The 56,405-nt window shown below is 63.2% G+C and carries 52 protein-coding genes (1 of these 52 only partly in view); 27 read left to right on the plus strand and 25 right to left on the minus strand.

What is annotated here, in order from left to right:
• The first annotated feature begins 18 nt into the window (after positions 1-18).
• Positions 19-1,203, plus strand: coding sequence for an N-methyl-L-tryptophan oxidase (solA, locus tag R3F72_RS05735; protein WP_332779141.1), 1,185 nt, complete (start codon positions 19-21; stop codon positions 1,201-1,203).
• Positions 1,204-1,285: 82 nt separating this feature from the next.
• Positions 1,286-2,338, plus strand: coding sequence for a putative RNA methyltransferase (locus R3F72_RS05740; RefSeq protein ID WP_332779142.1), 1,053 nt, complete (start codon positions 1,286-1,288; stop codon positions 2,336-2,338).
• 65 nt (positions 2,339-2,403) lie between these two features.
• Here R3F72_RS05740 and R3F72_RS05745 read toward each other — a convergent pair whose 3' ends face one another.
• Positions 2,404-4,155 (minus strand): putative bifunctional diguanylate cyclase/phosphodiesterase, encoded by a 1,752-nt coding sequence (locus R3F72_RS05745; RefSeq protein WP_332779143.1) that lies wholly within the window; start codon positions 4,153-4,155, stop codon positions 2,404-2,406.
• Positions 4,156-4,397: 242 nt separating this feature from the next.
• Here R3F72_RS05745 and R3F72_RS05750 point away from each other — a divergent pair, with 242 nt between their 5' ends.
• Positions 4,398-4,802 carry a transcriptional regulator gene (locus tag R3F72_RS05750; RefSeq protein WP_332779144.1) on the plus strand — a complete coding sequence of 135 codons (405 nt, stop codon included), beginning with the start codon at positions 4,398-4,400 and terminating at the stop codon, positions 4,800-4,802.
• 102 nt (positions 4,803-4,904) lie between these two features.
• On the opposite strand, the gene cyoD is transcribed toward R3F72_RS05750, so the two are convergent.
• From cyoD to R3F72_RS05770, 4 genes are read right to left on the minus strand one after another with little or no spacing between them, the layout of a single operon-like run.
• Positions 4,905-5,252 carry a cytochrome o ubiquinol oxidase subunit IV gene (gene cyoD / locus R3F72_RS05755; RefSeq protein WP_332779145.1) on the minus strand — a complete coding sequence of 116 codons (348 nt, stop codon included), beginning with the start codon at positions 5,250-5,252 and terminating at the stop codon, positions 4,905-4,907.
• Positions 5,249-5,911 (minus strand): cytochrome c oxidase subunit 3, encoded by a 663-nt coding sequence (locus R3F72_RS05760; protein WP_332779146.1) that lies wholly within the window; start codon positions 5,909-5,911, stop codon positions 5,249-5,251. The genes cyoD and R3F72_RS05760 overlap by 4 nt, the downstream gene beginning before the upstream one ends.
• Positions 5,908-8,013 carry a cbb3-type cytochrome c oxidase subunit I gene (locus R3F72_RS05765; protein WP_071229851.1) on the minus strand — a complete coding sequence of 702 codons (2,106 nt, stop codon included), beginning with the start codon at positions 8,011-8,013 and terminating at the stop codon, positions 5,908-5,910. Before R3F72_RS05765 ends, R3F72_RS05760 begins: the two co-directional genes overlap by 4 nt.
• Positions 8,010-8,996, minus strand: coding sequence for a ubiquinol oxidase subunit II (locus tag R3F72_RS05770; protein WP_332779147.1), 987 nt, complete (start codon positions 8,994-8,996; stop codon positions 8,010-8,012). The genes R3F72_RS05765 and R3F72_RS05770 overlap by 4 nt, the downstream gene beginning before the upstream one ends.
• Positions 8,997-9,626: 630 nt before the next feature.
• Between R3F72_RS05770 and R3F72_RS05775 the strand changes: the two genes are divergently transcribed.
• Entirely contained in the window at positions 9,627-11,090 is a 1,464-nt protein-coding gene (locus R3F72_RS05775; RefSeq protein WP_332779148.1) for a catalase, read from the plus strand.
• Between the two features lie 104 nt (positions 11,091-11,194).
• On the opposite strand, the gene R3F72_RS05780 is transcribed toward R3F72_RS05775, so the two are convergent.
• The 5 genes from R3F72_RS05780 to R3F72_RS05800 form a co-directional block, all read right to left on the minus strand.
• A complete protein-coding gene (locus tag R3F72_RS05780) occupies positions 11,195-12,229 on the minus strand; it encodes a nucleoid-associated protein (RefSeq protein ID WP_332779149.1) in 1,035 nt (344 codons plus the stop codon).
• A gap of 88 nt (positions 12,230-12,317) precedes the next feature.
• Positions 12,318-13,079, minus strand: a complete 762-nt coding sequence (locus R3F72_RS05785; RefSeq protein WP_087718378.1) for an ABC transporter permease — start codon at positions 13,077-13,079, stop codon at positions 12,318-12,320.
• A complete protein-coding gene (locus R3F72_RS05790) occupies positions 13,076-14,077 on the minus strand; it encodes an ABC transporter ATP-binding protein (protein ID WP_087718379.1) in 1,002 nt (333 codons plus the stop codon). The genes R3F72_RS05785 and R3F72_RS05790 overlap by 4 nt, the downstream gene beginning before the upstream one ends.
• Before the next feature lie 307 nt (positions 14,078-14,384).
• On the minus strand, positions 14,385-15,056 hold the full coding sequence (locus R3F72_RS05795) for a phosphoribosyltransferase (protein WP_332779150.1): 672 nt from the start codon (positions 15,054-15,056) through the stop codon (positions 14,385-14,387).
• Between the two features lie 120 nt (positions 15,057-15,176).
• Positions 15,177-15,359, minus strand: coding sequence for a DUF3008 family protein (locus R3F72_RS05800; RefSeq protein WP_087718381.1), 183 nt, complete (start codon positions 15,357-15,359; stop codon positions 15,177-15,179).
• A 281-nt stretch (positions 15,360-15,640) separates the two neighbouring features.
• On the opposite strand from R3F72_RS05800, the gene R3F72_RS05805 reads away from it, so the two are divergent.
• Complete coding sequence (locus tag R3F72_RS05805; RefSeq protein ID WP_332779151.1) at positions 15,641-16,228, plus strand: BPSL1445 family SYLF domain-containing lipoprotein; 588 nt, start codon at positions 15,641-15,643, stop codon at positions 16,226-16,228.
• Positions 16,229-16,338: 110 nt separating this feature from the next.
• Here the strand turns inward: R3F72_RS05805 and R3F72_RS05810 are convergent, their stop codons facing one another.
• Positions 16,339-17,067, minus strand: coding sequence for a YebC/PmpR family DNA-binding transcriptional regulator (locus R3F72_RS05810; RefSeq protein ID WP_276232131.1), 729 nt, complete (start codon positions 17,065-17,067; stop codon positions 16,339-16,341).
• A gap of 229 nt (positions 17,068-17,296) precedes the next feature.
• Between R3F72_RS05810 and dbpA the strand changes: the two genes are divergently transcribed.
• The 3 genes from dbpA (at position 17,297) to R3F72_RS05825 (ending at position 20,813) form a co-directional block, all read left to right on the plus strand.
• Entirely contained in the window at positions 17,297-18,751 is a 1,455-nt protein-coding gene (gene dbpA, locus R3F72_RS05815) for an ATP-dependent RNA helicase DbpA (protein ID WP_442978332.1), read from the plus strand.
• Between the two features lie 32 nt (positions 18,752-18,783).
• Positions 18,784-19,644 (plus strand): PA4780 family RIO1-like protein kinase, encoded by an 861-nt coding sequence (locus R3F72_RS05820; RefSeq protein WP_087718384.1) that lies wholly within the window; start codon positions 18,784-18,786, stop codon positions 19,642-19,644.
• Positions 19,645-19,805: 161 nt separating this feature from the next.
• A complete protein-coding gene (locus R3F72_RS05825; protein ID WP_332779152.1) occupies positions 19,806-20,813 on the plus strand; it encodes a zinc-dependent alcohol dehydrogenase family protein in 1,008 nt (335 codons plus the stop codon).
• An 85-nt stretch (positions 20,814-20,898) separates the two neighbouring features.
• Here the strand turns inward: R3F72_RS05825 and R3F72_RS05830 are convergent, their stop codons facing one another.
• The gene (locus R3F72_RS05830) at positions 20,899-21,720 is read right to left on the minus strand and encodes a transporter substrate-binding domain-containing protein (protein WP_332779153.1); all 822 of its coding nucleotides are present in this window, start codon (positions 21,718-21,720) and stop codon (positions 20,899-20,901) included.
• A 285-nt stretch (positions 21,721-22,005) separates the two neighbouring features.
• On the opposite strand from R3F72_RS05830, the gene R3F72_RS05835 reads away from it, so the two are divergent.
• The 3 genes from R3F72_RS05835 to R3F72_RS05845 all read left to right on the plus strand — a co-directional run bounded on the left by R3F72_RS05835 (position 22,006) and on the right by R3F72_RS05845 (position 24,237).
• Positions 22,006-22,629, plus strand: coding sequence for a LemA family protein (locus tag R3F72_RS05835; RefSeq protein WP_332779154.1), 624 nt, complete (start codon positions 22,006-22,008; stop codon positions 22,627-22,629).
• Positions 22,629-23,435, plus strand: coding sequence for a TPM domain-containing protein (locus tag R3F72_RS05840; protein WP_332779155.1), 807 nt, complete (start codon positions 22,629-22,631; stop codon positions 23,433-23,435). The genes R3F72_RS05835 and R3F72_RS05840 overlap by 1 nt, the downstream gene beginning before the upstream one ends.
• Positions 23,436-23,601: 166 nt before the next feature.
• Entirely contained in the window at positions 23,602-24,237 is a 636-nt protein-coding gene (locus R3F72_RS05845; RefSeq protein WP_087718388.1) for a TPM domain-containing protein, read from the plus strand.
• An 89-nt stretch (positions 24,238-24,326) separates the two neighbouring features.
• Here R3F72_RS05845 and R3F72_RS05850 read toward each other — a convergent pair whose 3' ends face one another.
• Positions 24,327-25,748 (minus strand): DEAD/DEAH box helicase, encoded by a 1,422-nt coding sequence (locus R3F72_RS05850; protein WP_087718389.1) that lies wholly within the window; start codon positions 25,746-25,748, stop codon positions 24,327-24,329.
• Positions 25,749-26,244: 496 nt separating this feature from the next.
• Here R3F72_RS05850 and R3F72_RS05855 point away from each other — a divergent pair, with 496 nt between their 5' ends.
• From R3F72_RS05855 to R3F72_RS05865, 3 genes are all read left to right on the plus strand, one after another.
• The gene (locus tag R3F72_RS05855; RefSeq protein ID WP_087718390.1) at positions 26,245-27,405 is read left to right on the plus strand and encodes a glycerophosphodiester phosphodiesterase; all 1,161 of its coding nucleotides are present in this window, start codon (positions 26,245-26,247) and stop codon (positions 27,403-27,405) included.
• A gap of 68 nt (positions 27,406-27,473) precedes the next feature.
• Positions 27,474-27,782: a cupin domain-containing protein gene (locus R3F72_RS05860; RefSeq protein WP_087718391.1), complete on the plus strand. Its 309-nt coding sequence runs from the start codon at positions 27,474-27,476 to the stop codon at positions 27,780-27,782.
• Positions 27,783-27,871: 89 nt separating this feature from the next.
• Positions 27,872-28,078, plus strand: a complete 207-nt coding sequence (locus R3F72_RS05865) for an SEC-C metal-binding domain-containing protein (protein ID WP_087718503.1) — start codon at positions 27,872-27,874, stop codon at positions 28,076-28,078.
• Between the two features lie 6 nt (positions 28,079-28,084).
• Here R3F72_RS05865 and R3F72_RS05870 read toward each other — a convergent pair whose 3' ends face one another.
• Positions 28,085-28,999: a LysR family transcriptional regulator gene (locus R3F72_RS05870; RefSeq protein ID WP_087718392.1), complete on the minus strand. Its 915-nt coding sequence runs from the start codon at positions 28,997-28,999 to the stop codon at positions 28,085-28,087.
• Positions 29,000-29,247: 248 nt separating this feature from the next.
• On the opposite strand from R3F72_RS05870, the gene R3F72_RS05875 reads away from it, so the two are divergent.
• The 7 genes from R3F72_RS05875 (at position 29,248) to R3F72_RS05905 (ending at position 37,390) form a co-directional block, all read left to right on the plus strand.
• Complete coding sequence (locus tag R3F72_RS05875) at positions 29,248-30,768, plus strand: ABC transporter substrate-binding protein (protein ID WP_087718393.1); 1,521 nt, start codon at positions 29,248-29,250, stop codon at positions 30,766-30,768.
• A gap of 76 nt (positions 30,769-30,844) precedes the next feature.
• Complete coding sequence (locus tag R3F72_RS05880; protein ID WP_303854613.1) at positions 30,845-31,762, plus strand: ABC transporter permease; 918 nt, start codon at positions 30,845-30,847, stop codon at positions 31,760-31,762.
• 10 nt (positions 31,763-31,772) lie between these two features.
• On the plus strand, positions 31,773-32,708 hold the full coding sequence (locus R3F72_RS05885; RefSeq protein ID WP_332779156.1) for an ABC transporter permease: 936 nt from the start codon (positions 31,773-31,775) through the stop codon (positions 32,706-32,708).
• Positions 32,708-33,709, plus strand: coding sequence for an ABC transporter ATP-binding protein (locus R3F72_RS05890; RefSeq protein WP_332779157.1), 1,002 nt, complete (start codon positions 32,708-32,710; stop codon positions 33,707-33,709). Before R3F72_RS05885 ends, R3F72_RS05890 begins: the two co-directional genes overlap by 1 nt.
• The gene (locus tag R3F72_RS05895) at positions 33,706-34,734 is read left to right on the plus strand and encodes an ABC transporter ATP-binding protein (RefSeq protein ID WP_332779158.1); all 1,029 of its coding nucleotides are present in this window, start codon (positions 33,706-33,708) and stop codon (positions 34,732-34,734) included. Before R3F72_RS05890 ends, R3F72_RS05895 begins: the two co-directional genes overlap by 4 nt.
• Before the next feature lie 59 nt (positions 34,735-34,793).
• Positions 34,794-36,212 (plus strand): M20 family metallopeptidase, encoded by a 1,419-nt coding sequence (locus R3F72_RS05900; protein ID WP_332779159.1) that lies wholly within the window; start codon positions 34,794-34,796, stop codon positions 36,210-36,212.
• Positions 36,200-37,390 carry a M20 family metallopeptidase gene (locus R3F72_RS05905; protein WP_332779160.1) on the plus strand — a complete coding sequence of 397 codons (1,191 nt, stop codon included), beginning with the start codon at positions 36,200-36,202 and terminating at the stop codon, positions 37,388-37,390. The genes R3F72_RS05900 and R3F72_RS05905 overlap by 13 nt, the downstream gene beginning before the upstream one ends.
• A gap of 39 nt (positions 37,391-37,429) precedes the next feature.
• Here R3F72_RS05905 and pip read toward each other — a convergent pair whose 3' ends face one another.
• Positions 37,430-38,386: a prolyl aminopeptidase gene (gene pip, locus R3F72_RS05910; protein ID WP_332779161.1), complete on the minus strand. Its 957-nt coding sequence runs from the start codon at positions 38,384-38,386 to the stop codon at positions 37,430-37,432.
• A gap of 115 nt (positions 38,387-38,501) precedes the next feature.
• Between pip and R3F72_RS05915 the strand changes: the two genes are divergently transcribed.
• Positions 38,502-38,657 (plus strand): hypothetical protein, encoded by a 156-nt coding sequence (locus R3F72_RS05915; protein WP_332779162.1) that lies wholly within the window; start codon positions 38,502-38,504, stop codon positions 38,655-38,657.
• The gene (locus R3F72_RS05920) at positions 38,654-39,031 is read left to right on the plus strand and encodes a diacylglycerol kinase (protein ID WP_087718399.1); all 378 of its coding nucleotides are present in this window, start codon (positions 38,654-38,656) and stop codon (positions 39,029-39,031) included. Before R3F72_RS05915 ends, R3F72_RS05920 begins: the two co-directional genes overlap by 4 nt.
• Before the next feature lie 60 nt (positions 39,032-39,091).
• On the opposite strand, the gene R3F72_RS05925 is transcribed toward R3F72_RS05920, so the two are convergent.
• From R3F72_RS05925 to nadC, 4 genes are all read right to left on the minus strand, one after another.
• Positions 39,092-39,706: a nucleotidyltransferase family protein gene (locus R3F72_RS05925; RefSeq protein ID WP_332779163.1), complete on the minus strand. Its 615-nt coding sequence runs from the start codon at positions 39,704-39,706 to the stop codon at positions 39,092-39,094.
• Positions 39,696-40,667, minus strand: coding sequence for an XdhC family protein (locus R3F72_RS05930; protein ID WP_332779164.1), 972 nt, complete (start codon positions 40,665-40,667; stop codon positions 39,696-39,698). The genes R3F72_RS05925 and R3F72_RS05930 overlap by 11 nt, the downstream gene beginning before the upstream one ends.
• 372 nt (positions 40,668-41,039) lie before the next feature.
• A complete protein-coding gene (locus R3F72_RS05935; RefSeq protein WP_332779165.1) occupies positions 41,040-42,194 on the minus strand; it encodes an SIR2 family protein in 1,155 nt (384 codons plus the stop codon).
• A gap of 4 nt (positions 42,195-42,198) precedes the next feature.
• Positions 42,199-43,044 carry a carboxylating nicotinate-nucleotide diphosphorylase gene (gene nadC, locus R3F72_RS05940; RefSeq protein WP_332779166.1) on the minus strand — a complete coding sequence of 282 codons (846 nt, stop codon included), beginning with the start codon at positions 43,042-43,044 and terminating at the stop codon, positions 42,199-42,201.
• Between the two features lie 280 nt (positions 43,045-43,324).
• Here nadC and R3F72_RS05945 point away from each other — a divergent pair, with 280 nt between their 5' ends.
• Together R3F72_RS05945 and R3F72_RS05950 are read left to right on the plus strand one after the other, a co-directional pair.
• Positions 43,325-43,564: a hypothetical protein gene (locus tag R3F72_RS05945; RefSeq protein ID WP_110630459.1), complete on the plus strand. Its 240-nt coding sequence runs from the start codon at positions 43,325-43,327 to the stop codon at positions 43,562-43,564.
• A complete protein-coding gene (locus R3F72_RS05950) occupies positions 43,561-45,075 on the plus strand; it encodes a sodium:solute symporter family protein (protein ID WP_332779167.1) in 1,515 nt (504 codons plus the stop codon). Before R3F72_RS05945 ends, R3F72_RS05950 begins: the two co-directional genes overlap by 4 nt.
• A 13-nt stretch (positions 45,076-45,088) precedes the next feature.
• Here the strand turns inward: R3F72_RS05950 and R3F72_RS05955 are convergent, their stop codons facing one another.
• Both R3F72_RS05955 and R3F72_RS05960 read right to left on the minus strand, forming a co-directional pair.
• Positions 45,089-46,303, minus strand: a complete 1,215-nt coding sequence (locus R3F72_RS05955) for an MFS transporter (RefSeq protein WP_332779168.1) — start codon at positions 46,301-46,303, stop codon at positions 45,089-45,091.
• Positions 46,300-47,265: a GlxA family transcriptional regulator gene (locus tag R3F72_RS05960; RefSeq protein ID WP_087718404.1), complete on the minus strand. Its 966-nt coding sequence runs from the start codon at positions 47,263-47,265 to the stop codon at positions 46,300-46,302. The genes R3F72_RS05955 and R3F72_RS05960 overlap by 4 nt, the downstream gene beginning before the upstream one ends.
• Positions 47,266-47,458: 193 nt before the next feature.
• On the opposite strand from R3F72_RS05960, the gene R3F72_RS05965 reads away from it, so the two are divergent.
• Complete coding sequence (locus R3F72_RS05965; protein WP_332779169.1) at positions 47,459-48,757, plus strand: carbohydrate porin; 1,299 nt, start codon at positions 47,459-47,461, stop codon at positions 48,755-48,757.
• Between the two features lie 71 nt (positions 48,758-48,828).
• On the opposite strand, the gene katG is transcribed toward R3F72_RS05965, so the two are convergent.
• The 4 genes from katG to R3F72_RS05985 form a co-directional block, all read right to left on the minus strand.
• Entirely contained in the window at positions 48,829-50,988 is a 2,160-nt protein-coding gene (gene katG / locus R3F72_RS05970; protein WP_303856347.1) for a catalase/peroxidase HPI, read from the minus strand.
• 185 nt (positions 50,989-51,173) lie between these two features.
• Positions 51,174-52,703 carry a tripartite tricarboxylate transporter permease gene (locus R3F72_RS05975; RefSeq protein ID WP_332779170.1) on the minus strand — a complete coding sequence of 510 codons (1,530 nt, stop codon included), beginning with the start codon at positions 52,701-52,703 and terminating at the stop codon, positions 51,174-51,176.
• A gap of 2 nt (positions 52,704-52,705) precedes the next feature.
• A complete protein-coding gene (locus R3F72_RS05980) occupies positions 52,706-53,191 on the minus strand; it encodes a tripartite tricarboxylate transporter TctB family protein (protein ID WP_332779171.1) in 486 nt (161 codons plus the stop codon).
• 138 nt (positions 53,192-53,329) lie between these two features.
• Entirely contained in the window at positions 53,330-54,310 is a 981-nt protein-coding gene (locus R3F72_RS05985) for a Bug family tripartite tricarboxylate transporter substrate binding protein (RefSeq protein WP_332779172.1), read from the minus strand.
• A 415-nt stretch (positions 54,311-54,725) separates the two neighbouring features.
• Here R3F72_RS05985 and glnE point away from each other — a divergent pair, with 415 nt between their 5' ends.
• On the plus strand, positions 54,726-56,405 hold the 5' portion of the coding sequence (glnE, locus tag R3F72_RS05990) for a bifunctional [glutamate--ammonia ligase]-adenylyl-L-tyrosine phosphorylase/[glutamate--ammonia-ligase] adenylyltransferase (RefSeq protein ID WP_332779173.1). It continues 1,278 nt past the right edge of the window; the window shows 1,680 of its 2,958 coding nt (coding positions 1-1,680); it begins with the start codon at positions 54,726-54,728; the stop codon falls past the right edge of the window.

Genomic DNA, 56,405 nt, shown 5'->3' on the forward strand with positions numbered 1-56,405 from the left:
GATCCCAGGAATTTTCGAATGCATTCTGAGACACACACGGATCTTCTGATCATCGGCGGCGGCAGCATGGGACTGGTGGCGGCGGATTATCTGGTGGCCTCTTCCGGTGCCAACGGCCAGCCCGCGGTGCGGGTGCTCGACGCCCACCGCCCGCCCCACGATCAGGGCGCGCATCACGGCGAAACCCGGTTGATTCGGCTGGCCTATGGCGAGGGCAGCGGCTATGTCTCGCTGGCCCTGCGCGCGCTGGAACGCTGGCGCGAGCTCGAGCGAGAGACGGGCGAATCGTTGTTTCTGCCCACCGGAGTGCTCAATCTCGGCCCGGCTTCGGCGCCGTTCATCCAGCAGGTCGAGGCGAGTGCGCGGCAGTATGATCTGCCGCTGGAGGGCTTGGACGGCTCGGCGGCATCCGAGCGCTGGCCGGGATGGCGGCTCGATGCCTCGATGCGCGGCGGCTTCGAATCCCGCGCCGGAGTGCTGCGGGTCGAGCGGATCATCGAGTGCTGGCGGCAGCGAGTCGAACGGAGTGCCAACGTGACGCTGACGTCAGGCGCTCGTGTCGTGCGCCTGGAGCCTCTGGAGCAGGGCGGTTATGCGGCGACCTGCGATGACGGTCGGCGATTCAGCGCCGACCGGTTGTTGGTTTCCGCGGGGCAGCACGTGGCGCCGCTATTGGCCGAACTCGGCATCGAGCTGCCGCTGACTCGCGTGCGCAAGACGTTCGCCTGGTTCGAGGCCGACGACCGCTATGTGTCGGAGCGCTTCCCCGGCTTCAGCCTCACCGACGACGAGCTAGGCATCTATTACGGCTTCCCGGACATCGATGGCGCCGGGTTCAAGATCGGCCGACACGATAGCGGCCAGATCCTCGCGCCGGGCGAAACGATGGCGCCGTTTGGCGAACATCCGGAGGATATCGCCGAGCTCCAGCAGGTGATCGACCGCTATCTGCCGGGCGTTGGTGCGCTGCGCCATGGCGCTGTCTGCCAGTATATCCGCACCCCGGACGAGCACTTTCTGATCGATGAACCGCTCCCCGGCCTGATCGTTGCCGGCGGTTTCTCCGGCCACGGTTTCAAGTTTGCCAGCGCCATGGGGGAGTCGCTGGGCCGATGGCTGACGAGCGGTCGCGCTGCGCCGGAACTGGCAGGGTTCGGGATCAGCAGACTATCGGGGCGCGACAACCAGGGTTCGCTGTCGTAGTCGTTCGTTCCGGAGCGCCGAGGCCTCGAGCGACGATGGATTTCGCGTACACTGGCGGGCTTCACGAGCAAGTGGTGGCATCATGTCCTTCATTCCTTTTTCCGCGCTGGCCTGTCCGCTGGACGGGGATCCAATGCATCGCCAAGGCCAGACGTGGCGCTGCGCGGCCGGTCACAGTTTCGATATCGCGCGGCAGGGCTATACCCACCTGCTGCCCGTCCAGCACAAGCGTTCCCGCGATCCGGGAGACAGCAAGGCGATGGTGGCGGCACGCCAGCGCTTCCTGAATGCGGGCCATTACCAGCCCATCGCCGAGGCGGTATCGCGTCTTGCCCTGGCGGAACAACCCACCGGCGACGCGTTCCGCTGCCTGGATGCCGGCTGCGGCGAAGGTTATTACCTGCGTCAGCTGGCGGCGGCGAGCGCCCCCGATGCCGCCTTGTCGCTGTTGGGCCTGGATATCTCCAAGTGGGCGGTGCTATCTGCTGCCAAGCAGGACAAGGGCGCCGCCAAGCAAGAGCGGGCGGTGTTATCTGCTGCCAAGCAGGACAAGGGCGCCGCCAAGCAAGAGCGGGCGGTGCTATCTGCTACGAGGCAGGACCAGGGCACCGCGACGCGGGAAAGCGCAGCCGGTCGACAAGTTTCGACCCATGGACGGGAAGAGCGTGTCAGTTGGGTGGTGGGCAGCAACGCCAATCTGCCGGTACAGGAGGGTTCGCTGGACTGCGTGCTGTGTCTGTTCGGCTTCCCCGTCTATCCGGAATTCGTTCGCGTGCTCGAGCCGGGCGGGGTGTTGATCCAGGCCGATGCCGGGCCGGACCATCTTCGCGAGTTGCGCGAGATCATCTACCCCAGCCTGAAACCGGAGCGCGAGCGATCGGCAGTGGTGCCCGAGGGGCTGGTGCAGCAGGACGTGGAGACGATCCGTTATTCATTGGCGCTGGAGGAGCCACAGGCCATTGCCGACCTGCTGGCGATGACGCCGCACCTCTACCGCGCCAGTGCCGAAGGCCGGGCCAGGGCGGAGGCGCTGGAAGCGCTCACCGTGACCGTCGATGTGCGCTTGACGCGATTCGTGCGAGGGGCTGGGAGCCGGGAGACCACACCGTCGGGGATCGATTCGGCGCAGACCTGATCCGGCCATTCAGGAGTGGTTCCGTGTCGAGTGATTCAGTGTCGAGTGGTTCCGTGTCGAGTGATTCAGCGTTGCCGCTGGTAATTATCCGCCCATTGAAGGGCTTCTTCGAAAGGCAGGGCGGGGCTGTAGTAGAAGCCCTGCCCGATGTCGCAGCCGAGGTCCTTGAGATGCGCCTCGATCGAGACATTCTCTACCCCCTCCGCAATGGACTGCCGATTGAAGCTCTTCGACAGACCGATGACCGCCGCGACAATGGCTTCGTCCTCGGGGTTGTCGAGCATCCCCATCACGAAGGAGCGGTCGATCTTGATCTTCTGGGTGGGGAAAGTGCGCAGGTAACTCAGCGACGATTGACCGGTGCCGAAATCATCCAGCGATAGCTGCAGGCCGAGCTGGAGGCAAGCCTGGATATTGGCGGCAATGGTATCCATGTCCTCCTGCGGCGAGGCGCTTTCCAGTATCTCCAGCGTGAGCCGTTCCACCAGGCTTTGATCGTGGTGTGCAAGGGTGCGGTGCAAGTGATCGACAAAGCCGCTATCCAGAAAACTGGATGGATTGACGTTGACACTGACCGAATAGGGCAGGCCACGCCGCATGATCTCTTCGATAGCCGTCACTGCCTTGTCGATGACGTATTTGCCTATCTCGATGTCGAGCCAGGTGTGCTCTATCTGCGGGAGAAAGCGGCCCGGCGGCAGAATCTTGCCCGAGGGCAGGCGCCAGCGTAGCAATCCTTCGAATCCCGTTACCGTGTCGAGGTGGTAGTCGATCGCCGGTTGATAGAAGAGTTCCAGCTGTTGCTGTGACAGCGCCAGGCGGACATCACGGGCGATCGCCAGGCGCTCGCGACGAGAGTGATGGAGTTTGGGATCGAAATAGCAGTACCCGTTCTTGCCCGCTTCCTTGGCCGAGTACATGGCTTGATAGGCGTGATGCAGGAGCGCGTCCGCATCCGCTTCGTCGTCGGGATAGCAGGTGATGCCCATGCTGGCGGTAAGGCTGTGGACGTGTTCTTCTGTCTGGATGGGAGTGCGGATCTGATCGAGGATGCGTCGGCAGATCGCCGGCTGCAGCACGTCGCGCAGAATGATGGCGAATTCGTCTCCTCCCAGATACGTCACCACATCCTTGCGACGTACGGCATCGCGCAGACGATCGGCAATGACCTTGAGCACGGCGTCCCCGGCAGCGGTATCATGCGACTCGTTGATGCTGTTGAATCCATCCAGGTTGATCAGACAGACCGAAAGATTGCCCTGGGATTGTCTGGCAAGCGCCAGCTCTTCTCTCATCAGCCTCTGGAGCAGACCCCGATCAGGCAGACCGGTCAGGGCGTCGAGCTGGTCGAGCTTTAGCCCGGGCGGACGTTGGATCAGCAGATGACGGCCAATCTCATCCTCGATCTGGTGGGCAAGCACATGGAGCATCTCGAAATTCAGCGTCCCGCTCGGAATCGGCGAGGTGTGCACGAGACACAGCGTACCGATGCTGCCGCCTTCGATGTCGCGTATGGGCACGCCGGCAAAGAAACGCCAATGGGGCGATCCGACGACCTGGGGGTGGTTGGCGAACTCGGGATGACGCAATGCATCCTCGATGACGAAGAGTTCGTTGTGACGCAGGGTGTGATGGGTGAAAGACAGGGCATCCGGAATGTCGGTCGATACCGACCCTTCGCTGTTCCTGCACCATTGCCGATCGCTACCCACCAGGGTGAACCAGGCATCCGTCACCTTGTAGTGCTGCTTGGCGATCCAGCGTACCCGGTCGAGACGCTGCTCGGTTAATGTATCGATTTGTCTTGTTTGGTCCATGACGTCTTGGCGCCATGTTTCGTAGCAATCCAGGTTCACGGCGTGGCACCTCATCAAAGCCTTTTACCTCGCCCCATCCCTGTGGCATTCAACGAGCGTTTTCTAGTGAGACTGCGGCCCAACGGCTACTATCGACTCCAAAATTCGATAGGGGGTTGAATTAATAATTCAATACAAATTTGAACTATGGTTCAACGTAAATTGAACAAATAGTTCAAATTCAATACATGGATGAAAAAAGCATGTTCGCGTTGCGCCTCAAGACGGCGCTTACCGCCGCTGGGTATGAACCTCGCCCTTCGGTACTGGAGCGTGAGTTCAACTTGCGCTACTGGGGGTCTCCAATCACCTTCCAGGCGGTACGTCGGTGGTTGCGGGGCGATTCGATACCCTCGCAGGACAAACTGCAAGTGTTGGCGAGATGGTTGGGCATCGAGCCCCAGGTCTTGCGTTACGGTGAACAGGTTTCGCAGGTTCGCGCGCCCATGCAGGCGACCCGGGTCGTACCCGTCGATGGGGAGGAAGACGAGGTGCTGCGTATCTACCGTGATCTGCCCGAGGAGCAGCGACAGGTCTTGCGGCAGGTGATTCTGGCGTTCGCCAGGGCAAACGATCTGCAGTCCGGCGATTCACAGGAATCGAGCTGATACCCATCGATGGCTGGCGCCTTTCGTGCCGGAGGCGCTACGGGAAGCCGGGCCGGGATCGATCGTCGCCGCGGGCGACCTGGCCACGATCGATCCATCGGATCAGGGCAACATGTCGGGCATCATCCGATAGTAGAGATTGAAGAGAATCCACAGCGTACCGCCAACCATGATGGCCAGGATCAGGGCGGTAAACAGGATCAACTGCAGGTCCTCACGCTTGTTCCTGGCCAGCGTGATGTGCAGGAAGAAGCGGAAGTGGACCACGATCTGGATCACGGCGCAGCCGGCAATGACGAGATAGAGCGTTCCCGCTGCCATCTGCGTGTAGGCCGCTAGGCCGAACGGAATCAGCGTGAGGATCAGTGCCAGCCCGAACCCCCAGAGATAGCTGCGTAGCTCGCCGGATTTCTCACGCGCTTCCTGCTCGGAAAGTTGGCGATGGCTCATACGATGCCTCCCAGATACACCAGCGAAAAGATGCCGATCCAGACCACGTCCAGAAAGTGCCAGAGAATGGCCAGCCGCATCAGGCCGGTCTTGGTGGGTGGGTCGAGCCCATGCACGGCAATCTGGCCGAGCAGGGCAATCAACCAGATACAGGCCCCGATGACGTGAAGGCCATGCAAGGGCACCAGCGAAAAGAACGCCGAGAGAAAGCCGCTTCGGCTGGGCACGCCGCCTTCGGTGAACATCTTGTGGAAGTCGTAGAGTTCATGGGCGAGAAACCCGAGGCCCAGCAGCAGCGTCACCAGTAGCCAGATGACGAGAACTTTCCGGTCGCTGCGATATTTCAGCGCCAACGATGCCATGCCGAACGTGAAGCTGCTGATCAATAACAGCATCGTTTCGATGAAGGCGCTCTTGAGTTCGAACAAGTCACTGGGGCCGGGGCCTCCGGCAGTACCGCCGAGCATGGTGACGTAGGTTGCGAAGAGCAGGCCGAAGACGATCAGGTCGCTCATCATGAACACCCAGAATCCGAACACCATCTCTTCGCGGGTATCCTCGCTCTCTTGATGGGCTGGCCCGAGATTGAGGCCGGGATGGTGCGCACGGGGTCTCGCCTGATCGGTGTGGCCGGGGTGTATCTTCGTGGTCGTCGTCATTGAACGGCTCCTTCCACGGGCGGCACGGGGAGCCCCCGGTTTTCCCTCGTCTGCTCTTTCGAACGGTCGACCGGCGTCGTTCGGCGCACGCATTCGATCCAGGCCAGGTGCGTGCGGCGAACTTCGTCGCCGGGTATGGTGCGCGTGGTCTTGCGCACGTAGCCGCGTGCAATGATGGCGACCAGCGTGACCATCGCCGCGAGAATCACCAGCCACCACATGTACCAGGTCAGACCAAACGCCATCGCCGTACCGGTCACCGCGATGATCACGCCCATGGCGCTGTTGGCGGGCATTTCGATATCGGGGAACTCGTCCGGTATCTGATACGCCTTGCCTTGCTCTTTCTCGGCCATGAAGGCGTCGCGGCTGAACACTTCGGGGATGACCGGGAAGTTGTATTCCGGCGGTGGTGAACTGGTCGCCCATTCGAGGCTCCGTCCATCCCACGGATCGCCGACAAAGACGTTGTTATGATGGCGGTCTCGGACGCTCACCCAGAGCTGGATCAGCAGGAACAGCATGGCAAAGAGAATGACGATCGCGCCGCAACCGGCGGCAATGGTCCAGGGCAGGTACGCGGGCTCGAAGAAGGTCAGCGAGCGGCGCGGCATGCCCAGTACGCCGAGCGCATAAAGCGGGAAGAACGCCAGCATGAAACCGATGACCCAACAGTAGGCGGCACGTCGTCCCCAGCGTTTTTCCAGACGGAAGCCGAAGGCCTTGGGGAACCAGAAATTGGTAGCCGCCAGCATGCCGAAGAGCGTTCCGGGAATCAGCATGTTGTGAAAATGAGCGATCAGGAACAGCGAGTTGTGCACTTGATAATCGACGCTCGGGGTGGCGAGAATGATGCCGGTCAAACCGCCGATCACGAACAGCATGATGAATCCGACGGCGTAGATCATGGGAGCCGATAGTCTGACTCGTCCGCGATACATGGTCAGCATCCAGTCGTACACTTTTACACCGGTCGGGATGCCGATCAGCATCGTCGCGATGCCGAAGACGGCATTGATGGCGGCGCTCTGCCCCATGGTGAAGAAATGGTGGAGCCAGACGGTAAACGAGAGGAAGGCGATACATATGGTCGCGATCACGAGCAGGGTATAGCCGTAGAGTCGTTTTCCTGAAAAAGTCGAAAATACCTCGGAATAGATACCGAATGGCGTCAGAATCAGAATGTAGACTTCGGGATGACCGAAGGCCCAGAAAAGGTTGATGTAGTTCATCATGTTGCCACCCAGATCACTGGTGAACATGTGAAAATCGAGATAGCGATCCAGTGCCAGCAGGGCAGTGGCGACCGTCAGCGGCGGCATGCCGAAGATCATCAGGATGGCGGTGCTCAGCGCGGTCCAGGTAAACAGCGGCATACGAAATAGCTTCATGCCGGGCGCGCGCTTTTTATAGATCGTCACCGCGAAATTGATGCCGGTCAGCGTCGAGGAGAGCGTGGATAGCGTCACCGCCCAAATCCAGTAGTCGACCCCGGCATCAGGGCTGTAGGACAGTTCCGTATAGGGGGGATAGCCACTCCAGCCGCCAGTGGAGAATGGCGCCAGCACCAGTGAAATCATCACGATCGCCGCGCCCGCTGCGGTAAGGCCAAGGCTGATCTGATTCATGACCGGAAACGACAGATCGCGGGCACCGATCTGCAGCGGCATGACGTAATTGATGATGCCGGTAAGGAACGGCATCGCCATGAAAAAGATCATGATCGTGCCGTGAGTCGTGAAGAACTCGCCGAAGTGTTCGGGCGACAGAAAGCCCCCGTCCAGCCCGACGGCCTGCTGCGCGCGCATGAATGCCGCTTCGATGATCGCGCGGGAGAGCATGACCATGGCGATGACGATGAACATGATCCCGATTTTCTTGTGGTCCGGACTGGTCAGCCACTCCGACCACAGATATTTCCACTTGCCCAGCCAGGTCACCAGGATCACGGCGCCGAGCACGCCCAGCACGACCATTCCAGCGGCTCCGCCGGCAATGATGCCATTGATGATATTGAAGGTCGTCGGATCGCGAACGGCCTCCCAGAAGGGCAGGGCATCCCAGCCCAGGCGACCGAAGACAAAGTTCCAGATATCGCTCACGTTGCCTTCTCCCCGCCGTTGTCGTCAGCTTCATCGTGAGTGTTTTCCTCGGCATCAAAAGGCGCGGGGGTAGCGTTCGAGGGTGACATCCGTTCGTCCATGGTTTTGCGATTTTGGGGCGGCGATGGCGTCAGCGACGTCCAGTCGATCGGTGCATGGTGGGCAATGGCGTCGAAGAGTCGCGACGGAATGGGCGAAAATGCCATGAGATCGCCATGCTGATAGTTCTTGATTCCCAGCATGGCAGCGAAATCGGTGGCATCGCTTTTTTCGTTCAGCTGGGTGAAGCGTTGTCGATCGAGTCGATAGCCATCGCGTCGAGCATGAGCGACGAAGTCATCGAATTGCGCATCATCGACGACTTGGGTCATGAAGCGCTGACGATGAAAGCCACTGCCGTTGTACTGCATGTTCTTGCCCTGGAAGCGTCCCGTATTGTCGGCTTGAAGATGAAGCTTCGTGACCATGCGGTTCATGACGTCGATCTGGCTGCCCAGCGCCGGGATGAAGAATGACTGCAGCACGGTGGCCGACGTCAGCTGAAATGCGATGGGGCGATCTTCCGGCAATACCAGTTGCCCCATGCTGGCAATGCCTTGTTCGGGGTAGATGAAAAGCCACTTCCAGTCGAAGCCCACCACTTGAACCTGCAGTGGCTGCTTGGCGGAATCGAGCGGGCGGTAGGGATCGAGCTGGTGGGTTTCTCGCCAAAGCACGACGGCCAGCACGATGACGACCACGACAGGCACGCCCCACATGGCGATATCCAGCCAGCGCGACATGTCCCAATGCGGTCGATAGACCGCATTGCCACGGTAACGGTAGCGCCAGAGGATGATCGGGGTCTGGATGATTACCGGTAACACCACGATCAGTGTAACGACCACCACGAACCAGAAATGGTGTTTCTGTGCCTCGGCGATCGGCCCCTGAGGATTCATGAAACCCGGTAAAGAATGGCTACAACCTGAGAGCAATGCCATGACGAAGAGTGTTATCCCGCCTCGACCGAGAGGGACGAACGAGTTGATGAATCCTTTCACGCCATGCTCCGTAAATGTGCCGTAATACTTGGTGAATGGTGTGACGAGCCCTCACTATAGAAACGATTTCTGGTTCCGGCATTGATGTAATTTAGCCATGCGATGGATTAGATCGATTTATAGGCACGATGAAAGCGATCTGATGGCTCCAGGTGCGGTATCGAAACGATGGATACATCCTTGGCGATAGAATTTCTCCATCGTTTTGATTTCCTTTATCTATTAAAAAATAGATTTGGCTAGATGTTGACTATCGCCAACGTCAGCGGAGCCGGGCCTTTACGATGCGAAGGCGATGCTCCCTGGTGAATTCACCCAAGGTCTTGATGCGACAATAACCGATTCGGGCCGATTAGCCTGGTGGACAGGACAGCACTCGCTATTTATACCTAGCATTAATCTGTGTTGTGATACTTCGCATATAGAAGTTCCATGCAGAGGTAGTCAAAGGTAAAGGCGATGCGCCAAACCAAGGGCCAAGCGACCGATAGAATCGATTGCGGTGCGAATCGCCAGACACACAATTAGCGTGGCAATGATGCCACGTCATAGAGATAACGGAGATAGCCTGTGACTAGCGACATTCGCAAACCGACGACGACAGAAGCCGGTATTCCGGTAGCGAGCGAAGAGAATGCGCTTTCCGTCGGCCCTGATGGCCCGATCGTGCTTCACGATCACTATCTGATGGAGCAGATGGCGGCATTCAACCGTGAAATGATTCCGGATCGTCAGCCGCACGCCAAGGGCGGTGGCGCTTTCGGCCATTTCGAAGTGACGCATGACATCAGCCGGTATACCAAGGCGAAGTTTCTGCAGCCGGGCAAGAAGACCGAGATGGTCGCGCGCTTCTCCACCGTTGCGGGTGAATCCGGTAGCCCGGATACCTGGCGCGATCCGCGAGGCTTCGCGCTCAAGTTCTATACCGAAGAAGGCAACTTCGACATGGTGGGTAACAATACCCCCGTCTTCTTCGTTCGCGATCCGATGAAGTTCCAGCACTTCATCCACTCCCAGAAGCGCCGTGCCGACAACGGTCTGCGCGATCACGACATGCAGTGGGACTTCTGGACCATGGCGCCGGAAACGGCCCACCAGGTGACCTGGCTGATGGGTGACCGTGGCGTGCCAGCCAGCTGGCGCCACATGAATGGCTACTCCAGCCATACCTACATGTGGGTCAACGCCGAGGGCGAGCGTTTCTGGGTCAAGTATCACTTCAAGACCGACCAGGGCATCAAATGCATGACCCAGGAGCAGGCGGACCAGATGGCGGGCAGCGATGCCGACTACCATCGTCGTGACCTGTTCAACGCGATCAAGCGGGGCGACTATCCGACCTGGACGCTACAGGTTCAGATCATGCCGTTCGAGGATGCCAAGACCTATCGCCTCAACCCGTTCGACCTGACCAAGGTCTGGCCGCACAGCGACTATCCGCTGATGGAAGTCGGCAAGATGACGCTGGATCGCAACCCGGAAGATTTCCATACCCAGATCGAACAGGCCGCCTTCGAACCCAACAACATGGTTCCCGGTACGGGCCTCTCGCCGGACAAGATGCTGCTGGCGCGCTCCATCTCCTATGCCGATGCACACCGTGCGCGTCTCGGGGTGAACTACAAGCACATCCCGGTCAACACGCCCAAGTCGCCGGTCAACAGCTACGGCAAGGGCGGCGCGATGCGCATGCGAAATGCCAGCGATCCGGTCTATGCTCCCAACAGCAAGGGCGGGCCCAAGGCCGATCCCGCGCGTTATCCGGAAGATGCGGTCTGGTCGGCGGATGGCGAATTCGTCCGCACGGCCTATACGCTGCGCCCGGCGGACGACGACTACAGCCAGGCCAACGACCTGATCAACAAGGTGATGGACGACGCGGCCCGAGACCGGCTGGTCAGCAACGTCGTCGGCCACGTTTCCAACGGTGTCGAAGAACCGGTGCTCTCTCGCGTGTTCGAGTACTGGCGCAACATCGACGAGACCATCGGCCGTCGTATCGAGGGAGGCGTCAAGGCCAATCGCGGGAAGTGACCTAGCGCTGCAGATATTGCAGTAGGTTTCGATAAGAAAGATGGCCCACTCCGGCAAGGGGTGGGCCTTTTTCGTTGGAACGGCGACAGTCGTGCTGACTGGATTTAGCCCTTGCGCTGCTTGATCTGCTCCTTCAACTGCCCGGGAACCTGTTTGATGATCAGGCGGTCGCGCTCGTCATCGTATTCGATGCTGTTGCCGAGCAGGTGCGAGTCGAAGCTGATCGAGACGCCGCTGGCGCGGCCGGCAAAGCGCTTGAACTGCTGCAGGGTACGCTTGTCCGGCGGGATCTCGGCGGCCAGCCCGTAGTCCTGATTGCGGATATAGTCGTAGAACGCCTTGGGTTGCTGCTCGTCGACCAGCTCGGAGAGCTCGTCGAGCGTGATCGGCTCGCCGCGCTTGGCCTGGCTGTTGGCGTATTCGATCAGCGTTTCGGTCTTCTCCCGGCTGGCCTCTTCGGGCAGATCCTCGCTTTCGACATAATCGCTGAACGCCTTGAGCAGGGTGCGGGTCTCCGCGCCGGCATTGACGCCTTCCTGACAACCCAGCCACTCCCGGAACGCTTCGACCAGCTTCTTGTTGCCCCGATCCTGCACGTAGGTGATGTACTGGCGCGACTGCCCGCGCTGCCACTGGGTCAGGTCGATCCTGGCTGCCAGCATCAACTGGCCGAGATTGAGTTGCTGGACGGCAATGAGGTTGAGATCGTCATCGAACCCGTAGCCGTCACGCTGGTGGAGCATGGCCAGCGTCAGATATTCCGCCTCGCCCTGACGGGAGTGCACGAACCACCAGTGGCCGCCGATCGAAAGATGCGCATCGAGCAACGGCATCAGGCTTTCGGTGGTCTGGCGGGTAAAGTCGGTGAAGTTGATTTCCCCGCTGCGATAGCGCTCGAGCTCGAAGGCGAAACGTGACGAGGAGACAGGCGCCGCCTCGCTGTCTTCGGCGTCTCCCTCCACGCCGGCTTCGCCAAAGTGCCCCCACGCCTTGGGTTTGCCGTGAAAGCTCGAATTGAAGTTCGCGAGCAGCGAGTCCGCGATCGCCATGTCGGTCATCGCCTCGCCGCAGGTCAGCGTGGTGGGTTGTTCGTCGCTCTGTTTATCGATGCGATGGGCGCAGGCTTGCAGTATCGGCATGACGTGACTCGTGAAGCGTAAAAGGGCGGGCGTCCGATCGACGGCCCGCGAAAAAAGACGACAGCGTGTTCGGGTTGGGGGCTTCGTCTCAGGGACGTAGGCGGTAGCCGGTGCGGAAGATCCAGCTGATCACGCCCAGGCTGACCGCCAGGAACACGCCGATCATGACCAGGCTGGCAACCACGCTGACATCGCTGATGCCGTAGAAGCTCCAGCGGAAACCGCTGACCAGGTAGACCACCGGGTTGGCCAGCGTCACCGCCTGCCAGAACGGCGGCAGCATGTCGATGGCGTAGAAACTGCCGCCGAGAAACGTCAACGGCGTAATGATCAGCAGCGGCACCAGCTGCAGCTTCTCGAAGCTATCCGCCCAGATGCCGATGATGAAGCCGAGCAGGCTGAAGGTGATTGCGGTCAGCAGGAGAAACAGCAGCATCATGAAGGGGTGCTGTATATGCAGATCGACGAAGAAGTTCGCCGTGCCGAGAATTACCAGCCCGAGAATCGCGGATTTCGATGCGGCGGCGCCGACATAGCCGAGCACGATCTCGAAGTACGAGATCGGCGCCGACAGCACTTCGTAGATGGTGCCGGTGAACTTGGGGAAGAAGATCCCGAACGAGGCGTTCGACACGCTCTGCGTGAGCAGCATCAGCATGATCAGGCCGGGCACGATGAAGGCGCCGTAGCTGACGCCTTCGACCTCCTGAATGCGCGAACCGATGGCAGCGCCGAAAACGACGAAGTAGAGCGATGTCGAAATGACCGGAGAGATCAGGCTCTGCAGCAGCGTGCGCCCGGCGCGGGCCATTTCGAAGAAGTAGATGGAGCGGACGGCTTGCAGGTTCATTGGCGCTCTCTGACCAGGTTGACGAAGATATCTTCCAGCGAACTTTGCTTGGTATGCAGATCCTTGAAGCGGATCCCGGCGGCCTCGATCTCGTTGATCAGCGCGCTGATGCTGACGTGATCGCTGTCACCGGCCTCGCTGGCGTCGTAGGTATAGACCAGCACGTTGCCGTTCTCCGCCAGCGTCAGCGGGTAGTGGGCCAGCGCCGGCGGAACGCTGGCCAGCGGTGTCTGCAGGTGCAGAGTCAACTGCTTGCTGCCGAGTTGCCGCATCAGGGTCGCCTTTTCCCGTACCAGCACGATCTCGCCGCCATTGATGACGCCGATGCGGTCGGCCATCTCTTCGGCTTCCTCGATGTAGTGCGTGGTCAGGATGATGGTCACGCCGCTATTGCGAAGCTCCCTGACCACCTCCCACATGTCACGCCGGAGCTCGACATCGACACCGGCGGTGGGCTCGTCGAGGAACAGGATTTCCGGCTCGTGGGCCAACGCCTTGGCAATCAGCACGCGGCGCTTCATGCCGCCGGAGAGCGTGATCAGCTTGTTCTTGCGCTTGTCCCACAGCGACAGCGCCTTGAGCACGCGCTCGATGTGGGCATCGTCCGGCGCCTTGCCGAACAGCCCACGACTGAAGCGCACCGTGTTCCATACGGTCTCGAAGGCATCGCTGGTCAGCTCCTGCGGTACCAGGCCGATCTTGGCCCGTGCGGCACGATAGTCGGTGACGCTATCGTGGCCGTCGACCGTCACGCTACCGCCGGTAGCGTTGACCAGCCCGCAGATGATGCTGATCAGGGTCGTCTTGCCGGCGCCATTGGGGCCGAGCAGGGCGAAGATCTCGCCGCGCTGGATCTCCAGGTCGATCTGCTTCAGCGCTGAGAAGCCGGAATCGTAACGCTTGGAGAGGCCGCTGATGGCGATCACCGGCGGCGGGCTCGCGGCGGGCGTCTCGGTGCGCGGCGTGGGTTCCGGGGCTGTGGGCGTCTCGTGACTCATGCAAACCCTGCTTCGTGACGGCGTTAGGGGCCGTTATTGTAGGCGAAAAGCGGGCTCGTCTGGAGTCATCATCTGCCACGGAGAGAAAACGCGCAGGATCGGGCGGCGGCATGGGTGCGTCGCATGTGATGAGTGGGCTGAACGAACTGGAAGGACTGGAGGAACTGGAGGAACTGGAGGAACTGGAGGAACTGGAGGAACTGGAGGAAAGAAACGGGTGAACAGGTCACGGCGGGACGAGATCGGGAAACGTCGTGGTTCATGCTGTGTCCGGTCGAGCTTCAGGCGCCTGTAGCCTGTCCGGAGGTCACGACTCGGGAGCCTTGGTCTGTGCCAGCAGCTCGATCACCTCTTCGTCGGTGGTCTGGTCGAATTCCTCGTAATGACTGCCGACGGCGCTGAAATCGATCGGTGCCGAGAGGCAGACGATCTCATCGGCCCAGTCGCGAAGCTGGTCCAGTGCCTCTCTCGAGGCAACCGGCACTGCCAGTGTGACATGCCTGGCGCCCTGCTTCTGCATCGCCTCCAGCGCGGCCCGGGCGGTGCCTCCCGTGGCGATGCCATCGTCGACGACGATCACCGCGCGTCCGGCGACATCGACGGCGGGGCGGTCGCCCAGGTAGCGGGTCCGGCGGCTTTCGATCGTCTTCAACTGACGCGCTTTCTCGTCCGCGAGATAGGCATCCGATGCACCGGCCATCTCGACCAGTTCGGCATTGAGATACAGCTGGGGAGGATCGCCATCCACGACCGCACCGATACCGAATTCCGGACGGCCCGGTGCCCCGATCTTGCGTACCATGATCAGGCTCAATGGCAGATCCAGCGTTCGGGCGATTTCGAAGGCAACGGGGACACCGCCGCACGGTAGCGCCAGGACGAGATCCGCTCTTGGCGCATCGATCAACTGCTCGGCCAATTGACGCCCGGCATCGCGGCGATCGGCGAAGCGTGGGATGACGGTGAAAGAATGACGCATCGGCCGTCTCCTGAATCCATGAGGGCCTTGGCTTGGTGCGACCATAGCTAGGTGCGACCACGGGCCGCGCGGCACCTCGGTAAGCGAACCGCGAAGCTCGCTATCCGCAATGTTCGAGATTCAGGATTTGTGCTTGGGTTTGTCCTTGCGAGAGGCCGATGCCATCTTCTCGAGTTCCTTTTCATCCATCGAATCGTACATCGACTTCGATGCACCCTTGAGTTCGCTGGCCTTCTTCTCGCCACGTTTGGCAGCGAGTGCGGCACCAGCGGCCATTTGCTGGGATTCGGACTTGGCTGGCATGAGCTGTCTCCTTCGTGTCGGCACCTTTGGCTATTCGTTGGCGTTGAACCGCCTATTCGCTAGCGTAGAGCGTCGGATAACCCTTGCCCAAGTCTGTGGGCCACGAATGGTGGCGTTCCTTAATCGCCATTAATCGGCGTCTGGGCCTTCCCGCTCGAGCGCAACGCCAGGAAGCCGCAGAAATCGCCAGGCTGGGCTATACCTAATAGAGCAAACGATATTCACAAGACACACGACGAAACGGCAACGTCAACGAAATGACTCATTCAGGAGAACCACGCATGTCGCATATCCTCTGGCGTCGAATTGCCTTGAGCATCATGGCCGGTGTGTTGCTGGCCGGCGGGCTTAGCGCCTGCACCACGACGACTTCCGCCGACCGCGAAAGCCGAATATCGCAGCGGGAGCAACTGGATCAGGACGTACAGCAGACGCTGGATCGGCTCTATCGATCGGTGCCGGCTTCCCGGGCGTTGGCCGACCGGGCGGAAGGCGTGCTGGTCTTTCCGGGCGTGCTGGGTGCCAGCTTCATCGTTGGTGCCAGTCACGGTGATGGATTGCTGTTGGTAGATGGCGCCAAGACGGGCTACTACACCACGACCAGTGGTTCGATCGGCTTTCAGGCCGGCGCGCAGTCGCAGGCGGTCATCTACATGCTGATGACGGAAAAAGCGCTCAATCGGGTGCGTAGCGACAACGGCTGGTCCATTGGCGCCAGTGCCGGCGTCGCGGTTGCGGACATCGGCGCCAACGGCCAGATCACCAACGACACCGCCAATCAGGAAGTCGTCGCATTCGTGATGAACAATCAGGGTATTCAGGGTGGGGTGTCGTTGAGCGGCGCCAAGATTTCCAAGGCCAGCCCTTGAAGCGGTTCGTCCCTTGACGCCGGATTCCAGGATTCACCGGCCCGGACGCAAGAAACCCACCGCGAGGTGGGTTTCTCGTTGATGACCGAGCCGATCTCGAAGCGATCGCGTCAGGCGTTCTCGGGCAGCTCGGCGTTGTGATAGACGTTCTGTACGTCGTCGAGATCGTTCAGCATGTCGATGAACTTCTCGAACATGGCCACGTCGTCGCCTTCCAGCGGCGTGTGGGTCTGCGGCAGGAACTGGATCTCGTCGGCTTCGAACTCGATCTCACCGAAGGTATCGATCAACGCCTGCTTCGCCTTGGCGTATTCGGTATGCGGAGCGAATACCGTGATTCGGCCCTCTTCGCTTTCGATGTCGGTGACATCGACATCGGCTTCCATCAGCGCTTCGAGCACGGCTTCCTCGTCCTCGCCGGCGAAAGCGAAGATCGCGCAGTGATCGAACATGTGGCTGACCGAGCCCTGGGTGCCGATCTTGCTCTTGGTCTTGGTGAAGCAGCCGCGCACGTCGCCGAAGGTCCGATTCGGGTTGTCGGTCAGGCACTCGACGATCACCATGCAGTTGCCGGGACCGAAGCCCTCGTAGCGCGCCGGTGAAAAATCCTCGCCGCCGGCGCCCTTGGCCTTGTCGAGTGCCTTATCGATCACGTGCGAAGGCACCTGATCCTTCTTGGCCTTGTCGATCAGCCCTCGGAGCGTCAGGTTACCGGAAGGGTCGGTACCACCGGACTTGGCGCAGACATAGATTTCGCGGCCATACTTGCTGTAGACCTTGGTCTTGGCATCGGCCGTTTTGGCCATGGATTCCTTGCGGTTCTGGAAGGCCCTACCCATTGTCACTACCTATCAGGTTGTCAACGACGGGCGAGATTTTACGCAACATTGCGCTGATGTTGCAGGTTTATTTGGCCTTTCTTGCCCGGATCGCCTACCCCGGGGGACGAGACGGCGTCAATCACCGCGCGCTCTGGTATTCTGCCGCGCCTGAACATGACATGGTGAGACCCGAGACGTCCGCCGGTTGATTGTATCGATTCCTTCTTCTCGACCAGGAGCGCTTGCCGTGTCCGAGATCCACCATCCCGAAACCAGTCACGCCCAGGCCGAAACCAGCCACGCCAAGGCCGAACATCCCGAGGCGTTCTCTTCGCTGCCGCTGGTGCCGGCGCTTCTGGATAACCTGGAATCGCTGGGCTATCTGGCGATGACGCCGATCCAGGCTGCCAGTCTGCCGCCGATCCTGCGCGGCCGGGACGTGATCGGCCAGGGCAAGACCGGCTCCGGCAAGACCGCCGCCTTCGGACTGGGGCTGCTGTCGGCCCTCGATGTGTCACGCTTCCAGGTTCAGGCCCTGGTGCTTTGCCCCACCCGCGAGTTGGCGGACCAGGTCGCCGAAGAGCTGCGCCGGCTGGCGCGAATGCTGGCCAACGTCAAGATTCTCGCGCTGTGCGGTGGTGCGCCGCTGGGGCCGCAGTTGAACTCGCTGTCGCACGGGGCGCATGTCGTCGTCGGAACGCCGGGGCGTATCGAGGAGCATCTGCGCAAGGGCTCGCTGGATCTCTCGTCTCTCGCGGTGCTGGTACTGGACGAGGCGGACCGCATGCTCGACATGGGATTCCAGGCCGCGCTGGAGGCCATCGTCGCGGCCACGCCGACGACACGCCAGACGCTGTTGTTCAGCGCCACCTACGGGGACAGCGTACGGCCGGTCGCCGAGCGTATGCTGCGCGAACCGGTGAAGGTAGAAGTGGCCTCGACCCACAACGAGCAGAGCATTCGCCAGCACTTCCACCGGGTCGCCGACGAACCAGCTCGTCTTGCTGCGCTATGCCAGTTGCTGCTGCACTACCGGCCGGAATCCAGCGTGGTGTTCTGCAATACCAGGCGCGAGACGCAGGCCGTGGCGGACGAGCTGATGTCGGCGGGGTTCAGCGCGGAAGCCTTGCACGGTGATCTCGAGCAGCGCGACCGCGACCAGACCCTGATTCGTTTCGCCAACAAGAGCCTGTCGGTTCTCGTTGCCACCGACGTGGCCGCGCGCGGGCTGGATATCGATGCCCTGGATGCGGTCTTCAACTATCAGATCGCGCGTGAACTCGAGGTTCACGTGCACCGCATCGGGCGGACCGGACGCGCCGGGGCACGCGGCGTTGCCTGCACGCTGCTGACCGAGAAGGAAGCCTATCGGCTCGAACGCCTCGAGGAATTTCTAGGCGAGAGCCTGCCCGTCGAACCGCTGCCCGGTCGTGCCGGCGCCGGGCAGCAGCCCTTTCAGCCGCGTATGGCGACCCTGCAGATCGATGCCGGCAAGAAGCAGAAGATCCGCCCGGGGGACGTGCTGGGGGCCTTGACCAACGGCGACGATGCCATCGATGGCGATCAGGTCGGCAAGATCAAGGTGCTCGATCGCAGCGCCTACGTCGCGGTCGAGCGCGGGGTGGCCAGGCAGGCGCTGGCGACGTTGAGCGCGGGTAAATTGAAAGGGCGCAGCTGCCGGGTGCGCCGAATTGGACGCTGAGGCCAGCAGGAACCTGTGAGGATAGCGAAAGCATGAAAGTACCCAAGCGATTGCAGCCGTTGGTCGAGGATGGCCTGGTGGACGAGGTCGTCAGTCAACTGATGAGTGGCAAGGAGGCCCAGGTTTTCGTCGTTCGCTGCGGGGAGGAGCTGCGCTGCGCCAAGGTGTTCAAGGAGGCCAAACAGCGCAGCTTCAAGCAGGCGGTGGCCTACCAGGAAGGCCGCAAGGTACGTAACAGCCGTCGGGCGCGGGCGATGTCGAAGAAGACCCGCTATGGCCAGCGCGAGCAGGAGTCGGCGTGGCTGAATGCGGAAGTCGACGCGCTCTACCGCCTCGCCGAGGCGGGCGTGCGGGTGCCGACGCCCTACGGCTTCGTCGATGGCGTGCTGCTGATGGAGATGATCGTCGATGCCGATGGCGACGTCGCGCCGCGTCTCGATGACGTCGAACTGACGCCGGAGCTGGCGCTCGACTATCACCAGCGCCTGATCGGCGAGGTCGTCCGGATGCTCAGCGCCGGCCTGATTCACGGCGACCTGTCGGAGTTCAACATCCTGGTCGGCGCCGACGGGCCGGTGATCATCGATCTGCCCCAGGCGGTGGATGCGGCCGGCAACAACAACGCGCCCTGGATGCTGGTACGCGACGTCGACAACCTGCGCGGCTATTTCGGCCGTTTCGCCCCGGCGTTGCTGAAGACCGACTACGGCAAGGAGATCTGGGCGCTCTACGAGGCCGGCGAGCTCCATCCCGAAGTCCGTCTGACCGGACGCTTCACGCCGGATACTACGCTTGTCGATGTCAGCGACGTCATGCAGGTGATCGACGACGCGCGCGAGGAAGCGGCGGAGCGACAGGCGCGGGAACGAGACGACGACGAAGAGAGCTGGTGACGCGACCCGCGACCCGCGATCTGCAATGCCGAGCCGGCAACGGGCAACGGGCAACGGGCAACGGCGTCGCCGAAAGGGCTTGATCGCTGCCGGAGGAGAGCGTCTACACTCTCGTTACCATCAAGCGATCCATCGAGGTCGTTTCGTTCAAGGAGTGTTTCATGCAAGTCGTCAATCTCAAATCCCCCGGTGGCCTGGATCAGCTCAAGCTCCACGAGGTCGAAGGCCCCGGCGAGCCGGGCCTGGGGGAGATCCGGGTTCGCCTTCACGCCAGTTCGCTCAACTTCCATGACTATATCGTCGTCAGCGGCAAGTCCCCGACCGAAGAAGGGCGGATCCCCATGGCCGATGGCGCGGGCGTCGTCGAGGCCGTGGGCAAGGGTGTCACCGAGTTCGCGGCCGGTGATCGTGTCGTCTCCACCTTTTTCCCGCACTGGCTCGAAGGGCCGGCGCGCGTTGCCGACTTCAAGACGGTGCCGGGCGACGGCGTCGACGGCTACGCCCGCGAGCAGGTCATACGACCTGCCCAATGGTTCACCCACGCCCCCGAGGGCTACACCCATGCCGAAGCCGCCACGCTGACCACGGCAGGGCTCACGGCCTGGCGTGCGCTGGTCGTCGACGGCGGGCTCAAGGCGGGGGACACCGTGTTGACGCTGGGGACCGGCGGCGTCTCGATCTTTGCGCTGCAGCTTGCCAAGGCGATGGGCGCGACGGTCATCTCCACCTCGTCTTCCGAAGACAAGATCGCCCGGCTGAAGGCGCTGGGCGCCGACCATACGATCAACTACCGCGAAGAGCCGGAGTGGGGCAAGAAAGTGCAGGCACTGACCGACGGGCGCGGTGCCGATCACGTCATCGAAGTCGGCGGACCGGGCACGTTGCCGCAGTCCATCGACGCCGTTGCCATTGCCGGGCATATCTCGCTGATCGGCGTGTTGACCGGTCGCGGCGGGGATATTCCCACCTCCAAGCTGATGGCGAAGCAGGCGCGGCTGCAAGGCCTGATCGTCGGCAGCCGCCGCCACCAGATCGAGATGATCCGCGCGCTCGAGGTCATCGGCCTCAAGCCGGTCATCGACTGCTCGTTCTCGCTGGATCGGATTGCCGATGCCTTCCGTCATCAGGAGTCCGGCAAGCACTTTGGCAAGATCTGCCTGGAGTTTTAAGCGCTTAGAAGGAAGAGATACGAAGCGCTAGAACGAGAGCGCCGCCGGGATATCCCTGGCGGCGCTTTTTATCGTCTCGGCGGCGTCAGGTATTTGACTTGCGAGAGGCGGGACGCAGGTCGTAATCGAAGTATTGGTGCATCAGGTCTTCGAACGTGCCGTCGGCGTAGACGCTGTCCAGCGCCTGATTGAAGACTTCGGCCAGTTCCTTGTCGCGGGGGCGAACCGCAATCGCGTTGCCTTTGCCGAAGATCGACTCCGGACGGTCGATCCGCGGGCCGACCTGAACGAACTGGCTGTCGGCGTTGCCGATCTCCAGCGAGTCCAGCGCGACCGGATAGTTGAGAAACGCCAGGTCCAGGCGCTGCGACTCCAGGTCCAGCGCGACATCCGCCGCCGTGGCGTAGCGCTGGATATCCAGGGTGTCGGCGTACTGCTGCGTGATGTAGCTGTCCTGCGTGGTGCCTCGCTGCACGCCCACCGACCGTCCCTTCAGCGATGCCGTATCGTCGAGAGAGATATCACTGCCGCGTCGCGCCACCCAGACCTTGGGTGACATGGCGTAGGGTTCGGTGAACAGCACCTGGCGTTCACGCGCCGGCGTGATCCGCATCGATGACATGATGGCGTCGTACTTGCGCGAGAGCAGCCCGGGGATGATGCCATCCCACCCCTGAACTACCCACTCGCAGTCGAGCTTGGCCCGCTGGCAGAGGATGTCACCTAGCTCGATCTCGAAACCCTCGAGCTCGCCGTCGGCGTTGCGGTACTCGAACGGCGGGTAGGGCACGTCCACAGCGATACGCACGTGCTGTGGCGCGGCGGCATGCGCACCGCCAGCGAGACCCAGGCCGAGGGCCAGTACCGCGAAGGGACGGGCAAAGCGAGCGTTAAAACGTTGTGTCACGCGGAAAAATCCTTTGTCGATGGGCCTTTCGACGGCCCTTTTCTGCTTGTTGGCGATCTACCGACAACGGCACCCCGGGGTTGATGGCGCCGTCATCAACATGGTGACGCAGGCGATAGTGAATGACCAGCGACGGCAACGCCGACCGAACACGAAGGAATTCACCTTCCCAAGCCGCTGGCCAACCTGTAACTTGGCGTCATCGTCGTTTCGATGTCTTCGCACCACCGTGACACGCTCGAGTTGTCGAAACGGCTTATTCTGAATTCTGATCGGGAACCTTTCATGCAGACACCTGTGACCGCCTTGTCCGTCGCCGCTCGCCAGCCGTGGCGGTGGATGCTGCTGCTGGTAGTGATGCTGTCGCTCTCCGGCTGCGGCATCAACAATATTCCGACCCTGGACGAGCAGGTGAAATCGGCCTGGTCCCAGGTCGAGAACCAGTATCAGCGCCGTGCAGATCTGGTCCCCAATCTGGTGGAAACCGTCAAGGGCTTCGCCAGCCAGGAACGTGAGACGCTGACGGCCGTTGTCGAAGCGCGAGCGAAGGCGACCTCGATTCAGGTCGACGCCGATACGCTGAACGATCCTCAGAAGATGCAGCAGTTCCAGCAGGCCCAGGGGCAGCTGACCGGTGCGCTGAGCCGGCTGATGGCGGTCTCCGAGCGCTATCCGGAACTGAAGTCGAACCAGAACTTCCTGGCGCTGCAATCCCAACTGGAAGGGACCGAGAACCGGATCGCCGTGGCGCGACGGGATTTCATCCAGGCGGTCGAGGCCTACAACACCGAGATCCGCACCTTCCCCGGCAAGATCTGGCATAGCGTGCTCTACAGCGACATGCCGATTCGGGAGAACTTCGAAGCCACCACGGAGAATGCCGATCAGGCGCCCAAGGTGGAGTTCTGATGCGCTGGCCGGTTCGACAATCGTACAAGTGCGCTGCGTCGCTGATGCTTGGTCTGTGGCTACTGGCCTTCGCGCTGGTCGCCCAGGCGGCGCCGGATTTCCCCGAGCTCACCGGGCGGGTCGTCGACAATGCCGAACTGCTCGACCCCGCTACCCAATCCCAGCTGACCGATATGCTGGCGGCCCACGAAGAGGCGACCTCCGAGCAAGTGGTGGTGGTCACTCTGCCGAATCTGCAGGGTGAAGCCATCGAGGATTACGGCTACCAGCTCGGGCGGCATTGGGGTATCGGCCAGGAGGGCGAGGACAACGGCGCGCTGCTGATCGTGGCGGTGGACGAGCGCGCCGTGCGCATCGAGGTCGGCTACGGCCTCGAAGGCCGGCTGACCGACGCCCAGTCTTCGATGATCGTCAACCAGATCATCACGCCCGCATTCCGCGAGGGCGACTTTGCCGGCGGTATCACCCGCGGGGCCGAGGCGATGGTCAAGGTGCTGGGTGGCGATCCCATGGCGGAAGCGGCGCCGCAGCAACAGCCCGATCGTCAAGCGTCACGCCATATCGGTGGCGCGGGCTTCTGGTTCTTTGCCTTGTTCATGATCGTCATGTTGATCGTCCGTAGTGGCGGCGGCGGTGGTGGCCGTGGCGGCAAACGGCGCCGGCGCGGCGGGTTCCTCGGTGGCGTGCTGATGGGGGGTGCGCTGGGCGGTGGGTCCGGCGGCTTCGGTGGTGGTGGTTTCGGCGGTGGCGGCTTCGGTGGCGGCGGCGGCGGTTTCGGCGGCGGCGGTGCCTCCGGTGGCTGGTAGGGAAACGCTGAATAAATCGGCGAGCAGGATGAAGCGCAAGACGCACGGAGCGCAGAGAACGAGGCATAACATAGGGTTAGGCGAGTTTTCGAGCACCGCGCAACGCAGCGATTCGCCTGCGCAGCCATTTAGGCAGTGTTCCCGTAGACGACAGGATAACGACAGCATGTCTTTATTGAACGAAAGCGAACAGCGGCAGGTCGGCGACGCGATCACGCGGATCGAGCGCGACACCGATGCCGAAGTCGTCACTGTCCTGGCACGCCAGGCCGATGACTACACCTACATTCCCTTGTTGTGGGCCGGGCTGACGGCGCTCATCGTGCCGGGCGCGCTGAGCGTCATCGCCAACTGGCTGGGTTGGCTGGACGGCATCAGTGCCTGGTATCTGCTGCTGGTGCAGTGGCTGGTCTTCATCGTGCTGGCGGTGGTGTTTCGGTTGCCGTCGATACTCACGCGCCTGATCCCGCGCCATGTGCGCTTCTGGCGCGCTTCCAATCTGGCCAGGCGCCAGTTCCTGGAGCAGAATCTGCACCATACCGATGCCGGTACCGGCATGCTGATCTTCGTCTCGGAAGCCGAGCGCTACGTGGAGATCATCGTCGATCGCGGGATCTCGGCCCAGTTGAGCGACGACACCTGGCAGTCGATCGTCGAAGCGTTTACTGCCCGCGTCAAAGCCGGCGAGACGCTGCAGGGCTTTCTCGACTGCATCGAGAGCTGTGGCGACCTGCTGAAGACCCATGTGCCGGCGACCCACGAGCGTAACGAGCTGCCCAATCGGCTGGTCGTGCTCGACTAGGTTTCCCGCGTCGGCACGGCACCCGAATACGATAACGCCACCGTCAATGACGGTGGCGTTGTCGTTGATGCCGAGTCAGGCGTCGCGGTTCAGACGTTGCCGTTGGGCGTGCCGCCGCCACTGCGGCGTTGTCCACCCTGGGAACGCCGCCGCCGACGTGCAGGCGCGTCGCCATTGCGGTTGCCGCTGTCGCCCCGGTTGCCTTCGCCGCGATTGCCACTGGCACCGCTGCGCTGGCCCGAGGATGAGCCACGACCACCGCCGTTGCCGCGTCCGCCCGCGTTGTTGCCGCGTCCGCCACCGTTACCGCGACGCTGGCCACCGCGTGGCTGACGGCCCTCGTTGTCGTCGACCTTGGGGCCGCCGCCGGGTGTCGGTTCGAATCCTTCCACCGCCTCGCTGTTCAGACGCTGGCTGATCAGACGCTCGATGCCGGCCAGTTCCTTCTTCTCGTCCAGGCTCACCAGCGAGACGGCCTGGCCGCTGGCGCCGGCGCGGCCGGTACGGCCGATGCGGTGGACGTAGTCCTCCGCCACGTTGGGCAGCTCGAAATTGACCACCTGCGGCAGCTGGTCGATGTCCAGTCCGCGAGCCGCAATGTCGGTTGCGATCAGGGCGCGGACGTTGCCGCTCTTGAAATCGGCCAGCGCCTTGGTGCGCGCGTTCTGGCTCTTGTTGCCGTGAATCGCCGCCGCCTCGATACCCTGGCCTTCCAGATACTTGGTCAGGCGGTTGGCGCCGTGCTTGGTGCGGGTGAAGACCAGCACCTGCTGCCACTGATGCGTCTGGATCAGGTGCGACAGTAGCGCCGGCTTGCGGCTCTTGTCCACCGGGTGGACCCACTGCTTCACCGTCGCAGCCGCGGCGTTGCGCGGCGTGACCGACAGCTCGACCGGATCGTTGACCAGGCCCTTGGCCAGGTTGCGGATATCGTTGGAGAAGGTCGCCGAAAACAGCAGGTTCTGACGCTGCTTGGGCAGCACGGCCAGAATCTTGCGGATATCGTGGATGAAGCCCATGTCGAGCATGCGATCCGCTTCGTCCAGTACCAGCACTTCTAGCTTGTCGAAGCGAACCACTTTCTGCTGATGGAGATCGAGCAGGCGGCCCGGCGTGGCGACGAGAATGTCGACGCCCTGGCGCAGGGTGGCGATCTGCGGGTTGATCTTGACCCCGCCGAAGACCACGGCGCTCTTGAGCGGCAGGTGCTTGCCGTAGGTCGCTACGCTCTCGCCTACCTGAGCGGCGAGTTCACGGGTCGGGGTCAGGATCAGGGCACGTACCGGGATCTGTGAGCCGCCCTGGGGGCGCTCACCTTGAGACAGACGGTGAAGAATCGGCAGGGTGAAACCTGCCGTCTTGCCGGTGCCGGTCTGTGCGGCTGCCATGACGTCTCTTCCCTCGAGGACGGCGGGAATCGCCTGTGACTGAATCGGGGAAGGGGTGTCGTAGCCCTGTTCGGCAACGGCTTTCAGCAACGGGGCACTAAGGCCCAGTGAGGCAAAACTCATTCGGTATTCTCTAGGTCGCGGCGAATGGCGAAGCGAAGCGGCTACGCTCTACCGGGGAATGCCAGTGCTGGCTGATGCGCCTGGAGGCGGCAAATAGGAGGGTCGTCAACTCTTTCAGCTTCGCGTGACGACGGTCAGACAGGTAACGGCAATGGGAACGCAGCTTAACGCATGTGTGTCGCCGCCGCCATCCCGGAACCGCGACTATCGAGAATTGATCCGGCGACTCGCCTGACCCGGAAGGGGAAATGGCTCGGTACCAACGATAAGGGCTCCAGGCGAAGTAAGGACTGACTGGGGCGATGGCGGGATGTCACTGCGTCCGGCGCTGGCTATGCTGGGTCAACATACGTCGTTCGGCCACAACGCCCGGGTTTCGAGAGCGCCGGTGAAATCGACGCCCTGGACCTGACTTGGTCGCCAGCGTGTCATCGGGTAGCGTCAACCTTGTATCCGGCAGGAAGAGCCCGATAACGGATGAACGAAGGAGATAACGATGACCATTGCGACACGTCACTGGCTACTGGCCTGTGGTGTCAGCCTGATACTGCCGATCGGCGTGGCCCAGGCCGCCGATACCGCCGGCGATGGCGAGCCCCAGGGCTCGACGCTATGTACCAAAATCCCGATACCCTGTGACGCGGTGATCGCCCACCGCGGCGCCTCCTACCAGGCGCCGGAGTCGACCCGACCGGCCTACCTGCTGGCGCGGGATCTGGGCGTCGACTATCTGGAGCTGGACCTGCAGCGAACCCAGGATGGCGTGCTGGTGGCGGTTCACGACAACTCGCTGGGGCGCAACACCAACGTCGCCGAGGTATTCCCTGACCGAGCCGACGCGCCGGTATCGAGCTTCACCCTGGACGAGCTCAAACGGCTCGACGCCGGCAGCTGGTTCAATGCCGCCTATCCGGATCGTGCCCGCGACAGTTATTCGAGTCTCGAGATCCTGACTCTGGACGAAGTGATCGACATCGCCGAAGACGGTCGGAATCACCCCGGGCTCTATATCGAAACCAAGGTGCCCGAGCAGTTTCCCGGAATCGAGCAGGACTTGCGTGACAAGCTCGAGGCGCGGGGCTGGCTCGGCAAGGCAACGAAATCTCGACCCGCCGCCGAACAGGGCGCCGTCAGGGTTGGCGATACGCCGGGTCGCGTGGTGATGCAGACCTTCTCGAAGGCCAGCCTGCAGGCGCTGGAAGAGGCCATGCCGCAAGTGCCGCGTGTGCTGCTGCTGTGGCTGGGCGAGGGCGGCATCGAGGCTGCGCCGGGCAAGCCGCAGGGCGACGACGAGAGCACGGCCGACTATTATGCGCGCCAGCAGGTCGCGTCACCCGAGGCATATCGATCCTGGCTCGATTTCGCCAAGGATCATGGCGCCATCGGTGTCGGGCCCTCGGCGGTGCAATCCGAGCATGACGGCGCGTTCAGCAGCCAGTTCAGCTACATGGATCTGGCCGAGCCGTGGATGATCGGCATGGCCCATGACGATGGCATGCTGGTGCATCTCTATACGGTGGACGAGCCGGCGGACTTCGAGCGTTATCGGCAGCGCGGCGTCGACGGCTTCTTCACCAACCGGCCGGAGCAGCTGCTGGAGTTCTACGGGCAGCCGTCTCAGGATCAGGACGCCATTCTGAAGCGTTACGGCTACTGAGCGCCGTCGCGACGTCTCCGGCACCGCGCCGGTGCCGAACATTGATTGTCTACTCGAGGATTTGAATCATGGATGCTTCACGGCCCCAGTCCCAGCCCCGCCCGCAGGCCCAATCGAAAGTCCAGGTCGACAACGACCGGGTTCGGGTCACCGAATGGCGCTTCCCGCCGGGTGCCGAAACCGGCTGGCATGCGCATGAGCACGACTATGTCGTGGTACCCCAGAGCACCGGCAAGCTCGAGCTCGAGACGCTGGACGGCCACACGTTCTCGGTGCTGGAAGCGGGGGTTTCCTACTATCGGGACAAGGGCGCCGAACATAACGTGGTCAACGCCAACGATGCCGAGTTCGTGTTCGTCGAGATCGAGCTCAAGTAGCGCTCGCGGGCCGCAAGGCGATGGCGCCGCCACGATCCGTGGAGGATAATCTCGCTCCGGTTATCCTCCCTTCGTTACGGTATCGCCAGATGACTCAATCTCACGTCCACGGCCCGGACTGTCAGCATGATCACGACCACAGCCACGACGCCCCTGGCCACGTCCACGGTCCGCACTGCCAGCATCACCACCACGAACCGCAGGCCCCGGTGCGCAACGCCTTCAAGGACGTGGGGCGCAACGACCCTTGTCCCTGCGGCAGCGGCAGGAAATTCAAGAAGTGTCACGCCGGTTGAAGGCCGTCATGGCTTGCCGGCTTCCATCATCGCCTTGAGGTGTTCGAGAAACGCCTCGGTCGCCGCCGGTAGCGTACGGTTGGCCAGTGTCTGCAGCTCCACGTGGCGGGCATCCATCCCCCCATCGCGGATGGGCACCGCCACCAGCCGATCGTGTAGTAGCCGATGCCGAATCGAGATTTCGCCGGCCAGTGCAATGCCGCCACCCAGCATGGCGAAATTCACCAGCGCCTCGGTGTAGTTGCTGGTGAAGATCGATTCGAAGATCAGGTTCTGTTGACTGCAGCAGATATCGAACAGCTGGCGCAGCGTGGTTTCGGGCGGCGGCAGGGCGACCGGATGCGGCTGCAGCTGCGCCAGCGTTACCTGTCGTCGACCGGCCAGCGGATGGTCGTGGGCCATCAGTGCCTGAATGCGCGAACGCTGGCGTGACGCCACCTGGATGTCGCGCTCGGGCGCCAGACTGAAGGTCAAGCCGATATCCGCTTCTCCCTCGCGCACCTTGCGCGTCACTTCGGCCGGCGAACTCACGCTGAGCCGAAACTGGATGCCCTGATAACGGCGTCGAAACTCGATGATCGTCAGCGGGATGAAATCGACCGCGAACCCTTCCGAACAGGCCAGGCGCACCGTGCCGCGTTCGAGCCCCTGCAGGGCCTGAATTTCGCTGGCCACGCGTTCGGTTTCCAGTTGCATTCGCCTGGCATGTGCAGCCAGCAGCTCCCCGGCGGCACTCGGCACCATGCCTCTGGCGCGCCGTTCGAACAGCTGGGTACCGAGCTCGTGTTCGAGACGTGCGATCTGCCGGCTGATCGCCGAGGCGGCGACATTGAGCCGAACCGAGGCCTCGCTGATCGAACCGCTTTTGACCACCGTCAGGAAATAGCGCAGGGCGGTTTCCTGCAGCGCGCGGCTATTCATCTCCACGAATACCGGACATGAAATGCTCCCCATTGTTTTTATTAAAGTTTGCCGAAATGGCAATGGTTGATTCTAAACATTGTACTTGTGGCATGGATAGGCGTTCGATAGCGTCGAGTGAAAAGGCGTCGACCCGAAGGCGGTTCAACAACACAACGACAGGGCCGCTGGGGAAGACGCTGCCGGTGATACGCCGGGCTCTCGTCCGATAACAGACTCTCGTCCAACAACACAAGAACGAGGTTGATATGCGCTCTAACCTGACGCTTCGCCATATCGTGGCCGGCACGGCGCTGTGCTGCCTGTCGCTGCCTGCGCTGGCCAACAAGGCCAACGATACGCTGGTCTACGCTTCCGACAGCGAACCCGAGAACATCAGCCCCTATCACAACAACCTGCGGGAAGGGGTGATCATCTCGCACCTGGCGTGGGATACGCTGGTCTACCGCAACCCCGAGACCAACGACTACGAGCCGATGCTCGCTACCGATTGGCAGTGGGTCGATGACACCACGCTGGAGATGACGCTGCGCCAGGGCGTCTCGTTCCAGAACGGCGAGCCGTTCAATGCCGACGACGTCGTCTTCACCTTCAACTACGTGGTGTCGCCGGACTCGAAGGTGGTCACGCGCCAGAACGTCGACTGGATCGAGAGCGTGGAGAAGATCGACGATACCCATGTTCGCTTCCATCTCAACGGGCCTTTCCCGGCGGCGCTGGAGTATCTCTCCGGGCCGCTTCCGGTTTTCCCGGACCAGTACTTCCAGGAAGTCGGTCTCGAAGGTTTCAGCAAGAAGCCGATCGGTACCGGCCCCTATCGGATTACCGAAGTGACGCCGGGCGAGGGCGTCAAGCTGACCCGCAACGACGACTACTTTGCCGACAGCCCGATCGGCAAGCCGCATATCGGCAAGCTCGAGTTCAAGGTGATTCCCGATCAGGACTCTCGCGTGGCGCAGTTGATGACCGGACAGGTCGACTGGATCTGGCGTGTGCCGGCGGATCAGGCCGAGCAGATGCAGAGCATGCCCAACCTGACCGTGGACAGCGGCGAGACCATGCGTGTCGCATATATCTCCTTCGATGCCGCCAGGCGCGAGAATTCGCCCTTGAGCCATCTCGAGGTACGTCAGGCGATCAACCATGCGATCAACCGACAGGGCATGGCGGACAATCTGGTGCGGGGCGGCAGTCGCCCGCTCTATGCACCCTGTTTTCCCGCCCAGTTCGGCTGCGAGACCCAGGATGTGGTCGAGTATGCCTATGACCCCGACAAGGCGCGCCAGCTGCTGGCGGATGCCGGCTACGGCGACGGCTTCGAGCTGGACCTCTACGCCTATCGCGAACGGGACTACGCCGAGGCGATGATCGGCGATCTGCGCGACATCGGCATCGATGTCAATCTGCGCTTCATGACCTCGCCGGCGCTGCTCGAACAGCAGCGTGGCGGCAACACCGACATGTCGTTCAAGACCTGGGGATCCTACTCGGTCAACGACGTCTCCGCGTTCACCAGCGTCTATTTCGGCGGCGGCGCCGACGACCACTGGCAGGACGAACAGGTCCAGCAGTGGCTTCACACCGCCGACACTTCCGTCGATCCCGAGATGCGCAAGGAAAACTACCGCAAGGCGCTCCAGCGGATCTCGGAGCAGGCCTACTGGGCACCGCTGTTCTCCTACTCCACCTACTATGCCTACACCTCGGATCTGAACTTCACGCCCTATCCGGATGAGCTGCCCCGTTTTGCCGAGGCCAGCTGGAAGTAACGCTTTCCGATATCCGCAACCCGTCCGCGCGGCCTCGACTCGACGAGGAGGAGGCCGCGTGGCGTGAGGAGGTTCCATGGGCACTTTCATCGTCCGCCGGATTCTGGTCGCGATGAGCGTGGCGCTGACCATCTCGATCGTCAGCTTCATGCTGCTGCACCTTTCCGGCGATCTGGCGACCTCGATCGCCGGGCCAGAGGCCACCGCCGAACAGGTGGAGCAGATCCGGGTGGATTACGGCCTCGATCGGCCGATCGTCAGCCAGTACCTGGATTGGTTGGGTGATGCGCTGACCTTCGACTTTGGCCGCTCCTATTACTACCAGAGCACGGTGGTCGACCTGATCGTGGATCGCATGCCGGTCACGCTGACGCTGGGCGGTCTCGCGCTGGCGCTGGCGGTAGGCATCTCGATTCCGCTGGGCGTGCTGGCGGCGCTCAAGCGCGATACCTGGATCGATCGGCTGGCACTGCTGTTCGCGGTGGTCGGGCAGGCGATGCCGAGCTTCTGGTTCGGCCTGACACTGATCGTGGTCTTCGCGGTGACGCTGCAATGGCTGCCGGCGGCGGGCAGCGACGGCTGGCAGCATTTCGTGCTTCCGGCGATAGCGCTGGGCTACTACGCCACACCCGCGATGATGCGGCTGACGCGTACCGGCATGCTCGAGGTACTCGAGTCCGACTATATCCGCACGGCACGCGCCAAGGGGCTGCGCACCGGGTCGGTGATCTTCAAGCACGCGCTGCGCAACGCGATCATCCCGGTGGTCGCGCTGGCTGCCGTCGAGCTCGGCTTCATGCTCGGCGGTTCGGTGGTCATCGAATCGGTCTTCTCGCTCAACGGCCTGGGGCAGCTGGCCTGGGACGCCATCTCGCGCAACGACTATCCCGTGGTGCAGGCCGTGGTGCTGATCATCGCGCTGTTCTACATCGTGCTGACATTGCTGGCGGACGTCGCCAACGCCGCGCTCGATCCCCGCATTCGCACCCGCTGAGGAGAACGACATGACGACTTCGAGCGTTTCGCCAACCGCTTCTTCAGCCTCGACGCCTGGCACTGGCCTCGGCGAAATTTCGCTGCAGCCACCGGCCTGGTCGCGAGTGACGCGGCGACTGTTCGGCCATCGTGGCCTGGCGATCGGCCTGATCGTGGTCGGGCTGGCGATCCTGATCGCCATCTTCGCGCCGCTGCTGGCGCCGCATGATCCGTATCACCAGGACATCGCCAATCGCATGGTTCCGCCGGTCTGGCATGACGAGGGTTCCTGGGAGCATGTACTGGGCACCGACAAACTGGGCCGCGACACCTTGAGCCGGCTGCTCTTCGGCACCCGCATTTCGCTGACCATCGGGCTGGTGGTCGCGCTGATCTCTGGCGTCATCGGCACCACGCTGGGCGTGCTGGCCGGCTATTTCGGTGGCCGCGTGGATGCGGTCATCAGTTACGTCATTACCACGCGACTGGCAATGCCGGTGGTGCTGGTGGCGCTGGCGCTGGCCTCGCTAACCGGCGGCTCGCTGACCACTGTGATCGTGCTGCTGGGGCTGTTGCTGTGGGATCGCTTTGCGGTCGTCTCGCGCTCGGTCACTCAACAGATGCGCGATGCCGAATATGTCTACGCGGCACGTACGCTGGGCTGTTCGCTGCCCTATATCCTGCTGCGCGAAGTGCTGCCCAACATCGCCGGCTCCCTGATCGTGGTGATGACCCTAGAAATGGCTCACGCGATCCTGCTCGAGGCGACGCTGTCGTTTCTCGGCATGGGCGTCCAGCCGCCGCTGCCGTCCTGGGGGCTTATGGTCGCCGAGGGCAAGGCCTACATGTTCTTCCAACCTTGGGTCATCGCGATTCCCGGTATTGCGCTGTTCGTGCTGGTATTGGCGATCAATTTGCTCGGCGATGGGCTGCGGGATCTCAATGCACCGGGAGGGCGCAACTGATGCCATTACTCGAAGTGAACAACCTGCGCGTCGACCTGCCGGTGGAGGCGGGTACGCTGCACGCCGTGCGCGGGATCGATTTTCATGTCGAGCGTGGCGAGATGCTCTGTCTGGTGGGGGAGTCCGGCTGCGGCAAGTCGATGACTTCGCTGGCCCTGATGGGGTTGCTGCCTTGCAAGGCCAGGCTCAAGGCCGATCGCCTCCAGTTCGACGGCATCGACCTGACCACGCTTTCCGAGCGTCGCCGCAGTGATCTGCGCGGGGCGCGAATGTCGATGATCTTCCAGGAGCCGATGACCGCGCTCAACCCTGCCTACACCCTGGGCAACCAGCTCTGCGAAGGGCTGATTCGTCATCGCGGCGTCAGCCGGCAGGAGGCGCGCGAGCGGGCGATCTATCTGCTGGAGCGCGTCGGCATCAGTGCTGCGAAAGACCGTTTGAACCAGTATCCGCATCAGCTCTCCGGCGGGCTGCGCCAGCGCGTGATGATCGCCATGGCGCTGATGTGCGAGCCGGATCTGATCATCGCCGACGAGCCGACCACCGCGCTCGACGTGACGATCCAGGCACAGATCCTGCGTCTGCTGCGGGAGCTGCAGCAGGAGTTCGGCACTGCGGTGATCTTCATCACTCATGACCTTGGGGTCGTGGCGCGCATCGCCGATCGGGTGGCGGTGATGTACGCCGGCGAGGTGATCGAATCGGCACCCACGCCGGCACTCTATGCCAATCCGGCTCATCCCTACACCCGCGGGCTGTTGAGCTGCATTCCCGCGCCGGGCAAGACGCCGCCCGGCAGTCGGCTGCAGGCGATCCCGGGCGTCGTGCCCAGCCTGGTGGGGCATGTCGAGGGATGCGCCTTTCGCAATCGCTGCCCGCAGGCGCAGCCGACCTGTGAGCGGACCCCGCCGTTGATGTCCCTGTCCGGCGATCATCGCGCCCGCTGTCACTATGCCGACCGGCCGGTACCGGCACCGCGTCCACCGGAGACCATTTCATGAACGCACAACCCATCACCGAGGTAGCCGAATCCCGCCCGTTGCCGTCGGACTCCGCTTCGGTATCCCGTGCCGTCACCCCGGCGCTGGAGCTTTGCGGGCTCTCGAAAACCTTCACCCTGGGCGGGGGCCTGTTCAAGCGCGGACGCACGCTCGGTGCGGTCAGCAATGTTTCGCTGCGGATTCCGCGCGGCCAGGTCATGGGGCTCGTTGGCGAGTCGGGCTGCGGCAAGAGCACGCTGGCCAAGATGCTGCTGGGGCTGACGACGCCGAGCGACGGCGACGTGCTGGTCGATGGCAGGCCGGTACGGGGCGCCGATCAGAAGGCGTTGGCCCGCCACATTCAGCCGATCTTCCAGGATCCATACTCTTCGCTCAATCCGCGTAAGCGAATCGCCCAGATCGTCGGCTTGCCGCTGCGGGTGCATGGCATTGGCACGCCTCGCGAGCAGGCGGCGCGTGTCGCCGAAACCCTGGATGTGGTGGGTCTGCCCCGGCGCGCCGCCGAGCAGTTTCCCGGCCAGCTTTCCGGCGGGCAGCGTCAGCGCGTGGCGATCGCCCGCGCGCTGGTCATGCGTCCGGACATCGTGATCTGCGACGAGCCGACCTCGGCGCTGGACGCCTCGGTCCAGGCGCAGATCCTCAATCTGCTGCTCGATCTCAAGGCCGAGTTCGGGCTGACCTACCTGTTCATCAGCCATGATCTGGCCGTGGTCGAGCATCTGGTCGACCGGGTCGCGGTGATGTATCTGGGCCGCATCGTCGAGGAGGGCACGCGGGAGCAGATCTTCGGCTCGCCACGTCACCCTTATACCCGGGCGCTGCTGGATTCCGCACTGACCCCGGAGCCGGGGCTGGGCGTGCCGTATATCGGGCTGGGCGACGCCACGCCGGACCCTAGCGATCCGCCCGCCGGCTGTGCCTTCCATCCGCGCTGCCCCAAGGCGCAGGCGACCTGCCGGCAGCAACGGCCGCGGCTGGAAGATATTCGGGGCGATAACGCCCGGGTGGCCTGCCATCTGGCTTGAACCGCCCCCCACGGCGATCGCCAGTTCAACGAGTGTTCCTAGTCAACGAGGAGAGATTCATGGCGCGATCACAAGCGCTGCAACACGCCTGGCAAGCCTTCGACAGCGGCGACTTCCTGCGCCAGCTCGAGGCCCGCGTCGCGGTACGCAGCGAAAGCCAGGAGGCCGGGCGCGACGACGAACTGCGGCGCTATCTGACCGATTTCGTGATTCCCGATATCGAGAAGCTGGGCTTCACCTGGGAGATCGTCGACAACCCGGTCGACGGATTCGGGCCGTTCCTGCTGGCCGAGCGTATCGAGGCCGAGGCGGCGCTGACGCTGCTGACCTACGGCCACGGCGATGTGGTGCGGGGTTACGACGGGCAGTGGCGCGAGGGGCTTTCGCCGTGGCGGATCGTGGTCGAAGGCGAGCGCTGGTACGGCCGCGGCACCGCCGACAACAAGGGCCAGCACACGCTCAATCTCGCCGCGCTGGAAAGCGTCATAGCCGCGCGCGGCGGCACGCTGGGTTACAACGTCAAGTTGATCCTGGAGATGGGGGAGGAGACCGGCTCGCCAGGCTTGAAGGCCGTCTGCGAAGCGCATCGCGATCGTCTGTCGGCGGATCTGTTCATCGCTTCCGACGGCCCGCGCCTGTCGGCGGGCTCTCCGACGCTCTTCCTCGGCTCCCGCGGCTCGTTCAATTTCGACCTGCGCCTGCGTGCCCGCGACGGTGCCCACCACTCCGGCAACTGGGGCGGGGTGCTCTCCAATCCGGCGACGCGGCTCGCCAACGCCTGGTCTACGCTGGTCGATGCCCACGGCAGGATCCTGATCGACGGTCTGCGACCGCCAGCCATTCCTGCTGCCGTGAAGGAGGCCGTTGCTTCCCTGGAAGTCGGCGCGACGCCGGGCGACCCCCCGATCGACCCGAACTGGGGCGAGCCGGGCCTGTTGCCGTCGGAACGGCTGTTTGCCTGGAACACCCTGGAGCTGCTGGCGATCAAGGCCGGCAACCCGGAGGCGCCGGTCAACGCCATTCCCGGCGAGGCCTACGCACACTGCCAGCTGCGCTTCGTCGTCGGCAGCGACCGTGAATGCTTCCTCGATCACCTGCGCCAGCATCTCGACGCTCACGGCTTCGAGGATGTGGAGGTAAGCAGCGCGCGCATGTCGCAGATGAACGCGACGCGGCTCGATCCGACGGACCCTTGGGTGACCTGGGCACTGGCATCGATGCGGGAATCCAGCGGCAAGACACCGACGCTGCTGCCCAACCTGGGCGGTTCGCTCCCCAACGATATCTTTGCCGAGACGCTCGGCCTGCCGACGCTGTGGGTGCCGCACTCCTATCCTGCCTGTTCCCAGCACGCCCCTGACGAACACGCGCTGGCGAGCATCGTGCGGGAAGGTCTGGGTATCATGGCCGGGTTATGGTGGGACCTGGCCGAACAGGGCCGAGACATAGTGAAGGAGCGCGAACGATGGCATCGCTGAATGACGCGGAGACGATGATGACCACGGCCTGCGACTGGCTCGCCAGCCAGCAGGCGGAGATGATCGAGTGCCTGAAGACACTGGTCGATATCGACTCCAACAGCTATGACAAGGCCGGCACCGATGCGGTGGCGGACGTCATCGTCGAGTGGCTGGAGGCCGACGGTATCGACGTCACGCGTACGCCGCGGCCGGAATCCGGCGATATTCTCGAGGCGCGGCTGGAAGGCGATGGCAGCGACGCCAGCGTCGGCCACGTGCTGATGATGGGGCATCGGGATACGGTATTCCCCACCGGCACGGTGGCCGAACGCGGCTTCACACGTGAGGGCGATATCGGCTATGGCCCCGGTGTTGCCGACATGAAGGCCGGCCTGGTGCTGAATATCTTCGTGTTGCGAGCGCTCAAGCGGCTGGCACCGCTGCCGTTCCCGGTGCGGGCGCTGTTCACTGCGGACGAGGAGATCGGCTCCCGCGACGGCACGGCGTTCATTCGCGAAGCGGCCAGCGGGGCGCGGGCCGTGCTCAATGCCGAACCCGGCAGGATCAGCGGCAACGTGGTGACCGGGCGCAAGGGCGGCGCCGCCTTCCAGATCGAGGTGACCGGTGTGGCTGCGCACTCCGGCGTCAGCCACGCCGACGGTGCCAGTGCCATCGAGACGCTGGCGCGCAAGATCATCAAGCTGCACGCGCTGACCGACTACGACAGCGGTGTGACCACCAATGTCGGTCTGATCGAGGGCGGCGTCTCGCGCAATACCGTGGCTCCCTTGGCGACGGCGCAGCTGGATACGCGCTTCGTCACCAACCAGCAGCGTGTCGAGTTGCTGGCGGCGATCGAAGCGATCATCGCCGAGGAAGAAGTCCCCGGAACGCAGGCGACGATCCGCCAGACCTCCGGCTTCCTGCCGATGGAGCCGGCCATGAGCGAGGCGCTGTTCGCGCGTTATCGGGCGCAGGCCGAGAAGCTCGGCTTCAGCGTCGAGGGCGAGTTCACCGGCGGCTGTTCAGACGCCGGCACCACGGCGAGCCTGGGCATTCCCACGCTCTGCGGCACCGGTCCGGTCGGCGCCAAGATGCACACCGACGACGAATATTGTCGGCTCGAAACGTTCGTGCCGCGGGCCCAGGCGGTGGCGGCGACGATTCTGGAGCTCGCCGCCGACGCGTCACGCTGAGACGCGCCGGGCAGCATACGGAAGCCGGCGGATGATGGATCAGCGGCGATCGGCGAAGCGGTCGGTCGCCCGTATCAGGGCGGCCAGGGTTTCGGGTTCGCTGAACGCGTGGCCGGCCGCCTCGATGGTCTCGAGCGTGGCATCGGGCCACGCCTTCGACAGATCCCAGGCGTTCTGAAGCGGGCAGACCATGTCGTAGCGGCCGTGAATGATGACGCCGGGAATGCCGGCGAGGCGGTCGGCCTGGCGTAGCAGCTGGTCATCGAATTCGAAGAACCCCTTGTTGATGAAGTAGTGATTCTCGATCCGTGCGAAGGCCAGGGCGAAATGATCGGCGGCATGCGAGGCGGTGGCATCGACGGGGATCAGCTTCGAAGTCTCGCCTTCCCAGACGCTCCAGCGCCGGGCGGCTTCGAGCTGGCGCTCGATATCATCGCCTTTGAGCAGTTCGTGGAAGGCGGGAATGATATCGTCGCGCTGTTCCTCGGGAAGAATCGACACCAGCCGCTCCCACTTTTCGGGGAACATGTTGCGCGCGCCGTGCTTGTAGAACCAGTCGAGTTCCTGCTGGCGCATGGTGAAGATGCCGCGCAGCACGAGTTCGCTGACGCGCTCGGGATGCCGCTCGGCGTAAGCGAGAGCCAGCGTCGAGCCCCAGGACCCGCCGAAGACCTGCCACCGTTCGGCACCGATCATCTCGCGCAGGCGTTCCATATCCTCGATCAGATGCCAGGTGGTGTTGTTATCGAGGCTCGCGTGCGGCGTCGAGCGGCCGCAGCCACGCTGATCGAACAGCAGGATGTCGTAGCGCGCCGGGTCGAACAGTTGGCGATGGATCGGTTTGCAGCCGCCGCCGGGGCCGCCGTGGAGAAAGACCACCGGCTTGCCGTCCGGGTTGCCGCAGCGCTCCCAGTAGACCTGATGGCCGTCGCCGGTATCCAGATGACCGTAGGCGTGAGGTTCGATAGGCGGATAGAGCGGATTGGGTTCAGACATGGTTGACCTTGTTGGAAATGGGGCGCCGTCATCGCGCTGACAAAAGCGTCGCGCTGATAAAAACGTCGCACTGACGAGAAACCAGCATAAAGGCCGCGTAGGGCAGGAACCAGGCATGGCGCCGACTCGATGCGAGGCCGGTGATGTCGTCATGCGGCTCTGCTACCATCGTCGCCATTCAATTGGCTTCGGCGCGCCGGGATCGGTGCCGAGCTATCGTTTCGTTGCCGAGGGGGCGATCGCCAGCGCGGTCGAATCAGAGAGTCCATGAAATCACGTTCCGGCGATACCGGTTTTCGCCATCTGTTTCACTCCACGGGCTACTCGTTGAAGGGGCTGGTTGCCGCCTTTCGCAACGAGGCTGCCTTTCGCCAGGAGGTAGCGCTCTGCGTCATTCTGGTGCCGTTGGCTTGGTGGATCGGCGAGAACCCCGTCGAATGGCTGGTACTGGTCGGCAGCTGCGTCTTTGTGTTGATCGTCGAGCTGCTCAACAGTGCGGTGGAGACGGTCGTCGATCGCATCGGCCCGGAGCATCACGAGCTTTCCGGGCGCGCCAAGGATATCGGTTCTGCGGCGGTGATGCTGGCCCTGGGCATGGCGGCGGTGACCTGGGGGTTGTTGGCGTGGGACAAGTTCGTCGGCTGAATTCCCAGGCCCACCGCCCGCCCCGCGAGTTCGATACCAATCGACGCCTTCCGGTTCAGCTCAAACCGGTGCTTCAAGATCCCTTGGGGTATCGACGTCCCGCCAGATGCCGGCATCGTCGACATCGATGATATGAACGGCTTGGCGATTTGCCTGCACGACGCCTCTGGCGCCTTCCCCTTCCTTCAGTTCGGCCAGCGCCGGCCACAGATCACGCCCGAACAGCACCGGATGGCCACGTTTTCCTTGGTGGCGCGGCATGACGATGCGTGCCGGGCCGGCGTGCCGGTTGAGTCGTGAACAGGTGGCGGCGTTCAACCACGGCATGTCGGCCAGAATCACGGCGGCGGCGACAGCGTTGTCCTGCTGTGAGATCAACTCTCGAAATGCGTCGCCGAGGCTGCCTCCCAGCCCGTTGCCCGCATGCGGGGCCGCCATGCGGAGGAGATCGTTGTAGGCCACCAGGGCTTCGCCCAAGTCATCCTCCGGGCGGATGACCAGCCAGCATCGCGGATAGACCTGCGAGGCGGTTGCCAGCGTCGTCTCCAGCAGGGTTCGCCCGTCGTCCAGCCTGGCCCGGCGCTTGTCGCTGCCGAACCGGCGGGAGACGCCGGCGGCCATGATCAGCGCGACGATTTCGGGCGACCGCTCCTTGCACCACAATTCACAGCTCATGGCGTGGCTTGCCGCGACGCACGCGCAGGATGTCGGCGACCACGGCGAGGGCGATCTCGGCGGGGGTCTTGCTGTCGAGATTGAGCCCGATCGGCATGTGGATTCGCGCGACGGCTTCGTCATCCAGGCCACCGGAGCGCTTCAGGCGCTCGGCACGCTTCTCGGAGGTGCGCTTCGATCCCATCACGCCGATGTAGAACGCCGGTGTGCGCACGGCTTCGATCATCGCCAGGTCATCGATGCGGGGATCGTGGGTCAGGGCGACGATGGCGGTGGCGGCGTGAGTGGCGCCGGAGCCGATGAACAGCGACGGCAGCACCGCCTGTACCTCGACGCCTTCGATCCGGAAATCGCGTCTGGCTTCCTCTCTGGGATCGCAGACGATCACTTCGAATCCCAGCGCGCGGGCGAATTCGGCGCAGAAGTGCGATACCGGCGAGATGCCAGCGATGATCAGGCGAAGTGCCGGGCCGACGCGAAGCTGGACGATCTGGCCGTCGCGTTCGACCCGCGGGCCGTTTTCTCCCGCTTCGACGAAGCGTTTGCGGCCGCTTTCCAGATCGATCCGGCGCACCAGCGAACGTTGGCCCAGCAGCGTGGCGTGCAGCACTTCAAGATGCGTCAGGGTGGCGGCATCCGGCGCCAGGCGCTCCACCAGCACGTCCAGAATGCCGCCGCAGGGTAGCGAAACCTGGGGAGATTCATCGGCTCCTTCACCGTAGCGAACCACCGACAGCGCATCGCCGAAATGCCCTTCGGCGATCTTGCCGAGGAAGTCTTCCTCGATGCAGCCGCCGGAGAGCGAACCGACATGGGCGCCGTCGGCCTTGGCGACCAGCATCGAGCCGGGCTCGCGCGGCGAGGAGCCGAACGTCGCCAGCACGCTGCAGAGCCAGATCGTCTCGCCGGCATTGGCCCATTCGAGGGCGGTATCGAGAACCTGTAGATCGAGATGTTGCATGTTGCATCCGTTGTTATGCGGGAATGCCGCGTCGTCCATAACGGGCGGGGGGCGTCGTGGTCTCTAGGGTCTGTTGACGTTTCATGCACGGCCGCGCCGGAGCCAGTTTTTGTGCGGGGCAAGGCGTGAGGAGCGTAGTTTGGTCGTTCCAAATGAACGACGAATAACGCAGCACCGTGCAAAAACTGGCCCGGCCCTTCGGGTTGCGCGGCAAATGGCGCCATGCGGCGTTGCGGGATTGGAAAAGGAAACCACCCTTCTCTGCATCCCGCGCCTGGCCTGGCGCCATTTGGCTCAGCAACGCGGTTCGCGCTGAAACGTCAACAGACCCTAGGATAAGCGATCGTCGACCGGGCATGACAGCCGATGATGTCAGTGCCGGGCCAGCTGCTTGCAGAAGTCCTCGAAGCGCCCGCTGTAGTAGTGCTCGCGCGGCCAGCCGGTGCGCGGAAGGTAGAAGAACATCTCTTCGAGACGTGACTTGATGGTGACGTGGTTCTTGGTGTCGATGACGAACACGTGCTTGCCCTTGGCGTCGTTGGGGCTTTCGGCCAGCTGGCGCAGGATGAAGCGCACCAGCGAGTCCTCCTGCGGCATGCTGTAGCCGACGATCACCAGCACGTCGGTTTCCCGCAGCAGGCGCACGGCCTTGGGAAACACCTGGTGGAAGTAGGGCTCGTCGTAGTCCTGAACCTGGGAGGGCAGGATCAGCAGAGGCGGCTCCTGACGAATCTCCGCATCGCTGCGGCGCCGGTACTCGAAGTCGAACCCCTGGGCCGTGGGCAGGATTTCGAACCCGCCGTTGATCTTGATCACGTTGCGGTCGACGGTTCGCGGCAGGTGCTCCCAGATCGAGCCGCCGCAGATGCGCTGCGGCGTGATGCCGCGATAGAGCCTTCCAAATACCGGTGCCTGCTGGCGATAGACATGCTCGAGAATGGTCTCGATGGTGAAGTCGTAGTTGGTGGTCAGGAAGTGGTAGAGCGGCCAGTTCTCGTCGAGGCCGGCCCGGCCGGCGCGATCTTCCAGCGAGGCGAAGAACTGCATGATCGCGCGTTGGCCTTCGCTGTCGTAGGGCGAGGTGAAGCGTAGTGTGTCCTCGTCGACGTTGTGGATATCGCAGGCGGCGCTGAAGCGGCGCATGACCAGCGTGCGCAGTTCATGGATGCTCAGCCGCAGGTTCTGATCGTCGAAGTAGCGATTGCGGATATCGGGATAGCGCACCTGCATGTCGAGGACGTAGCGCAGGTTCTTGAAGCGCTCGAAGTCCAGGTGGCGGTAGTCCTCCCAGCCGATGACGTGCATCACGTGCTGGAGGTTGGGGAAGTCACGGATGTCGTCGAGATCGATGGCGAACAGCTCGCCGTCCGTGGGCGAGCGCGGGTCCCACGCCTTGGAGAATCCCGCCCCGCACCAGAAGGTGACCACGGGTGGCTTGCGCAGGTCGAAGTCCTGATCCAGCAGCCCGGTCATCAGTGTTTCGAACGCCTCGACCGTGGCGGCATTGTTGATGTCGGTGGAGGACATCGAGTCAACTCGCCTGCATAGACGGGGCATCCACGTCATCGAGACCGATGTCGACTGCCGGTGCCGACTGGGTGATACGACCGACCGAGATGAAATCGACGCCGGTTTCGGCGATATCGCGAATCGTCTCCAGGCGCACGCCGCCGGAGGCTTCCAGCGGCACGCGGCCGTTTACCAGCTCGACCGCCCGGCGCATCGTCTCGACCGGCATGTTGTCGAGCATGATCACGTCCGCGCCGGCCGCCAGAGCTTCTTCCACCTGATCCAGCCGGTCGCACTCCACCTCGATGCGCGTCAGCACCGGCACCCGGGATCTGGCCCGTGCCACGGCTTCGGCAATGCCACCGCAGACCGCGATGTGGTTGTCTTTCAGCATCACGCCGCTGTCCAGGCCGAGACGGTGGTTGCGGCCGCCGCCGCAGGCCACGGCGTGTTTTTCCAGCGCGCGCAGGCCGGGGGTGGTCTTGCGGGTATCGACCAGTTGCGCCCCGGTCCCGGCAATCCGCTCGACGTACCGGGCGGTGAGCGTGGCGATGCCGGACAGATGCTGGATCAGGTTCAGCGCCGTACGCTCCACGGTCAGCAGGCTGCGGGCCGGGCCCTGCAGTCGCATCAGCACGGCACCCTCAGGCACCGTCTGGCCGTCTGCCGACAGGCGTTCGATATCGATACCGGCGTCGTAGAGCGAGAAGACGCGTGCCGCGACAGCGAGCCCGGCGATGGTCATCGGCTCTCTCGCGCGCATCTCGAACCGGCCTGTCATGGCTTCGTCGACCATCAGGGTGGCGGTCAGGTCCACATGGCCGATGTCCTCCTGCAGGAAGTCGCGCAGGCGCGCGTCGAGCGCCATGGGATCCATCTGCCAGACGATTGAGGTGTTTGATACGTTCGCGGCGTTAGAGACGGTCGAAACGGGCGAGGCGTTCGAAGAAAGATGCGTTGCGGTCATCGAAAATTCCATTGCGGTTTCATCGTCCCCGAGACTATCGCGTTATCATGGGCGCTGCAGCGCGCGCGTGCGCCGCCAAGAGCAAAACGTCCGGGAATTCGCAGAAACGTTCCGGGAAGTCGCTTTCAGGAAGTCGTTTTCCAGAAACATGTCATCTAAAAACATAGCAGGGGAATCGCCAATGAGCGCTCGGCGCTGGATATGGGGCGTCTGGATACTGGTCCTTTCATGTTACGTCGTGCCGTACGGCCTGCTCGGCCAGGTCCAGGCCTGGTACGGCAGCTTTCTGTTCTGGTGTGTCGTCGGGGTGCTGGTCATCGTCGCCAATGTCATGATCACGCGCTCCTTCCGGGATGAGGCGCCTGGAGCCACGGCGTCTCGGGCAGACGAGCTTTCCGCTGGCGGGGAGAAGCGACCATGACGACCGGACTGATCTGGAGTGCGGTCATCGTCTACCTGATCGTGGGCCTGGCCGTTGCCTTTCTCTCGCGCGGCAAAACGACCAACGGCGCCGGCGTCGACATGTCCGGCTACTTCCTCGGCAACCGGCAGATGAAGGGCTTCGTTTCCGCGCTGAGCTACAGCGCGACGACCTACAGCGCCTTCATGATGGTGGGGCTGGCGGGGCTGACCTACGCCGGCGGCGTCGGGGCGTTCGGCTTCGAGATCGTCTATTTCGCCGGCGTGTCTCTGGTGGCGATCTTTGGCCCCAAGTTCTGGGCAGTGGGCAAGCGCTTCGGTTACGTCACCCCCAGCGAAATGCTGGGTCACCGCTACGGTGACAAGAAGGTCGCGGTGGTCACCGCGCTGGCCAGTTGTCTGTTCCTGATTCCCTACGCCGCGGTACAGCTCGCCGGCGTGGGTTATCTGTTGGCCGGCATGAGCGGCGGCGCGATCTCTTTCACCACCGGGGTGGTCGTCTCCACCGTGCTGGCGATCCTGTTCTCCTATATTGCCGGGATTCGTTCGGTGATGTGGACGGACTCGCTGCAGGCGCTGTTCATGATCGTCGCCTCGACGCTGGTGGCGCTGCTGGTGGTGCACTCCCTCGGCGGTTTCTCGGGCCTGTTCGATACGCTGGCAGCCGAGCATCCCGACAGCCTGAGCGTACCGGGGCCGGGACTGTTCAGCTTCACCACCTTCCTGGGGCTGACCATCCCCTGGTTCTTCTTCAGCCTCTCCAATCCCCAGGTGAGCCAGCGGCTGTTCATGCCGTCGTCGCTCAAGTCGATGCGCCAGATGCTGATCGGTTTCCTGGTGTTCGGCTTCATCTACACTCTGGTCTCGGTCCTGTGGGGCTTCTCGGCGCTGGTTGCCTTTCCCGACCTGGCCAAGTCCGACCTGGCGACGCCGACGTTGCTGGCTTCCGAACACGTGCCGCCGGTGCTGGGGGTGATCGTGATGGTGGGCATTCTGGCGGCGGCGGTGTCGACCATCGATTCGATCATGCTGACGCTCTCCTCGATGCTGTCGCGGGATGTCTACGCCAATATGGCGACCGGCGCCAGCGAGGCGAAGCAGCTCAAGGTGGGCAAATGGGTACTGCCGATCGTTGCCATTCTCGCCTTCCTGTTCGCGGAGCTGCAGCTCAGCCTGATCGCGGTGCTCTCGGTCGCGGCTTCCACCGGCCTGGTCGTCATCGTGCCGGCGATCATCGGCGCCTTCTACTGGAAGCGCGGTACGGCGGCCGGCGCGCTGGCGAGCATCGTCATCGGTGGCCTGGTCGTCATTGCGCTTTACGTGAGTGGCGCCAAACCGCTGGGACTGCCGCCGGGGATCTGGGCGCTGCCGGTCGCGGTGCTGCTGTTCGTCGGAACGAGTCTGTTGACCCGGCCGAAACGTGAGCTGGCCGAAGCGTTCATGCGCACCGCCGGCACCGCTCCCGCGGTTCGGGCTGCCGATCCTGCGGCACGCCCCGCCGACGTTTCCTGATTTCTCGCCGGTTTCATTCGGCATCCAGCCCAGCGATCCGCTGGGCTTTTTCATGCTCCGCTTTTCGTGACAGCAGCATGACGACCCACATCGCCGCGACCAGCGGGATCAATGTCATGTTGAGCGTCTGCCAGCCGAGCCAGGCATTCAGCGGGCCGGCCAGCAGCGCCGAGAGAGTCGTCAGCGAGAAGACGGCGCAGTCGTTGATGGCCTGGACGCGGGGCGCCTCGCCGGGCTGGTAGGTGGTGGTCAGCCAGGCGCTGGCCGGCAGGAAGGTGAAGTTCCAGCCCAGGCCCAGCAGCAGCAGACCGGCGCCGAAGGCCCAGAGCTGGGGCGTCAGCCAGGCACACAGGGCGCTGCCGAGCAGGCACACGGCGCCCGCCGCGATCATGTTGGCGTGACCGAAACGCCGGGTCAGGCGTCCGGTGAAAAAGGAGGGCGCGAACATCGCCAGCATGTGCCATTGGATCACGCTGGCGACCTCGCCGAAGGCGTGGCCGGCCTGCGACATCGCCAGCGGGGTGGCGGTCATCGCCAGATTCATGACGGCATAGCCCAGCGCGGCACTGGCTATCGCCGCCAGCGATTGCGGTTGCCGCAGCAGCAAGTGCAGGGAACGGGCGGGACGGGGCGCGTCTCGATCGTTGGGGTCGGGCAGCACAAGGGCCTGTAGGATTATCAGGGCTGCGAGATAAAGGCCCGCCAGGCCGAAGAAACTGCCCAGGAAGGGAACCTCGAAGATATTTTGTAATCGCCGGGCCATCCACGGGCCGAGTAGGGCGGCGACGATACCGCCGGCCATTACCAGGCTGATGGCGCTGTCACGCTGGCGAATGTCGGCGGCGCCCACCGCGGCGAAGCGGTAGAGCATGCCGACGCCGATGCTCATACCGATGGCGAAGGTGCCGAGGTTGAATAGCCAGAAGTGTTCGTCGATCAACGCCAACAGGCAGCCAACGATGCCTGCCAGCCCGACCAGGTTGCCGATCAGAAAGGTGCGTTTGCGACCAAGGCGCGCGGTGAGCCAGCCGGCCGGCAGGGTTGCCGCGGTCAATCCCAACAGCTGTGCGGCCACCGGCAGCGTGCTCCAGTCGGCGGAGGGGGAGAGTGCCGCTCCGATCAATGGCGACGAGGCGATCAGCAGCACATTGCCGCTGACCAGTAGCGCCTGGCACAGTGCCAGCCCCCACACGGCAACCGGCAGGCGAGCCGATACTGGTGATGTCATGAGACCTCCGGTTGTCGATGACCGAAACGCGCACGGTAGACACTGGGTGCAAGGCCATAGTGGCGCTGGAACAGGCGTCTGAGTTGTTCGCTGCTGCCCAACCGGCAATGTTCGGCAATGCGCGACAGCGAGGCATCGCTCTCCGCCAGCGATCGACGCGCCGATTCGAGCCGCAGGCGGGTGAGGAACTCCCCCGGCGTCATCTGCAACTGCTGGCGGAAGAGGCGCTGGAAGTGGCGGGGTGTCACTGCCATTCGGGCGGCGAGGGTCTCGCTGTCCCATGCCTGCAATGGATTCGTCAGTACCTCGTCGATCAGCCGACGCAGGCGTCCCTGGCTGGCGAGCTGGCAACGCAGGCCTTCGCTGAACTGTGCCTGGTCGCCGGGGCGATGCAGAAACATCACCAGTTCGCGGGCGACGCGGCCGGCCAGCGCATCGCCATGGTCACGGGCCACCAGCGCGAGCGCCAGGTCGATGCCGGCCGTGACGCCTGCGCTGGTATGGATGCCGCCACTCTCCAGATAGAGCGCCTCGGCGCTGACTCGTATTCCGGGGAATTCAGCGGCGAGCCGCTGCGCCTGGCGCCAGTGAGTGGTGGCGCGTCTGCCTTCGAGCAGACCGGCCCGGGCCAGGGCAAAGGCGCCGGTGCAGACCGAGCCGACTCGGGGCGTCGAGCGCGCGCGTTCACCCAACGCCTGGACGATGGTGTCGCCCAGCGCATGGACGCCATGGCCGCCGGCAATCAGCAGGGTATCGCCCGGCGTGGTCTCGGCCAGGGCATGGGTGGCTATCAGGGACATGCCACTATTGGTGCGTATCGGGCCTGCGGTTGCGGCCAGCAGGCGCAGTCGATAAAGCGGTGCCGCAGCTTCGTCGTTGGCGCTGGCGAAAACCTGCCAGGGGCCACTGACATCCAGCAATTGGCAGTCGGTGTAGGCGAAAAGGTCGATGGTGTGCGTCATCTAGCGGCATCCGGAAAGCGTCGTCACAGTCTGAAGCCGCTGCGGGATGTCGGCAATGACATCGATCCCACCAAAAACGACACCTCATTCTTTAGTCGACTTTACAACTTTTGGATGTTTTCCGGTGCTTTCCATGGAGAGGATTTGCGGATTATTCTTAAAGTTTATTCTACTAACTAAGTTGGAGAACGCCATGTCACCTTCAATTTCTCGCCGTGTCGGTGGATTGCCATTGATGCTTATGGGTAGCTTGTTTCTGGCGGGTTCGGCTCAGGCCTATTCCGCGTTTTCACCGGATTCCCCCTACATGTTTGGTGACTGGGGTGGCGAGCGCACGGCGCTGGAAGAAGCCGGAGTCTCTTTCAACTTCGACTACGTGGGTGAAGCGGCGACCATTCTCGATGGCGGCTACCGCGACAGCCACGTGACGAAGTACGCGGATCAGTTCGCGGTCGGTGCCAATTTCGATCTCGACCGTCTCGTGGGGATTCCCGACGCCGAGTTCCAGGTCACGGTGACCAACCGTAACGGGCATAGCGTCAACGACCGCATGAGCGATCCCGATGCGACCGTCGGCGGTTCTTCGGTGCAGGAAGTGCAGGGGCGCGGGCCGGTGACGCGGCTGACGCAGTTCTGGTATCGCCAGCGCTTCTTCGACGATGCCCTGGCGGTCAAGCTGGGACGAATCCCGTTCGGCGACGACTTCGCCACCATCGACAGCAACTTCCAGAACCTGGCGTTCGGTAGCGGGCAGCCCGGCAACCGGGGCAACAACATCTATAACTGGCCGATCGCGCAATGGGCCGCGGTGGTGCGTGCCGACTTCACGCCAGAGTGGTATCTCCAGTTCGGCGCCTTCGACGTCAACGACAGCAACCTGGAAAACGACAACGGCTTCGATCTGCGCACCAGTGGCAGCGATGGCACGCTCTATCCGGTCGAGCTGGGCTTCACGCCGACGTTGAACGGCCTGCCGGGCGCCTACAAGGTGGGTTATTACTACAACGACGTCGACAGTCGCGCCTACGGCGATCGGCCCGCCAGCAGCACCACCAACGCCGGCCTCTACTACGTGGTTCAGCAGCAGGTGACCACCCGCGACGGCAATTCGGACCGAGGCCTGACGCTGTTCAGCATGGGCAACGCCAACCATGGAGATACCGCCGGCACCGACCGCTATGTCTCGATCGGCGCGACCTACGCCGGCCCCTTCGACGCCCGCCCGCAGGACGACGCCGGCATCGGGCTGGCTTATCTGCACGTCAACGACGACGTCAACGATTACATCGACTACTACAACGCCATGCCCGGCAATACCCTCTCGCCGTTGCCGCGCCAGGGTCACGAGTACGATGCCGAAATCTATTACAGCTTCAACCTCACCAACTACCTGACGCTACGACCCAACCTGCAGTACGTGGTCAATCCATCGGCGGTGGATTCCGTCGACAATGCCTGGGTTGCCGGCACCACGCTCAAGGCGAGTTTCTGAGCGAAGCGGGCACAAGAAAACGGCGGCCCTAGGGCCGCCGTTTCTTGGGCGTTTTGCCGATACGGATCGACCTATGCCAGGTCGAAGCGGTCCAGGTTCATCACCTTGGTCCAGGCGGCAACGAAGTCCTTGACGAACTTCTCCTTGGCATCGCTGCTGGCGTAGACCTCGGCCAGCGCGCGCAGTACCGAGTGTGAACCGAACACCAGATCGTTGCGGGTGGCGGTGTACTTCAACTCGCCGCTCTTGCGATCCTTGCCCTCGAACAGTTCGGCCTCGCCGTCCACCGCTGTCCATACGATGCCCATGTCCAGCAGGTTGACGAAGAAGTCGTTGCTGAGCACGCCGACCTTGTCGGTGAACACGCCATGGCTTGCGCCATCGTGGTTGGCGCCCAACACGCGCAGGCCGCCGATCAGCACGGTGAGTTCCGGCGCGGTCAGGGTGAGTTGCTGCGCCTTGTCGATCAGCAGCGTCTCGGTGGGGATGCTGAACTTGCCCCGCTTGTAGTTGCGGAAACCATCGGCGATCGGCTCCATCGCCGCGAAGGAGTCGACGTCGGTCTGTTCCTGAGCGGCATCGACGCGGCCCGGTGCGAACGGCACTTCGATCTCCACGCCCGCCGCCTTGGCGGCCTGCTCGACGCCGACATTGCCGGCCAGCACGATCACGTCGGCCAGCGAAGCCTTGCCGGACGTCACCTGGATTTCCCGAAGCTTGGGCAGGACCGAGACCGCGATTCGGTTGACTTCCCAATCCTTCTGCGGTGCCAGGGCCAGGCGTGCGCCGTTGGCGCCACCGCGCTTGTCACCACCACGGAAGGTGGAGGCCGAGGCCCATGCGGTGGAGACGAGTTCGGAGACCGACAGGCCGGAATCGGCGATCTGCGCTTTCAACTCGGCGACGTCCGCCGCGCTTGGCGCGTGGATCGGAGCCGGCAGCGGGTCTTGCCAGATCAGGTCTTCCTGCGGCACTTCCGGGCCGAAGTAGCGAGCCTTCGGACCCATGTCGCGGTGAGTCAGCTTGAACCAGGCGCGGGCGAAAGCGTCGGCGAAGGCCTGCGGATCGTTGAGGAAGCGACGCGAGATCTTCTCGAACTCGGGATCGAAGCGCAGCGTGAGGTCGGTGACCAGCATGGTCGGCTTGCGCTTCTTCGACGGATCGAACGGGTCGGGGATGATCTCCGGTGCGTCCTTGGCCTCGTACTGGATGGCGCCGGCCGGGCTGCGGGTCTGCACCCATTCGTACTTGAACAGGTTCTCGAAGAAGTAATTGCTCCACTGGGTCGGGGTCTGGCTCCAAACCACTTCCAGGCCGGAGGTAATGGCGTCGGCGCCCACACCGCTGCCATGGCTGCTGGTCCAGCCCAGGCCCTGCTGTTCCAGCGATGCGGCTTCGGGGTCCGCACCGACCTTGTCCGCCGGACCGGCACCGTGGGTCTTGCCGAGGGTATGGCCGCCGGCGATCAGGGCGACGATCTCCTCGTCGTTCATCGCCATGTTGCCGAAGGTGGCGCGGATGGCCGGGGCCGCCGAGAGCGGGTCGCCACTGGCGTTCGGGCCTTCCGGGTTGACGTAGATCAGGCCCATCTCGGTGGCGGCCAGCGGATTGTTGGCCAGGGTTTCCGGGTCACGGTGCGCCAGCCAGGTCTTCTCGTCGCCCCAGTTGACGTCCATGTCCGGTTCCCACACGTCCTCGCGGCCGGCGGCGAAACCGAAGGTGCGGAAGCCGGAGGATTCCAGCGCCACGTTGCCGGCGAGGACGATGAGGTCGGCCCAGGAGATCTTCTGGCCGTACTTCTGCTTGATCGGCCACAACAGGCGGCGGGCCTTGTCCAGGCTGACGTTGTCCGGCCAGGAGTTGAGCGGAGCGAAGCGCTGCTGGCCACGACCGGCGCCGCCGCGGCCATCGACGAGGCGATAGGTGCCGGCACTATGCCAGGCCATGCGAATGAACAGGCCGATATAGGAGCCCCAGTCGGCCGGCCACCACTCCTGCGAGTCGGTCAGTACCGCCTTGAGGTCGGCCTTCAGTTCGGAGTAGTCGAGTTTCTGGAATTCTTCGCGATAGTTGAACTGCTCACCCAGCGGGTTGGAGCGCTCGGAATGCTGGTTCAGCAGGTCCACGCGCAACTGGTTCGGCCACCAGTCCTGATTGGTGGTGCCGCTGCCGGCGACGGTCGTACTGGCCTTGCCGGAAAACGGACACTTCGCTTCGGTTTCGTTCGACATCTCTCTATCCTCATCTTCTTATGAATCCAGTGGCCGAGCCGGCACGGCCGAGCGCCACCGGAGGCTGGAAAGGCAGACTACGGAGAGATTTACGATTTGTTAAATTGAATGAAGATAGGTTTCTGATAATTTTTTACTATTTAATACCGGGCCCGCCGGCTGTCGGCGGGCCTGGCGGTCGTGGCTCAACTTGCGGGAGGCGTACCCAGGCTGTTGTCCTTGGGTTTGCGGATGACCATGAAGTAGAAGAACACCACGGTCAGGGCGAGGAAGAACAGACTGTCGGGACTGGTGAGGAAGATCAGCGGATTACCGTCATTGATGGAGAGCGCGCGACGGCAATACTCCTCCAGGCTCGGGCCGAGCACGAAACCCAGCAGCAGGCAGACGGTGGGATACTTCTGCTTGCGCAGGAAGTAGGCCAGCACGCCGAACACCAGCGCCAACGCCATCTGGAACGTGGAGTAGGTCGCCACGTAGCTGCCCACCAGCGCGACGATGGCGATGCTCGAGTAGAGCACGTCACGGCGGATCGAGACGATCTTGAGAAAATAGGGGCCCAACAGATAGAGCGTCAGCGGGATCAGGATCAGGGCGCTGACGAACAGCGAGGCGAACATCGGCGCGATCAGATCAAGCTGCTGGGTCATGAACTGCGGGCCGGGCTGCAGACCGTTGATGACCAGCACGCCGAGCACGATCGCGGTGGTCGGATCGCCGGGGATGCCGAACGTCAGCATCGGCACGAAGGCGCCGCCGCACATCGAGTTGTTGGCGCACTCCGAGGCCGCGATGCCTTCCGGGTTGCCCTTGCCGTAGCGCTCGGGATGCTTGGAGGAGCGCATCGACTCCGCATAGGAGACGAAAGCCGCCATGGACCCGCCGGCGCCGGGCAGGATACCCACCGAGTAGCCGATGACCGCGCTCTTCAGGTAGCGCATCACGCCGATTTCCCGAACTTCCGCCAACGGCGGAATGAAATCGCGACGGCGCACCTTGGCCGCCTGGATCATGCTGGGGTCGACGGTTCGGCTGTTGCGGCTGTCGGCCTGGATCAGCAGTTCGCTGATGGCGAAGGTGCCGATGATCAACGGCATCATGTCGATGCCCTGCACCAGCACGCTGGTGCCGAAGGTGAAGCGGGCCAGCGGCTGCACCACATCGATGCCGATGGTGGCGATCATCACGCCGAACAGCGTGGCGATCATCCCTTTGGTGATCGACCCTCGCTGGGAAATGATGATCACGATCAGGGCGAAGGCGATCAGCGAGAACTTGCCCGGCGTGCGGATCAGCAGGGCGACGTCGGCTGCCAGCGGCGCCATGACCATCAGCAGCAGCGCGCCCAGCGAACCGCCGATCATCGAGCCTAGTGCGGCGTGGCCGAGCGCCTTGGCGCCCTCGCCGCGCTGCTGCATCGGGTAGCCTTCCAGCGCGGTCATCATCGACGACGGCGCGCCGGGAATGTTGATGGTCGTGGCGGTGATGCTGCCGCTGCACATGCCCGCCATGAAGATGCTGGCGCAGGCGACCAGCGCCGTGGTCACGTCGAGGCTGTAGGTGAGCGGCAGCAGTAGGGCGATGGCCAGCACCGAGGTCAGGCCCGGCACCGCGCCGAAGAAGGTGCCGATCAGGAAACCGCCGATCATGTAGAGCAGGGTTTCGGGGTTGGCGAGGGCGGCGAAGCCACCCAGCAGGCCGGAAATCGAGTCCATGGTCATTGGCTCCAGAGCGTGGGCAGGCGGACCTGGAAGACGACTTCGAACAGCAGGTAGCCGGCGATGGTAATGACAATGGCGGCGATCAGCTTGCTTAGCCATTTCTCCCTGAATCCGCCACCGAATACACCGCTCAGCAGCAGCACGTAGACGAATGTGGCGACGAAATAGCCGATCAGGTCGAACGCCAGCAGGTATCCCGCCGTCAGCACGATGACGCCGATCGCGCCGAGCGAGAGTCCGGCGTACTGTCGTCTGCGCTGGGCAACGTCTTCGCCATCATCATCGCCGGCCGCCTCTTCGGTGGGCGTCTTGGGCTTGCCGCGCAGCGCATGGACCATGGCGCAGGTCAGCGCGATCAGCATGAGGACGGCGGTGGCGATGGGAAAGAAGGACGCGGTCATGTTGCCGCCCTTCATCGGCGGGCCGAGCTGGATCGCCGAGATCAGGTAGACGAGGGTGATGAGCGCCAGCGCCGCCGGCACGAAAAACTCACCGCCCAGGCTCGAGCTCTGGGTTGACTGTCGAGATGAGGGTTTAGATGTCATGAAGGCACCTGTAGCTACGACGCTGCGCCATGCGAGAGGCATGGCGCAGTATGGATAGGATCGAACGCGAGTGACTTATTTCTCCAGCACGCCCTTGTCGACCAGTTCATCCATGGTGTCGAAGAGCTGCTGCTGGGTGTCATTCGCCCATTCGGTCACGTCGTCGGCACCCAGCCAGGCAGGCGTGACGCCGATCTTCTTCAGCCACTGCTGGAACTCGTCGCTCTCGTAAGCTTCGTGATAGGTGGCTTCCAGCTTCTCGATCACATCGTCCGGGGTGCGCGCCGGTGCCACCATGACGATGAAGCTGCCCATCTGCAGGTCCAGGCCGGTATCGGTCTCGGTGACCGGCGGCACGTTGGGGAAGCCTTCGTTCTGGGTGTCCGAGAACTCGACCAGGCCGCGGGCCTGACCGGACTCGATCAGCGGTGCCAGGTCGCCGAGGCTGGTGACGACGGCGTCCACTTCGCCATTGAGCAGCGCTTCCTTCTGCGACGCCGCGCTGTTGTCGTAGGAGACGATCTTGAACTCGGCGCCGGTCAGATCCTGAAGTTGCAGCAGGGTCAAGTGGGTCCTGGCGCCCATGTTCTGAATGCCGATGCGAATACTGTTGGGCTCCTCCTTGGCAGCCGCGATCAGATCGTCGAGCGTCTGGTAGGGGGAGTTTTCCGGTACGGTAATCGCGTCGGCTTCGCTGGTGATGCGGGCGATCATGCGCATCTTGTCCATGTCGAAGCCGGGCAGCATGTTCTTCCACGGGATCGTGATGATGCTGTCGTAGGTGATCGCGGCGACGGTCTGCCCATCCGGACGCGCCTTCATCAACTGGAGCAGGCCGGTTGCCGTCATGCCGCCTTCCACGTTCTCGACATACATCGAGACGGGCAGCGACTCTTCGGCGATATTGGAAACCTTGCGGACGATGGCGTCGGTACCGCCGCCGGCGGCCGCCGGCACGATGACGCGGATATCCCGGTTCGGGAAATCGGCCTGGGCGGCGCCGGCCGCCAACGATGCGAGGCAGGCGATGCCGAGGAGTGTCTTCTTGAGCTTCATGGCGTATCCCTTGCTTGATGGTGCAGTTCGAGAGTGGATCCACGGGCGGCGTTCTCTCGTTCGAGCTAACGCCCGCTGGACCCGACGAATTGGCTTGTGCCTTTGTAGCCGTTTTATTCGTACGATGTAATACAACCTTGGTGTGACATCATCGATAATCTGCGACTTAGGTTTTGTCTGAAAAGTCGTCGAGCGAAGGTCAGGCAAGGCAAAAATCGGCAAAAAGACGGAGTTTACGCGGTGTAAATGAGTACTTTGAGCCGATTTTTAACGCCGTATGGCCGAGCGCAGACAGTTTTCAGACAAAGCCTAGGCTCGGGCACGATCTGCATCGCTTGGGCCTGACACGGGGCTTCGCTATGCTGGCGGAGCATTCACCAGTCAAGACCCCGACAGCAGCCGCCTGGAGTCCCTCATGTCGTTACCCGAGTCCTGGTTTGCCCAGACCGACATTCCCGTTGCGCTGGAGAACGCCTGGCAAGAGGCCAGGCAGCGCCTGGATGCGGGGCTGGATGCCGCCGGTGCCGATCCGGCCGTCACCGACGCCTGGCTCTCCCTGAGCGATGTGCGTCGGCGCGAGCTTGCCCGGCTGGTCCTGCTGTCCGACTTCGCGCTGGACGCGCTGGTGACGCGACCGGCGCTGCTTCCCGGCCTGATCGACAGTGGCGAGCTGGAGGCGGCGCCGAATCGGGCGCAGATCGAAGACGCGCTGCACCAGGCGCTGGCAGAAGCGGACGACGAAGCATCGCTCCACAGGGCGCTGCGCCGTTTTCGTCAGGCCCGGATGCTCGGCATCGTGTGGCGGGACCTCAACAGTGCCGAGATGTGGCAGACCGCCGCCAAGGTTTCGGAACTCGCCGAGGTCTGCCTCGAAGGCGCGCTGGGTTGGCTCGAGACGCATCTCGCGCCCCGGTGGGGCAGCCCTGCACCGCGCCGTGACGGCTCGCCTCAACGCCTGATCGTGCTGGGAATGGGCAAGCTCGGCGCCGGCGAGCTCAATCTCTCCTCGGATATCGACCTGATTTTCGCGTTTCCGGAGAAAGGCACGACCCGGGGCGGGGAGCGCGAGTATGACCATCAGCAGTACTTCACCAAACTGGGACAGAAGCTGATCGCCGCGCTGGACGCGATCACCGCCGACGGCTTCGCCTTCCGGGTCGACATGCGCCTGCGACCGTTGGGCGACGGCGGGCCGCTGGTCGGCAGCTTCAACACCTTCACCAGCTACTATCAGGATCAGGGGCGCGAGTGGGAGCGTTACGCCATGCTCAAGGCGCGCCCGGTCGCGGGCGATCTCGATGCCGGGCATGAACTGCTCGATGAACTCAGGCCCTTCATCTATCGCAAGTATCTGGATTTCGGCGCGATCGAATCGCTGCGCGAGATGAAGGCGATGATTCACCGCGAGGTCAAGCGGCTAGGGCGGGACGACAACATCAAGCTGGGGCGCGGCGGGATCCGCGAGGTCGAATTCGTGGTCCAGGCGTTCCAGCTGATCCGCGGCGGCCGGGATACCGAGCTTCAGGTCACCTCGCTGCGGGAGGCCATGGCGCGCCTGGTCACGCTCGAACTGCTGCCGCAGCCGGTGGTCGACGAGCTGCGCGAAGATTACGTCTTCCTGCGGGATCTGGAGCACGCGCTGCAGGCACAGCAGGATCGCCAGACGCAGCAGTTGCCCGACGACACCGAGAACCAGGCGAGGTTGGCGATGGCGATGCGACTGCCGGACTGGGCTGCCTTGAAAGACGCGCTTTCGGCCTGCCGCGAGCGGGTTCGACGCCATTTCGATGCCGTGGTCGCCGATCCGGACGACGAGTCGCCGGCATTCGACGACTCGCCCCGGGATGACACTGCCTGGCGACAGCTGTGGCAGGGCGAGATGGACGATGCCGAAGCCGAGCGGGTAATGGCGGCGGCGGGCTACGAGCTGCCCGAGGCGCTGCGACGACTGAAGACCTTTCGCGACTCCCGCGGCGTGCAGTCGATGCAGCGGATCGGCTACGAGCGCCTCGAGGCCGTCATGCCGATGCTGCTGGAGGCCGCCGCCGAGAACGAGGCGCCCACTACCGCCCTGGAGCGGGTGCTGCCGCTGATC

Origin of the sequence: Salinicola sp. 4072 (genome assembly GCF_036663415.1) — a bacterium.
GTDB classification, from domain to species: domain Bacteria; phylum Pseudomonadota; class Gammaproteobacteria; order Pseudomonadales; family Halomonadaceae; genus Salinicola; species Salinicola salarius_A.

What these genes read in the sequence shown, in the direction of transcription:
- R3F72_RS05880 (WP_303854613.1), top strand. Translation starts at nt 30,845, where the DNA reads ATGGGCACTTTCATCGTCCGCCGGATTCTGGTCGCGATGAGCGTGGCG.
- R3F72_RS05875 (WP_087718393.1), top strand. Translation starts at nt 29,248, where the DNA reads ATGCGCTCTAACCTGACGCTTCGCCATATCGTGGCCGGCACGGCGCTG.
- R3F72_RS05760 (WP_332779146.1), bottom strand. Translation starts at nt 5,911, where the DNA reads ATGACGACGACCACGAAGATACACCCCGGCCACACCGATCAGGCGAGA.
- nadC (WP_332779166.1), bottom strand. Translation starts at nt 43,044, where the DNA reads ATGGCGCTCGACGCGCGCCTGCGCGACTTCCTGCAGGAGGACATCGGC.
- R3F72_RS05785 (WP_087718378.1), bottom strand. Translation starts at nt 13,079, where the DNA reads ATGAACCTGCAAGCCGTCCGCTCCATCTACTTCTTCGAAATGGCCCGC.
- R3F72_RS05810 (WP_276232131.1), bottom strand. Translation starts at nt 17,067, where the DNA reads ATGGGTAGGGCCTTCCAGAACCGCAAGGAATCCATGGCCAAAACGGCC.
- R3F72_RS05845 (WP_087718388.1), top strand. Translation starts at nt 23,602, where the DNA reads ATGTCTTTATTGAACGAAAGCGAACAGCGGCAGGTCGGCGACGCGATC.
- R3F72_RS05930 (WP_332779164.1), bottom strand. Translation starts at nt 40,667, where the DNA reads ATGCAACATCTCGATCTACAGGTTCTCGATACCGCCCTCGAATGGGCC.
- R3F72_RS05790 (WP_087718379.1), bottom strand. Translation starts at nt 14,077, where the DNA reads ATGAGTCACGAGACGCCCACAGCCCCGGAACCCACGCCGCGCACCGAG.
- R3F72_RS05855 (WP_087718390.1), top strand. Translation starts at nt 26,245, where the DNA reads ATGACCATTGCGACACGTCACTGGCTACTGGCCTGTGGTGTCAGCCTG.
- R3F72_RS05915 (WP_332779162.1), top strand. Translation starts at nt 38,502, where the DNA reads ATGGCGCCGACTCGATGCGAGGCCGGTGATGTCGTCATGCGGCTCTGC.
- R3F72_RS05770 (WP_332779147.1), bottom strand. Translation starts at nt 8,996, where the DNA reads ATGGCATTGCTCTCAGGTTGTAGCCATTCTTTACCGGGTTTCATGAAT.
- R3F72_RS05955 (WP_332779168.1), bottom strand. Translation starts at nt 46,303, where the DNA reads ATGACATCACCAGTATCGGCTCGCCTGCCGGTTGCCGTGTGGGGGCTG.
- R3F72_RS05870 (WP_087718392.1), bottom strand. Translation starts at nt 28,999, where the DNA reads ATGAATAGCCGCGCGCTGCAGGAAACCGCCCTGCGCTATTTCCTGACG.
- R3F72_RS05820 (WP_087718384.1), top strand. Translation starts at nt 18,784, where the DNA reads ATGAAAGTACCCAAGCGATTGCAGCCGTTGGTCGAGGATGGCCTGGTG.
- R3F72_RS05860 (WP_087718391.1), top strand. Translation starts at nt 27,474, where the DNA reads ATGGATGCTTCACGGCCCCAGTCCCAGCCCCGCCCGCAGGCCCAATCG.
- R3F72_RS05985 (WP_332779172.1), bottom strand. Translation starts at nt 54,310, where the DNA reads ATGAAGCTCAAGAAGACACTCCTCGGCATCGCCTGCCTCGCATCGTTG.
- R3F72_RS05935 (WP_332779165.1), bottom strand. Translation starts at nt 42,194, where the DNA reads ATGTCCTCCACCGACATCAACAATGCCGCCACGGTCGAGGCGTTCGAA.
- R3F72_RS05950 (WP_332779167.1), top strand. Translation starts at nt 43,561, where the DNA reads ATGACGACCGGACTGATCTGGAGTGCGGTCATCGTCTACCTGATCGTG.
- R3F72_RS05835 (WP_332779154.1), top strand. Translation starts at nt 22,006, where the DNA reads ATGCAGACACCTGTGACCGCCTTGTCCGTCGCCGCTCGCCAGCCGTGG.
- R3F72_RS05840 (WP_332779155.1), top strand. Translation starts at nt 22,629, where the DNA reads ATGCGCTGGCCGGTTCGACAATCGTACAAGTGCGCTGCGTCGCTGATG.
- R3F72_RS05925 (WP_332779163.1), bottom strand. Translation starts at nt 39,706, where the DNA reads ATGAGCTGTGAATTGTGGTGCAAGGAGCGGTCGCCCGAAATCGTCGCG.
- R3F72_RS05945 (WP_110630459.1), top strand. Translation starts at nt 43,325, where the DNA reads ATGAGCGCTCGGCGCTGGATATGGGGCGTCTGGATACTGGTCCTTTCA.
- R3F72_RS05865 (WP_087718503.1), top strand. Translation starts at nt 27,872, where the DNA reads ATGACTCAATCTCACGTCCACGGCCCGGACTGTCAGCATGATCACGAC.
- R3F72_RS05890 (WP_332779157.1), top strand. Translation starts at nt 32,708, where the DNA reads ATGCCATTACTCGAAGTGAACAACCTGCGCGTCGACCTGCCGGTGGAG.
- R3F72_RS05885 (WP_332779156.1), top strand. Translation starts at nt 31,773, where the DNA reads ATGACGACTTCGAGCGTTTCGCCAACCGCTTCTTCAGCCTCGACGCCT.
- R3F72_RS05750 (WP_332779144.1), top strand. Translation starts at nt 4,398, where the DNA reads ATGTTCGCGTTGCGCCTCAAGACGGCGCTTACCGCCGCTGGGTATGAA.
- solA (WP_332779141.1), top strand. Translation starts at nt 19, where the DNA reads ATGCATTCTGAGACACACACGGATCTTCTGATCATCGGCGGCGGCAGC.
- cyoD (WP_332779145.1), bottom strand. Translation starts at nt 5,252, where the DNA reads ATGAGCCATCGCCAACTTTCCGAGCAGGAAGCGCGTGAGAAATCCGGC.
- R3F72_RS05825 (WP_332779152.1), top strand. Translation starts at nt 19,806, where the DNA reads ATGCAAGTCGTCAATCTCAAATCCCCCGGTGGCCTGGATCAGCTCAAG.
- R3F72_RS05800 (WP_087718381.1), bottom strand. Translation starts at nt 15,359, where the DNA reads ATGCCAGCCAAGTCCGAATCCCAGCAAATGGCCGCTGGTGCCGCACTC.
- R3F72_RS05740 (WP_332779142.1), top strand. Translation starts at nt 1,286, where the DNA reads ATGTCCTTCATTCCTTTTTCCGCGCTGGCCTGTCCGCTGGACGGGGAT.
- R3F72_RS05905 (WP_332779160.1), top strand. Translation starts at nt 36,200, where the DNA reads ATGGCATCGCTGAATGACGCGGAGACGATGATGACCACGGCCTGCGAC.
- R3F72_RS05975 (WP_332779170.1), bottom strand. Translation starts at nt 52,703, where the DNA reads ATGGACTCGATTTCCGGCCTGCTGGGTGGCTTCGCCGCCCTCGCCAAC.
- pip (WP_332779161.1), bottom strand. Translation starts at nt 38,386, where the DNA reads ATGTCTGAACCCAATCCGCTCTATCCGCCTATCGAACCTCACGCCTAC.
- R3F72_RS05920 (WP_087718399.1), top strand. Translation starts at nt 38,654, where the DNA reads ATGAAATCACGTTCCGGCGATACCGGTTTTCGCCATCTGTTTCACTCC.
- R3F72_RS05960 (WP_087718404.1), bottom strand. Translation starts at nt 47,265, where the DNA reads ATGACGCACACCATCGACCTTTTCGCCTACACCGACTGCCAATTGCTG.
- R3F72_RS05850 (WP_087718389.1), bottom strand. Translation starts at nt 25,748, where the DNA reads ATGAGTTTTGCCTCACTGGGCCTTAGTGCCCCGTTGCTGAAAGCCGTT.
- R3F72_RS05895 (WP_332779158.1), top strand. Translation starts at nt 33,706, where the DNA reads ATGAACGCACAACCCATCACCGAGGTAGCCGAATCCCGCCCGTTGCCG.
- R3F72_RS05965 (WP_332779169.1), top strand. Translation starts at nt 47,459, where the DNA reads ATGTCACCTTCAATTTCTCGCCGTGTCGGTGGATTGCCATTGATGCTT.
- R3F72_RS05745 (WP_332779143.1), bottom strand. Translation starts at nt 4,155, where the DNA reads ATGGACCAAACAAGACAAATCGATACATTAACCGAGCAGCGTCTCGAC.
- katG (WP_303856347.1), bottom strand. Translation starts at nt 50,988, where the DNA reads ATGTCGAACGAAACCGAAGCGAAGTGTCCGTTTTCCGGCAAGGCCAGT.
- R3F72_RS05795 (WP_332779150.1), bottom strand. Translation starts at nt 15,056, where the DNA reads ATGCGTCATTCTTTCACCGTCATCCCACGCTTCGCCGATCGCCGCGAT.
- R3F72_RS05900 (WP_332779159.1), top strand. Translation starts at nt 34,794, where the DNA reads ATGGCGCGATCACAAGCGCTGCAACACGCCTGGCAAGCCTTCGACAGC.
- R3F72_RS05780 (WP_332779149.1), bottom strand. Translation starts at nt 12,229, where the DNA reads ATGCCGATACTGCAAGCCTGCGCCCATCGCATCGATAAACAGAGCGAC.
- R3F72_RS05805 (WP_332779151.1), top strand. Translation starts at nt 15,641, where the DNA reads ATGTCGCATATCCTCTGGCGTCGAATTGCCTTGAGCATCATGGCCGGT.